Annotated in this window: 49 protein-coding genes and 1 riboswitch (2 of these 50 cut by a window edge); of the genes, 32 read left to right on the top strand and 17 right to left on the bottom strand. The window is 36.9% G+C overall.

Translation table 11 applies throughout. The annotated features are described in order from the left end of the window. Window positions 1-123, bottom strand: the 5' portion of a protein-coding gene (locus D0T53_RS03875) for a glycosyltransferase family 2 protein (RefSeq protein WP_255489382.1). The gene continues 987 nt to the left of window position 1, outside the view; 123 of the gene's 1110 nt are visible here — the first part of the coding sequence; its start codon is at window positions 121-123; its stop codon lies off the left edge, out of view. After that, entirely contained in the window at window positions 86-1147 is a 1062-nt protein-coding gene (locus tag D0T53_RS03870; protein WP_163265264.1) for a glycosyltransferase, read from the bottom strand. Before D0T53_RS03870 ends, D0T53_RS03875 begins: the two co-directional genes overlap by 38 nt. Before the next feature lie 153 nt (window positions 1148-1300). On the opposite strand from D0T53_RS03870, the gene D0T53_RS03865 reads away from it, so the two are divergent. The 11 genes from D0T53_RS03865 to D0T53_RS03815 all read left to right on the top strand — a co-directional run bounded on the left by D0T53_RS03865 (window position 1301) and on the right by D0T53_RS03815 (window position 15057). Then, entirely contained in the window at window positions 1301-2686 is a 1386-nt protein-coding gene (locus D0T53_RS03865; RefSeq protein WP_163265262.1) for a sugar transferase, read from the top strand. Continuing rightward, on the top strand, window positions 2683-3210 hold the full coding sequence (locus D0T53_RS03860) for a nitroreductase family protein (RefSeq protein WP_163265260.1): 528 nt from the start codon (window positions 2683-2685) through the stop codon (window positions 3208-3210). Before D0T53_RS03865 ends, D0T53_RS03860 begins: the two co-directional genes overlap by 4 nt. Before the next feature lie 3 nt (window positions 3211-3213). After that, window positions 3214-3537: a hypothetical protein gene (locus D0T53_RS03855; protein WP_163265258.1), complete on the top strand. Its 324-nt coding sequence runs from the start codon at window positions 3214-3216 to the stop codon at window positions 3535-3537. A gap of 11 nt (window positions 3538-3548) precedes the next feature. Continuing rightward, window positions 3549-4310 (top strand): Rossmann-like and DUF2520 domain-containing protein, encoded by a 762-nt coding sequence (locus D0T53_RS03850; protein ID WP_163265256.1) that lies wholly within the window; start codon window positions 3549-3551, stop codon window positions 4308-4310. Between the two features lie 13 nt (window positions 4311-4323). Further along, window positions 4324-4845 (top strand): HAD family hydrolase, encoded by a 522-nt coding sequence (locus D0T53_RS03845; protein WP_163265254.1) that lies wholly within the window; start codon window positions 4324-4326, stop codon window positions 4843-4845. A 206-nt stretch (window positions 4846-5051) separates the two neighbouring features. Further along, window positions 5052-5933: a polyphosphate kinase 2 family protein gene (locus D0T53_RS03840; protein WP_163265253.1), complete on the top strand. Its 882-nt coding sequence runs from the start codon at window positions 5052-5054 to the stop codon at window positions 5931-5933. Window positions 5934-6119: 186 nt separating this feature from the next. Next, window positions 6120-8585, top strand: a complete 2466-nt coding sequence (locus D0T53_RS03835) for a glycoside hydrolase family 2 TIM barrel-domain containing protein (protein WP_163265251.1) — start codon at window positions 6120-6122, stop codon at window positions 8583-8585. Between the two features lie 33 nt (window positions 8586-8618). Beyond that, window positions 8619-10163: an alpha-N-arabinofuranosidase gene (locus D0T53_RS03830; RefSeq protein ID WP_163265249.1), complete on the top strand. Its 1545-nt coding sequence runs from the start codon at window positions 8619-8621 to the stop codon at window positions 10161-10163. Window positions 10164-10270: 107 nt separating this feature from the next. Further along, the gene (locus tag D0T53_RS03825) at window positions 10271-10828 is read left to right on the top strand and encodes a hypothetical protein (RefSeq protein ID WP_163265247.1); all 558 of its coding nucleotides are present in this window, start codon (window positions 10271-10273) and stop codon (window positions 10826-10828) included. A gap of 194 nt (window positions 10829-11022) precedes the next feature. Further along, a complete protein-coding gene (locus D0T53_RS03820) occupies window positions 11023-11208 on the top strand; it encodes a hypothetical protein (protein ID WP_163265245.1) in 186 nt (61 codons plus the stop codon). Window positions 11209-11484: 276 nt separating this feature from the next. After that, a complete protein-coding gene (locus tag D0T53_RS03815; RefSeq protein WP_163265243.1) occupies window positions 11485-15057 on the top strand; it encodes a leucine-rich repeat domain-containing protein in 3573 nt (1190 codons plus the stop codon). Window positions 15058-15150: 93 nt separating this feature from the next. Here the strand turns inward: D0T53_RS03815 and D0T53_RS03810 are convergent, their stop codons facing one another. Together D0T53_RS03810 and D0T53_RS03805 are read right to left on the bottom strand one after the other, a co-directional pair. Continuing rightward, window positions 15151-16467 carry an NCS2 family permease gene (locus tag D0T53_RS03810; protein ID WP_163265241.1) on the bottom strand — a complete coding sequence of 439 codons (1317 nt, stop codon included), beginning with the start codon at window positions 16465-16467 and terminating at the stop codon, window positions 15151-15153. 11 nt (window positions 16468-16478) lie between these two features. Further along, window positions 16479-17189, bottom strand: coding sequence for a DUF5020 family protein (locus tag D0T53_RS03805; RefSeq protein ID WP_163265239.1), 711 nt, complete (start codon window positions 17187-17189; stop codon window positions 16479-16481). Between the two features lie 631 nt (window positions 17190-17820). Here D0T53_RS03805 and D0T53_RS03800 point away from each other — a divergent pair. From D0T53_RS03800 to D0T53_RS03790, 3 genes are all read left to right on the top strand, one after another. Continuing rightward, window positions 17821-19509, top strand: a complete 1689-nt coding sequence (locus D0T53_RS03800; RefSeq protein WP_163265238.1) for a M23 family metallopeptidase — start codon at window positions 17821-17823, stop codon at window positions 19507-19509. Between the two features lie 8 nt (window positions 19510-19517). Then, a complete protein-coding gene (gene dusB / locus D0T53_RS03795) occupies window positions 19518-20504 on the top strand; it encodes a tRNA dihydrouridine synthase DusB (RefSeq protein ID WP_163265410.1) in 987 nt (328 codons plus the stop codon). Between the two features lie 654 nt (window positions 20505-21158). Beyond that, window positions 21159-22595: a TldD/PmbA family protein gene (locus tag D0T53_RS03790; RefSeq protein ID WP_163265236.1), complete on the top strand. Its 1437-nt coding sequence runs from the start codon at window positions 21159-21161 to the stop codon at window positions 22593-22595. Between the two features lie 21 nt (window positions 22596-22616). Here D0T53_RS03790 and D0T53_RS03785 read toward each other — a convergent pair whose 3' ends face one another. The 7 genes from D0T53_RS03785 to D0T53_RS03755 all read right to left on the bottom strand — a co-directional run bounded on the left by D0T53_RS03785 (window position 22617) and on the right by D0T53_RS03755 (window position 31874). After that, window positions 22617-23618 carry an ABC transporter ATP-binding protein gene (locus D0T53_RS03785; protein WP_163265234.1) on the bottom strand — a complete coding sequence of 334 codons (1002 nt, stop codon included), beginning with the start codon at window positions 23616-23618 and terminating at the stop codon, window positions 22617-22619. A gap of 128 nt (window positions 23619-23746) precedes the next feature. After that, window positions 23747-24790: an iron chelate uptake ABC transporter family permease subunit gene (locus D0T53_RS03780; protein ID WP_370457780.1), complete on the bottom strand. Its 1044-nt coding sequence runs from the start codon at window positions 24788-24790 to the stop codon at window positions 23747-23749. A gap of 9 nt (window positions 24791-24799) precedes the next feature. Continuing rightward, on the bottom strand, window positions 24800-25921 hold the full coding sequence (locus tag D0T53_RS03775; RefSeq protein WP_163265232.1) for an ABC transporter substrate-binding protein: 1122 nt from the start codon (window positions 25919-25921) through the stop codon (window positions 24800-24802). A gap of 64 nt (window positions 25922-25985) precedes the next feature. Next, window positions 25986-27062 (bottom strand): DUF5074 domain-containing protein, encoded by a 1077-nt coding sequence (locus tag D0T53_RS03770; protein ID WP_163265230.1) that lies wholly within the window; start codon window positions 27060-27062, stop codon window positions 25986-25988. 26 nt (window positions 27063-27088) lie between these two features. Continuing rightward, window positions 27089-29074: a TonB-dependent siderophore receptor gene (locus D0T53_RS03765; protein WP_163265228.1), complete on the bottom strand. Its 1986-nt coding sequence runs from the start codon at window positions 29072-29074 to the stop codon at window positions 27089-27091. Between the two features lie 143 nt (window positions 29075-29217). Next, window positions 29218-29423: riboswitch (cobalamin riboswitch) on the bottom strand. A gap of 116 nt (window positions 29424-29539) precedes the next feature. Further along, the gene (locus D0T53_RS03760) at window positions 29540-31198 is read right to left on the bottom strand and encodes a hypothetical protein (protein WP_163265226.1); all 1659 of its coding nucleotides are present in this window, start codon (window positions 31196-31198) and stop codon (window positions 29540-29542) included. 22 nt (window positions 31199-31220) lie between these two features. Next, window positions 31221-31874 carry a hypothetical protein gene (locus D0T53_RS03755; RefSeq protein ID WP_163265224.1) on the bottom strand — a complete coding sequence of 218 codons (654 nt, stop codon included), beginning with the start codon at window positions 31872-31874 and terminating at the stop codon, window positions 31221-31223. Between the two features lie 737 nt (window positions 31875-32611). Here D0T53_RS03755 and gap point away from each other — a divergent pair. The 9 genes from gap to D0T53_RS03710 all read left to right on the top strand — a co-directional run bounded on the left by gap (window position 32612) and on the right by D0T53_RS03710 (window position 42477). Next, the gene (gene gap / locus D0T53_RS03750; RefSeq protein WP_163265222.1) at window positions 32612-33616 is read left to right on the top strand and encodes a type I glyceraldehyde-3-phosphate dehydrogenase; all 1005 of its coding nucleotides are present in this window, start codon (window positions 32612-32614) and stop codon (window positions 33614-33616) included. 480 nt (window positions 33617-34096) lie between these two features. Beyond that, window positions 34097-34393 (top strand): hypothetical protein, encoded by a 297-nt coding sequence (locus D0T53_RS03745; RefSeq protein ID WP_163265220.1) that lies wholly within the window; start codon window positions 34097-34099, stop codon window positions 34391-34393. Window positions 34394-34409: 16 nt separating this feature from the next. Further along, on the top strand, window positions 34410-34712 hold the full coding sequence (locus tag D0T53_RS03740; RefSeq protein ID WP_163265213.1) for a cell division protein ZapA: 303 nt from the start codon (window positions 34410-34412) through the stop codon (window positions 34710-34712). A gap of 147 nt (window positions 34713-34859) precedes the next feature. After that, window positions 34860-36389: a ribonuclease Y gene (gene rny / locus D0T53_RS03735; RefSeq protein WP_163265211.1), complete on the top strand. Its 1530-nt coding sequence runs from the start codon at window positions 34860-34862 to the stop codon at window positions 36387-36389. A gap of 263 nt (window positions 36390-36652) precedes the next feature. Beyond that, a complete protein-coding gene (locus D0T53_RS03730) occupies window positions 36653-37669 on the top strand; it encodes a 2-hydroxyacid dehydrogenase (protein WP_163265209.1) in 1017 nt (338 codons plus the stop codon). A gap of 12 nt (window positions 37670-37681) precedes the next feature. After that, entirely contained in the window at window positions 37682-39055 is a 1374-nt protein-coding gene (locus tag D0T53_RS03725) for an N-acetylmuramoyl-L-alanine amidase (RefSeq protein WP_163265207.1), read from the top strand. 62 nt (window positions 39056-39117) lie between these two features. Then, complete coding sequence (locus D0T53_RS03720; protein ID WP_163265205.1) at window positions 39118-40011, top strand: MlaD family protein; 894 nt, start codon at window positions 39118-39120, stop codon at window positions 40009-40011. 325 nt (window positions 40012-40336) lie between these two features. Beyond that, window positions 40337-41737 (top strand): chromosomal replication initiator protein DnaA, encoded by a 1401-nt coding sequence (gene dnaA / locus D0T53_RS03715; protein WP_185152968.1) that lies wholly within the window; start codon window positions 40337-40339, stop codon window positions 41735-41737. Between the two features lie 77 nt (window positions 41738-41814). Continuing rightward, on the top strand, window positions 41815-42477 hold the full coding sequence (locus D0T53_RS03710; RefSeq protein WP_163265203.1) for a B3/4 domain-containing protein: 663 nt from the start codon (window positions 41815-41817) through the stop codon (window positions 42475-42477). 6 nt (window positions 42478-42483) lie between these two features. On the opposite strand, the gene D0T53_RS03705 is transcribed toward D0T53_RS03710, so the two are convergent. Then, the gene (locus tag D0T53_RS03705; protein ID WP_163265201.1) at window positions 42484-43188 is read right to left on the bottom strand and encodes an SAM-dependent methyltransferase; all 705 of its coding nucleotides are present in this window, start codon (window positions 43186-43188) and stop codon (window positions 42484-42486) included. Window positions 43189-43290: 102 nt separating this feature from the next. Between D0T53_RS03705 and D0T53_RS03700 the strand changes: the two genes are divergently transcribed. Both D0T53_RS03700 and pheS read left to right on the top strand, forming a co-directional pair. After that, window positions 43291-44694, top strand: coding sequence for an rRNA cytosine-C5-methyltransferase (locus D0T53_RS03700; protein ID WP_163265199.1), 1404 nt, complete (start codon window positions 43291-43293; stop codon window positions 44692-44694). Window positions 44695-44795: 101 nt separating this feature from the next. After that, window positions 44796-45815, top strand: a complete 1020-nt coding sequence (gene pheS / locus D0T53_RS03695) for a phenylalanine--tRNA ligase subunit alpha (RefSeq protein ID WP_163265198.1) — start codon at window positions 44796-44798, stop codon at window positions 45813-45815. Window positions 45816-45890: 75 nt separating this feature from the next. Here the strand turns inward: pheS and D0T53_RS03690 are convergent, their stop codons facing one another. Continuing rightward, window positions 45891-46841: an NAD(P)-dependent oxidoreductase gene (locus D0T53_RS03690; protein ID WP_163265196.1), complete on the bottom strand. Its 951-nt coding sequence runs from the start codon at window positions 46839-46841 to the stop codon at window positions 45891-45893. A gap of 157 nt (window positions 46842-46998) precedes the next feature. Between D0T53_RS03690 and D0T53_RS03685 the strand changes: the two genes are divergently transcribed. Then, window positions 46999-48327, top strand: coding sequence for an MORN repeat-containing protein (locus tag D0T53_RS03685; protein WP_163265404.1), 1329 nt, complete (start codon window positions 46999-47001; stop codon window positions 48325-48327). A 327-nt stretch (window positions 48328-48654) separates the two neighbouring features. Here the strand turns inward: D0T53_RS03685 and D0T53_RS03680 are convergent, their stop codons facing one another. Next, window positions 48655-49407 (bottom strand): SDR family NAD(P)-dependent oxidoreductase, encoded by a 753-nt coding sequence (locus D0T53_RS03680; protein ID WP_163265194.1) that lies wholly within the window; start codon window positions 49405-49407, stop codon window positions 48655-48657. A 3-nt stretch (window positions 49408-49410) separates the two neighbouring features. Then, on the bottom strand, window positions 49411-51423 hold the full coding sequence (locus tag D0T53_RS03675) for an AAA family ATPase (RefSeq protein WP_163265192.1): 2013 nt from the start codon (window positions 51421-51423) through the stop codon (window positions 49411-49413). A gap of 88 nt (window positions 51424-51511) precedes the next feature. On the opposite strand from D0T53_RS03675, the gene D0T53_RS03670 reads away from it, so the two are divergent. Genes D0T53_RS03670 through D0T53_RS03655 form a run of 4 tightly spaced genes read left to right on the top strand, consistent with a single transcriptional unit; the run spans window position 51512 to window position 54612 of the window. Then, on the top strand, window positions 51512-52321 hold the full coding sequence (locus D0T53_RS03670; RefSeq protein WP_163265190.1) for a DUF3822 family protein: 810 nt from the start codon (window positions 51512-51514) through the stop codon (window positions 52319-52321). Further along, on the top strand, window positions 52318-52866 hold the full coding sequence (locus tag D0T53_RS03665) for an RsmD family RNA methyltransferase (protein WP_163265188.1): 549 nt from the start codon (window positions 52318-52320) through the stop codon (window positions 52864-52866). The genes D0T53_RS03670 and D0T53_RS03665 overlap by 4 nt, the downstream gene beginning before the upstream one ends. Then, complete coding sequence (locus D0T53_RS03660; RefSeq protein ID WP_163265186.1) at window positions 52866-53750, top strand: glycosyltransferase family 2 protein; 885 nt, start codon at window positions 52866-52868, stop codon at window positions 53748-53750. The genes D0T53_RS03665 and D0T53_RS03660 overlap by 1 nt, the downstream gene beginning before the upstream one ends. Beyond that, window positions 53740-54612: a polynucleotide kinase gene (locus D0T53_RS03655; RefSeq protein ID WP_163265184.1), complete on the top strand. Its 873-nt coding sequence runs from the start codon at window positions 53740-53742 to the stop codon at window positions 54610-54612. Before D0T53_RS03660 ends, D0T53_RS03655 begins: the two co-directional genes overlap by 11 nt. On the opposite strand, the gene D0T53_RS03650 is transcribed toward D0T53_RS03655, so the two are convergent. Continuing rightward, a complete protein-coding gene (locus D0T53_RS03650) occupies window positions 54609-54968 on the bottom strand; it encodes a hypothetical protein (protein ID WP_163265182.1) in 360 nt (119 codons plus the stop codon). The two genes, D0T53_RS03655 and D0T53_RS03650, sit on opposite strands and share 4 nt — an antisense overlap. 12 nt (window positions 54969-54980) lie before the next feature. Then, window positions 54981-55283, bottom strand: coding sequence for a septum formation initiator family protein (locus tag D0T53_RS03645; protein WP_163265180.1), 303 nt, complete (start codon window positions 55281-55283; stop codon window positions 54981-54983). A gap of 93 nt (window positions 55284-55376) precedes the next feature. Here D0T53_RS03645 and xerD point away from each other — a divergent pair, with 93 nt between their 5' ends. Together xerD and D0T53_RS03635 are read left to right on the top strand one after the other, a co-directional pair. Continuing rightward, window positions 55377-56279 carry a site-specific tyrosine recombinase XerD gene (xerD, locus tag D0T53_RS03640; RefSeq protein WP_163265178.1) on the top strand — a complete coding sequence of 301 codons (903 nt, stop codon included), beginning with the start codon at window positions 55377-55379 and terminating at the stop codon, window positions 56277-56279. Window positions 56280-56372: 93 nt separating this feature from the next. Then, window positions 56373-57671: the 5' portion of an OmpA family protein gene (locus tag D0T53_RS03635; RefSeq protein WP_255489381.1), read on the top strand. It continues 675 nt past the right edge of the window; only the first 1299 of its 1974 coding nucleotides appear in the window; the start codon lies at window positions 56373-56375; the stop codon falls past the right edge of the window.

Raw genomic sequence — 57671 nt, 5'->3', positions numbered from 1 at the left:
TATCGATTGTATGGCCTCTTCTGCATATGTTTCAACATTATAGCAAGGTATTAATACAGAAACAAGAGGTGATTTGGCGGCCTGATTATTGTTTGTCATATACTTGTTTATAAATACTAGCATATCCGCCAGCCATTTTTTCGATTGTAAATTTATTTAAATACGATTTACGGGCATTTACCGACATTGCAGAATAGTTTTCGGGGCGAAGTATGTATTCTATTTTTTCCTTGAATAAGTTTGCATAATTTTCAACAACAAAACCATTTGTCTCGTCAAGCATTTCTCTAACGCCTCCAACATTAGAAGCTACCACGGGAACACCAAACGAGAGAGCCTCAAGTATTGATATAGGCAATCCTTCGTAATTTGATGGTAAAATAAATACATCGGCATACTCTAAATATTTGTGTGCAGCATGCGATTCTCCTAAACAAAACACATTAGTCGGTAGCTCTGTCATGTCTTCTTTGTTTCCTATCCATACGAATGCATATTGTGGCATTAGTTGGGCAATGTCGAGAAACAATTCAAATTTTTTTTGTTTAGAGATGCGCGCAATGCACATGATAGTTTTAGGGTATTCTTCTTTTAGTTTGTCGAGTCTGTTCTTTATATCCATATTTGGATATGGACTTTTCATTTGTGTATAATCGGCAATTCCATTATAAATAACAGTTGCATCAACCGATATGCCTTCTTTTTTCAATATTTGTGCATCGTATTGGCTTATTGCAATAGTTATAGCCTGTCGTTTTTTTAATACTTTTTCGATAAATAGCAATTTAGGGAAAGCTGTTCTTAACGAATCTATACCATGAATTGTATAAACAATTTTTCGTTTAGGAAATATTACTCGTCCTAAAGCTCCCATTTTTGAGGAATGGAGGTGAACAATATCAGGCCTGTATCTGAATCTATAATAAAATAGCTTAAGTACAAGAAAAATGTCTCGCCATGATAATCCTTTACGTGGGCTGCCTAGTTCCAGTTTTATAACTTTTTCGTTTGCCGATTTCCAAGCTTCTCCATTTCCACAGGATAAAATATATACATCATTATCGTCAACGAAATGGTTGGTAAGGTTTAAAACTACAGATTGTGCTCCACCATATTCCGATACTGTTATTATCTGAAATACTTTCATCCAATACAATTAATAATCATTACAAATATAAGGAAAAACCGTCGATTTAAAACATAAAGTTCTATTTTCATAGATAAGCATATTTTACTTGCTGATAAAATTGTTACCTTTGTCATCGATTTTTCACATAAGAATATTACAGAACTATTGTGCATGGATAAGTTGTTTACACGGAGAAGCTTTACGGTAATTGTTATACTTGTCGATCTTATAATTATATATTCTTCTATATTTTTTTCGTACTTCTTGTTCGAAAATTCATTAGAAGCATATGAGCAAAACTTTTACGCATTTATATCGATCTCTCCTTATATAGGGCTTTGCTACCTTATATTAAATCAAATATTTGAATTAGAGAAACCCCGCGATTTTACATTTTGGGGGGTTGCTTATTCGGTAGGTTTGGTTATTATTTGTTTGTTGTTTATAACAATGGCACTCAGTTTTTTTGCGCGTGAGTTTGCCTATCCGCGAAGTATATTGGTGTTGAGTTCTTTCATACAGATAATATTACTTTCGTATTGGCATTTATTTGTAAATAAAAGGCATTTGAAAGAGAATATCAAACGGAAAGTTCTTGTTGTCGGGTTTGAACAATCGAAACCTATGGCTTATAAATTACTTAGGTCTGGAGGAATGTGGTCGAAGGTGCACAATATATGTTCGCCTAACGATGAAAATATAGATCAGTATATAAAAGATAGTGATGTTGTTTTTATAGCAGAAGATGTTGATGAGGAAATGAAACAAAATATTGTGGGGAAATGTGTGAATAAACATATAAATGTGTTTTATGAACCAAAGAATCCCGAAATTTTATTATTCAATACCTCTTTTGCACAAATTGATGATACGCCAGTTTTAAGGGTGAGGCCTTTAGTTATAAGTGTAGGAAATGATTTTCTGAAACGGATGGTGGATCTTATTTTGAGTTTTATTGCATTCTTCGTGTTCCTTATTCCCGGATTGATTGTGGCTGTAATATTAAAATTGGGGGGTGGTTCTGTGTTTTACAAGCAAGAACGGGTAACTCAATATGGGAAGGTTTTTAAAATATATAAATTCAGGACAATGGTCGAAAATGCAGAAGCTTTGTCTGGTCCTGTTTTGGCTAATCAGAAAGATCCTCGTATAACAAGGCTCGGTAATATTCTGAGAGCTACTCGTTTAGATGAAATACCGCAAATATTGAATATATTGAAAGGTGACATGAGCATAGTTGGCCCTCGTCCAGAGCGTCCTTTCTTTGTGGAACAGTTCAATAAAGAAATACCGGAATATTATTTGCGCCACAGGGTAAAAGCCGGATTGACGGGATTGGCTCAAATACAGGGTAAATATAATACAACGGTTAAAGATAAGTTAAAGTACGATTTGATATATATAAATGGCTATTCGTTTGCTTTGGATATAAAATTGATAATGCAAACACTGAATATATTGCTGCGAAAAAGTAGTACAGAAGGTGTGAGCGAAGAAGTTGATTATGACAAAGAGATAGATAGACTGATAGGGAAAAACAAGAAAAAAACACAATGAAAGAATTTTCCGAGCTTATTTCGAAACGAAGGAGTACTCGAAAGTTTACAGAAAAACAGCTGAATCCTGAACAAGTTGAAGCTATATTAAAAGCCGGATTAAAATCTCCTGCATCGAAAAGTAAGAATCCGTGGGAGTTTATCGCAGTTGAGGATAAGATTTTATTAGAAAAATTATCGATGTGTAAGCAAAATGGAAGCAAGTTAATTGCAGGTTGTGCTCTTGCTGTAGTTGTACTTGCCGATCCCTTGATTAGTGATGTGTGGATAGAGGATGCCTCTATTGCTTCGATAATGATGCAGCTACAAGCCGAAGATTTAGGCCTTGGGAGCTGTTGGGTGCAGGTAAGGGAGCGTTTTACATCGGCAGACACGCCTTCGGACGAATATTTACGGGAACTTTTAGATGTTCCTTTGCATATGCAGGTACTTTCTATAATTGCATTTGGATATAAGGAGCAGGATAGAGAGCCTTTTGATGACGCTAAATTGCAATGGGAGAAAGTTCATATCAATAAGTTTTAATTTATGGCACGAGGAACAGGCGATCGTTTAGCATATGGTTTAACAATACTTACATTTGGTACTGTTATACTACTCGATAAAACAGGTGTATTGGCTCGTATACCATATGGGTATACTTTAATGAGTATTGGTAGCTTTTTTCTGATTGCAGGTATTATATTTTTATGTACAAAAGCCGAAAAAAGTATAGGAGTTATTTTTACGTTGATAGGTGTTTTGATAAACTCTAATTTCTTTTTTGGTTGGATGCGTAATTACTCGAATCTGCTTATACCTGTTATTCTGATTGTTGCAGGATTAATTATGGTATTAACATCCCGAAAATAACGGCTATATTTATGAAAGTTGTTTTTATTGGTGCAGGTAATCTTGCTACCCGCTTAGGTATTGAGTTGTATAAAAATGGATTCGAAATTCAACAAGTATACAGCCGTACAATTCAATCGGCACAACTTTTAGCAGAAAAGGTAAAGAGTGAGGCTGTAAATAATATTAAAAATGTTGATCGGGGTGCGGATATTTATATCTTTTCAGTAAAAGATTCCGTTTTGGCTGAATTAATTGCTGCCTTACCTCCAAATAAGGGGGTATGGATACATACCGCAGGTAGTATCCCTCTATCTGTCTTTGAGGGATATTCTAATAATTATGGTGTCGTATACCCGTTTCAAACATTCAGCAAGAACCATGAAATCGATTTTTCAAAAATCCCGTTTTTTTTTGAAGCAAACACTCCGGAAGTTTTGCATTTTTTGATGTCGACTTTTGTCCGCATATCAGATAAACAAATGGAATTGTTGTCAGAAAAACGTAGACTTTTGCACCTGACAGGTGTTTTCGGGTGTAACTTTGTAAATCACATGTATGCAATATCGGCAGATATTGTTCAAAAGGCAGGTGTACCTTTTGAATATGTTTATCCGCTAATAGATGAAACATTGGCTAAAATACATCAAATGAGCCCTCGTGAGGCTCAAACCGGACCGGCTATACGGTTTGATACCGAGGTAATGGATAAACATATTGCGCTAATAGATAGTGACCTGAGGCGTAGTATATATAAGCTGGTAAGCAAAGATATAAACGAATCTAACAAATAAACATCCCGAAAATATGAGTTCGATAAATTATGATCTGACAAAAATTAAGGCTTTTATATTTGATGTAGATGGGGTTCTTTCTACAGATTGTATACCCTTGTCGCCCGAAGGTGTACCTATGCGTATGGTAAATATTAAAGACGGATATGCACTTAACCTTGCTGGCAAAAGTGGTTACGGACTAGCTATTATTACAGGAGGAGATACCGAGGCTGTTCGTTTGCGCTTTGCACGTTTAGGTATAAGACATATATATATGAAGTCGTCGGTAAAGATCCACGATTATAATGACTACATTGCTTTAACAGGATACAAGCCCGAAGAAATAGTCTACGTTGGGGATGATTTACCGGATTATCAGGTAATGTCATTAGTAGGGTTACCTGTTGCTCCGGCCGATGCTGCACCCGAAATAAAAGCTGTAGCGAAATACATATCGCATAAAAAAGGAGGAGATGGTGTTGCCCGCGATGTAATTGAGCAGGTTATGAAAGCTCAGGGTAAATGGATGTCTGCAGAAGCCTTTGGCTGGTAAAAATTGCATTTATAAATTTTATATCTGATCTGGTATAAATGCTTTGTCTGATATCAGTTCTTTTCTTTACAAAATAGCCCTCTGTCGTATTCGCTGTTAGAAGTCGGTTTTGGGTAATCAATAGTTTGGCGTATAAGACTTTTTGCATAATTATTAAAACCTTCGAAGTTTATAAACATTATTGAAGGTTAATATGTTAGATAGTTATGAAAAAAGAAGTTTTAGACAAGATAATAGCAAAACCCGGGGACAAACATAAAGTCTCTGATTTTGAAACTGCATATACAGCTAACCTTAATAAAAAGGAAGCGAAGGATCTGCTTCTTGAAGATATTGAGGCTTTAGCTGATCTACAGAATAAATTATATGCTCACGATCGTTATGCTGTATTAGTTATTTTTCAGGCAATGGATGCCGCGGGGAAGGATGGGACGATAAAACATGTTATGTCGGGTATTAATCCGCAGGGATGTCAGGTTTATTCTTTTAAACAGCCGTCGGCTGAAGAGCTGGATCACGATTACTTATGGCGGATTTATAAAAGCTTACCCGAACGCGGGCGTATAGGTATTTTTAACCGTTCGCATTACGAAGATGTGTTGGTTGCAAAAGTTCATCCCGAAATTGTATTAAACGCTAAACTACCTGATGTAAAATCGGCTAAAGACATTAATAAGAAGTTTTGGAGTAGGCGATACAGGCAAATTAATGATTTTGAACGTCATCTCTCCGAAACAGGAACAATAATTCTTAAATTTTTTCTGAATGTGTCGAAGGAAGAGCAGGAAAAACGTTTTATAGCCCGTTTAGAAGATGAAACTAAGAACTGGAAGTTTTCGGCATCCGATCTCAGTGAGCGTTCTTATTGGGATAAATATATGAAAGCATACTCAGATATGCTAACCGAAACATCTACCGATTATGCCCCTTGGTATGTAATACCTGCCGATAACAAATGGTTTATGAGATATGCTGTGGGTAAAATAATTCGGGATAGAATATTGGAGTTGAAACCGGAATACCCTAAATTGTCGGAAAAAGCAAAACAGGAAATTGAAGAGGCAAAGCAAAAACTGTTAGAAGATTAAAAAATGACCTATTAAAGCTAGGTCTTATTAACACATCTATATATATTATTAAAACCGACTCATCGAGTCGGTTTTTGTATGTATTTACATAAAAATGTACAAAATACCTTTATAAAGCAAAGCTTAAGTTTTATATTTGCGAGTATAAATAAGTCTATATCCATGTATAACTAATGTGCTGAAAATATGTATCTTAAACCAAAGCTGTTTTTTACTTCGTTTATATTGTGTTTATTTTGTTCATTTACAATCAATTCCCAAAATGTAAGAGAACGTTTTTCTCTCGAAAAGGGTTGGAAGTTTAGTAACTCCGATCATGAAAAAGCTTCGAATATAGAATATGACGATAAGGCCTGGATACAAGTAACAATACCTCACGATTGGGCTATATATGGACCATTCGACAGGAAATACGATTTACAGAATGTTGCCGTTGTTCAGAATGGAGAGAAAATTCCAACTGTTAAAACAGGAAGAACCGGTGGTTTGCCATATATTGGAATTGGATGGTATCGTAATGTATTTAACGTCGAAAATTTCGATAAGGATAAAAGGCGGGTAACATTATTGTTTGATGGAGCAATGAGTGAAGCTCGTGTGTATGTGAATGGACAAGAGGCTTGCTTTTGGCCTTTTGGGTATAACTCGTTTCATTGCGATGTTACAAATTTGTTGAATCCGGATGGAAAGAGTAATATAATTGCAGTTAGGCTAGAGAATAAACCGGAGTCGTCACGTTGGTATCCCGGAGCAGGTTTGTATCGTAATGTGCATGTTGTTGTTACAAGTGATGTTTATGTGCCGGTATGGGGTACTTATATAACTACACCCTTTGTATCGGAAACCTATGCATCAGTAAACCTAAAGACTGAAATTGAAAATAGCAAGGGGCAGGATATAAGGATTGTAACAGAGGTGCGTAATGCTGAAGGTGAACTTGTTGTAAGTAAGGATAATACGCAAAAGATTAACCATGGAAAGCCTTTCGAGCAAAATTTCATCGTAGAGAAACCTCGTTTATGGTCGCCCGAAGAACCCTATTTATATACAGCGGTATCGAAAGTTTACGTAAAAAACGAGTTGAAAGATGAATATACTACTCGTTTTGGTATCAGAGATATTAAACTGATAGCAGATAAAGGTTTTTTCCTCAATGGAAAGCATCGCAAGTTTCAAGGAGTATGCAATCATCACGATTTGGGACCTCTAGGTGCGGCCATTAATGTGTCCGCATTGCGTCGTCAATTAACTTTATTGAAGGATATGGGTTGCGATGCAATTCGTACTGCTCACAATATGCCTACACCTGAATTGGTTCAGCTTTGCGATGAGATGGGTTTCATGATGATGATAGAACCTTTCGACGAATGGGATATTGCCAAGTGTAAAAATGGATATCATCGGTTTTTTAAAGAATGGGCTGAGAAGGATATGGTTAATATGCTTCGGAATTATCGGAACAATGCATCTGTTGTTATGTGGAGTATTGGAAATGAAGTTCCAACACAATGTAGCAATGAGGGATATAAAGTCGCTTCTTTTTTACAGGATATATGCCACAGGGAAGATCCGACTCGTCCTGTTACATGTGGAATGGACAGGGTGTCGTGTGTACTTGGTAATGGGTTTGCTGCTATGCTCGATGTTCCGGGCTTTAATTATCGGTCGCATCGTTACGCTGAGGCTTATGAGAAGTTACCTCAAAATCTAGTTTTAGGCTCCGAAACTAGTTCGACAGTAAGTTCCAGAGGAGTATACAAATTTCCTGTAGAGAAAAAAGCTGATGCTTTATACGACGATCATCAAAGTTCGTCGTACGATTTAGAGTATTGTTCGTGGTCAAATATTCCTGATGAAGATTTTGCTCTTGCCGATGATTACGAGTGGACTTTGGGTCAGTTTGTTTGGACAGGTTTCGACTATCTTGGAGAACCTTCGCCATACGATACGGATGCATGGCCTAACCATAGTTCAATGTTTGGTATTATTGATATGGCAAGTATTCCTAAAGATCGTTATTATCTATATCGTAGTGTTTGGAATAAGAATGAAAGTACATTACACGTTTTGCCTCACTGGAATTGGGAAGGGCGTGAAGGCGAAATTATTCCTATATTTGTATATACTAATTATCCTTCGGCCGAATTATTTATTAATGGAAAGAGTTATGGCATTCAAAAAAAGAATAACTCAGCAGTACAGAACCGTTATAGGCTGATGTGGATGGATGCTGTTTATCAACCCGGAGAAGTGAAGGTTGTGGCTTTTGATGAACAGGGAAAGGCAGTTGACGAAAAAGTTATTCGTACTGCAGGGAAACCTGCCAAAATTGAATTAATAGCAGATCGCACGCAGATATTGGCAGACGGAAAAGATTTATCTTATATTAATGTTAGGGTAGTGGATAAGGACGGTAATCTATGTCCTAACGATCGGCGTATGATTAACTTTAATGTTGCTGGAGCCGGAACATATAGGGCATCGGCAAACGGAGACCCAACAAGCCTCGACTTGTTTCATTTGCCTAAAATGCCGGCTTTTAGCGGTCAGCTAACATCTATAGTTCAGGCTGGAGGAACGTCTGGTAAATTGATTTTTGAGGCTAAAGCAAAAGGTTTAAAATCGGCAAAAATAGAAATAGAAGTAAAATAACATTAACCATCAATTAATTTAAATTTAATTATTATGAGAAAAAAAACACTGTTTTTTGTTGCAACCTTGCTCTTTTCTGCTTCAGTTTGGGCACAGCAGAAAGAGATAGCAATCAAAGTTTATCCTGAACAAGGAAAACAAGTAATAAGTAAACATATTTATGGCCATTTTGCCGAACATCTGGGTGCTTGTATCTATGGAGGAATATGGGTTGGCGAGGATTCGTCTATCCCTAATACAAAAGGATATCGTAACGATGTGTTGGAAGCCTTAAAGAAATTGCAAATACCTAATTTACGCTGGCCGGGAGGATGTTTTGCCGACGAATATCATTGGATGGACGGAATTGGTCCTCGTGAAAATCGACCTAAGATGGTTAATAACAATTGGGGTGGTGTAGTTGAAGATAATAGTTTTGGAACTCACGAGTTTCTTAATCTTTGCGAAATATTGGGATGTGAGCCATATATTAGTGGAAATGTAGGAAGCGGTACCGTTGAAGAACTTGCCAAATGGGTTGAATATATGACCTCGGACGGTGATAGCCCGATGGCTAATTTGCGTCGTAAAAATGGTAGGGAGAAGCCTTGGAAAGTGAAGTACCTTGGTATAGGAAACGAAAGTTGGGGTTGTGGCGGAGATATGCATCCGGAGTATTATGCCGATCTATATCGTCGGTATGCAGTATACTGTCGTAATTTCGATGGTAATAAGTTGTTTAAAATAGCCTGTGGGTCAAGTGATTATAATCTGGCGTGGACTGATGTTTTAATGAAAAAGGTAGGCTATAAGATGAACGGGTTATCGCTTCATTATTACACTATTAAGTCGTGGGGGGACGGAAAAAAAGGTTTTGCGACAGAGTTTGATAATGACGAATATTACTGGACTATAGGTAAGTGTATGGAAATTGAAGAAGTCCTTTTAAAGCATATGGAAATTATGGATAAATATGATAAGGGCAAAAAAATTGGGCTTATGGTCGACGAATGGGGTACATGGTTTAATGTTGAACCCGGAACTAATCCGGGCTTTTTACATCAGCAAAATACTATGCGCGACGCCTTTGTTGCTGCTCTGACATTAAATATATTCAATAAATACAGCGATCGTATTCAGATGGCGAATATAGCGCAGATTGTAAATGTTCTTCAATCAGTAATATTAACCGATGGTGCTAAAATGACATTGACTCCTACTTATCATGTATTTGATATGTATAGAGTACATCAGGATGCAACCTATCTGCCATTGGATATTGAAACCGATACAAAGGAAATAAGGGAGCGTGAGGTTCCGTTTGTTACGGCATCGGCTTCACAAAAAGATGGTATAATTTATCTGACTTTAACGAATGTTGATTTAATATCGGAAAGAAATATTACTGTTGATTTTTCAGACCTGAAACTATCGAAAGTTAATGGACGTATACTTACATCTAAAGACATCAAAGATCATAATACTTACGATAATCCAAATTTAGTAGCACCTCGATCGTTTAAAGATGCTAAGTTTAAAAATGGTAAATTATCCGTGAAATTACCGGCTAAGTCAATCGTCGTTCTTGAGATGAATTGACAAAAGGGTTAAGCTCTGTGACTAGTCCTATAAACATGTAACGATTATTTAGGGCTAGTCATTTGTTTAGAAATGTTATCTTGCATATTATATAAAAAACAAGGAAAATGAAGAGATTTTTACTGGGTGCTTTATGTATTGTTTCTACAATACAAGTGGTTTTTGGGCAACATAGTGGAGGTATAATAGATTCGGATTACGGTAGTCTGACTAATATAAGTTTTTGTTATACAGATATATGTGAAGATGGTGATTATACTACATATACGCTTTTACTGGAGCGTTCTATGGATACCTATGTAACAATGGGGTTGTCTGCCGGTTGGGGAACATGTGAGGTTTTCGATGACAACGTATCGGGATGGTATTCGCAAAATAAAACAAAAACAATGAATTTTTTTGCCTCTACTATGCAAGCTGGTCTTCAACTACCATTAAGGGTTGGACCGGTTTTTACTATAGTTCCCAATTTTAAAGGTATCGGATTTATAGATGCCGGTGGGGGTGATGCCAGCGTTGATGTTGGGTTTAGAGTTGGGCTTGAAATGGCATTTAAAGCAGGAAAACAATATTTTGTATTTGGGGGAGGGCTGCAACGGAGGTTTGATGTTGCCCATGATTTTGCAGCATCGCTTGTCAACTTTAATGTGGGGCTTGCTTTTTAAATAAATTATTAGTTACAACTTATTAATTTTGTGCTCCTTTTGACTTTTTTCGAGAACAATTTTTTTCTATATTTGTTTACTGAATAAACACAACTAGAATAATTAGGAATTATAGACACGTCAATTCTTCGCTATCTTTATTTTTTTTGTTTGTTTTAAGTGTCAGTATGTTAGATAATTAGTAATATTTTGTTATGGCGAAAATTTACAACATTGAAAATTCTCACAAAAGTGAAACTTCGGAGTGCCGTCCTTTTGATGTAAAAGAACAAAAGGAAGAGCTTAACGAATATACTTCGGCTTATGCGGAAGTTTTGAGAATTTTAAAAGAAGCTTTCAGCTTTGTTGATATTACTCAGATAATAAAAAGGAGATTGTAAAATTACAGTTTTATCCGATCTAATAATCGGTTTATGGTCTGATTATTGATTGTGGAAATAGTATAACCTGTTTTTACAACAGGGTTTTATGTGAAAGATACTTCGTGCAGGAGTATCTTTTTTTTGTTAAATATGCTAAGAAAAATAAAGATTTTTATCTATTAGGTAAAGCAGACTTTTAATGTGTTATTGTAGATATATTATTTATTGATATCTTTACTATACCTAGAAAAATTACTGCTTTAGAAAATCAATCACTAATTAAAATTTTATTTTATGAAAAAAAGAATCTTTATTGTTTTTCTAAGCATTTTAATGTGCTCTTCTATGTGGGCACAAGTGTCGCGAACCATTGATGTTTCTACAGCAGGAACGTTATCTTCTTTGTTGGGCGACGATATAAACTTAGTAACTAACCTAACGTTAAGAGGTACAATTGATGCCACGGATTTCCAAACTATCAAAAGCATGAGGGCTTTAAAAGATTTGGATATGTTGGCTGTTAATATTACCAATGGAACTATTCCTGCTAGTGCCTTTCGAGGCAAGGTGATGGATCGTTTAGTTTTGCCGTCTTCCTTGGAAGTTATAGGAGAGGAAGCCTTTTCATCCTCAGTATTACCGGCATTAGACTTTAGTGTTTGTCCGCATTTGCGTAAGATTCATCAGAATGCCTTTTCAAGACAGAGCTTGACGGAAAATAATGTCTTGGATTTTTCATCAAATTTGGAGTTGACCAGTTTTCCTGTGAGGATTTTCGGTTTGGGCGCGTTTGCAGAATGTAAGAGTCATGTCATTGTACCGTTGAACATGACTGAGATTGCTAATTCTATGTTTGGCTGCTTTCAGGGTAGTGTTTATTTGAATCCCAACACCACAAAGATTGGAGCCTGTGCTTTTATTAAAGCACAACCATCAAGCGAACTCATGTTGCCCAAGGGCATAACTCATATTGGAACGTCGGCATTTAGTGGATTCAGGAGCAGTCGTTTAATTTTGCCTTCTTCCTTGGAAGTTATAGGCGAGGAAGCCTTTTCATCCTCGGTATTACCTTCATTAGACTTTAGTGTTTGTCCGCATTTGCGTGAGATTCATCAGAATGCCTTTTCAAGACAGAGCTTGACGGAAAATAATGTCTTGGATTTTTCATCAAATTTGGAGTTGACCAGTTTTCCTGTGAGGATTTTCGGTTTGGGCGCGTTTGCAGAATGTAAGAGTCATGTCATTGTACCGTTGAACATGACTGAGATTGCTAATTCTATGTTTGGCTGCTTTCAGGGTAGTGTTTATTTGAATCCCAACACCACAAAGATTGGAGCCTGTGCTTTTATTAAAGCACAACCATCAAGCGAACTCATGTTGCCCAAGGGCATAACTCATATTGGAACGTCGGCATTTAGTGGATTCAGGAGCAGTCGTTTAATTTTGCCTTCTTCCTTGGAAGTTATAGGCGAGGAAGCCTTTTCATCCTCGGTATTACCTTCATTAGACTTTAGTGTTTGTCCGCATTTGCGTGAGATTCATCAGAATGCCTTTTCAAGACAGAGCTTGACGGAAAATAATGTCTTGGATTTTTCATCAAATTTGGAGTTGACCAGTTTTCCTGTGAGGATTTTCGGTTTGGGTACGTTTGCAGAATGTAAGAGTCATGTCATTGTGCCGTTAAACATGACTGAGATTGCTAATTCTATGTTTGGCTGCTTTCAGGGTAGTGTTTATTTGAATCCCAACACCACAAAGATTGGAGCCTGTGCTTTTATTAAAGCACAACCATCAAGCGAACTCATGTTGCCCAAGGGCATAACTCATATTGGAACGTCGGCATTTAGTGGATTCAGGAGCAGTCGTTTAATTTTGCCTTCTTCCTTGGAAGTTATAGGCGAGGAAGCCTTTTCATCCTCGGTATTACCTTCATTAGACTTTAGTGTTTGTCCGCATTTGCGTGAGATTCATCAGAATGCCTTTTCAAGACAGAGCTTGACGGAAAATAATGTCTTGGATTTTTCATCAAATTTGGAGTTGACCAGTTTTCCTGTGAGGATTTTCGGTTTGGGTACGTTTGCAGAGTGTAAGAGCCATGTCATTGTGCCGTTGAACATGACTGAGATTCCTAATGCTATATTTGGCTGCTTTCAAGGTAGTGTTTATTTAAACTCCAACACTACAAAGATTGGTGTCCGTGCTTTTATTAATGCACATATTCAAGAAATCTTATTACCTGCATCTGTGCAAAGAATAGAAAGCGATGCATTTAGTGGCTGTACTAAATTAATAGAGATTGATAGTCAAAATCCAACACCTCCATCGTTGGGAACAAATGTATTTAAAAATGTAGATAAAAATACTTGTCAATTATTGGTGCCCGATCGCTCTATTAGCTTATATGGAACCGCTAATCAATGGAAAGACTTTTTGAATATAGAGGCACGTGTTCCTTCAAGTACATCCATTTATTTTACAGCAAATGATGGACAAACATTTGGAGAAGAATATAATGCTGTTAGGATTGGCGAATATTATTGGATGGACTCTTATTTGAGAGAGCCTGGTCAATTTGCCATTACACAACAGTTTGTAGATAGTATCCATAGCCGTTACCTAATGTTTGAGTGGGCTCCCAGTCCGCTTCCTTCATTTTGGACTACAGGAACTACAATCGAAGAATATAATTATGTTCATGGAACAGCATATACAAATAATACCCGCAATAATGTGTCATCATCGTGGAAAATGGGAGAAGGTTCATCTAAATTGGTGAAAAATTGGCATGTACCCTCTATTCGCGATTGTAAACAGTTAGCAGCAATGTGTGGTGATGGTGGAATATACGACGTTCTTCAATATTTGGCATGGGCTCATGATGATGTTGATGCACCAAAATTGGCACAAATGGCGAATACTCCTTATTGGTTCCATGTCAACAATGTAGGTAACCCGAATACCAATAAATATGGATTTAATTGGACTGCAACAGGATGGCGCGCCCATGTGAATGGTGTTGAATTGCCTGTTACAACAAAGTATGGATATAATAAGTACACCTTGAATCAGGGTGAGCTGATTGGTTATGGACAAGTTGCAGCAATTTTTACGAATGAAAATGCACGCTTTATAATAAATGAATATAGCCGAATAGAGTATAAGGAAGATTATTCGTGGTCTCCTTTACGTATGTGTCGAGAATTAACAAACGAAGAACTGGGTTATAAATTATATATTAATCAGCCTCTATCAGAATATAAAGTGCAACCCGGCTGGCAGAGTGACGAGTATTGGGGTTATAGAGACTGGCAAGAACGTACTATGATGATGGACGATATTTTGGTTGAGCGTATGCATCAAGGTCAGTTAAACCCCGAAGATGTAGATATATTGAAACTTGGCTTAAATGAATCTTGTCCTGACGGATATGTTGAGCTTTCCAAGGGCTTTATTCGGGGAATGTATGTTCAGCATATTCTCGATAATCCGCAATCGTCGGTAAGTGTGGCTGATATAATGCGCATGTCAAAAGACAGTAAAGTTCGATTTTTGTGGTTAACAGGCAGCCGTACTCCGGTAGTTCAAGCAAGGTCAGCTCAGGAGACAAAAGCATTTGGTAGCAGTTCAGCAATTGAAGAAGTAAAAGAATCGTGTTCAATCTATCCGACAGTCGTAACCGATAATGTACGAATAGATAGTTCTAGTCCTATTTTAGAAGTTGTTATATATGGTGAAACCGGAAATGTTGTAAATTCGGTATCAAATGTAGATTCAGAAATAACGATGAGTAATTATCAACCAGGAATATATATTATAAAGGTTCAAACAGCCAAAAGTACATATATTCAACGTGTAATGAAAAAATAGCACTAAGGTTATTGGTCTGAAATAAAAGAAAAAAGGAAGAAAATTTTAAATTTTCTTCCTTTTGTTTATCTGAAAGGTATGGGTTGCGAAAATTTACTTGTCGAGTACATGCATAGCATCGAGCACAAGTTTAATGAGAAACAACAAAGAAATGACATACATTGTAATAGTGAGATCCTTATATTTTCCTGCAAATACTTTTATTAAAGCATAGCTCAATATTCCAAAAACAATACCTTGCGCAATACTATATGTGAAAGGCATAAAAGAAATTGTAACGAAGGCCGGAAGCGATTCTGTTATGTCATCGAAATTAATGTTGATTACGGCCGAGATCATAAATAGTCCTACTATAATAAGTGCAGGAGCTGTTGCCGCTGCCGGAACCATAAGAAATACAGGCGCGAGGAATAATGCTAAAGCAAACATCAAAGCAGTACTAACGGCTGTTAATCCTGTTCTACCTCCCGAAGCTACTCCCGAAGCACTTTCCACATACGAGGTTATTGTGCTGGTTCCAAGTATCGAACCGAATGTTGTACCTAAGGCATCAGCAAATAGGGCTCTCTTTACTTGGGGGAAATTACCATCCTTATCAATAAAGCCTGCTTTGGATGCTACGCCAATAAGTGTGCCTATTGTGTCGAACAAATTGACAAACAAGAATGTAAAAACAACAACCAACATGTCGAATGTAAAGATGTGATCCCATTCGAATTTAGCGAATATAGGCTCTATTGACGGAGGCAATGCAACTATATTTCCTTCGGGTAATTTTACTTCGCCGAAAAACGCACCAAAAATTGTAGCGCCTACAATTCCTATAAGTATGGCTCCATTTACGTTTCGGGCTAATAATACACCGGTGATAAACAGACCGAAAAATGCAATCCATATACTATGGTTTGCCAAATCGCCCAGCTTAACCATTGTATTCGGATCAGCCTCCACAATTCCAGCGCTTTTCAATCCTATAAGGGTTATGAAAAGTCCAATACCAACGGGAATTGCTTCTTTTAATACCTTAGGAATACTATTGACTATCATCTCACGAACATTAAAAAACGTGAGGATAAGAAATACTATTCCTTCTATAAATACGGCGGTCAAAGCAAATTGCCACGAATATCCCATTGTTAGCACTACGGTAAATGCAAAAAAAGTATTGAGCCCCATTCCGGGAGCCTGAGCTATCGGCAGATTGGCCAAAAATGCCATTAATAAAGTCCCGATTATAGCGGCCAAAGCCGTGGTTGTAAACAAGGCGGCTCTGTCCATGCCTGTTTCGCTAAGTATGTTAGGATTTACAATAAGTATATACGACATTGTAAGGAAAGTAATGATTCCTGCAATCATTTCTTTTCTTACGGTTGTTTTGTTATCCTTTAACTTGAAAATTTTATCGATCATAATTTATAGAATTAAAAGTTCCATTTTGCTGCTAATGTGGGGCACACATATACGTTATTATTGTAGTTGGTATAGAAATTGTTACTGATCTCTATTTCGGAGCCGAAAGACAGATTAGGTGTAACATTGTACCAGAACTGAGGTTCGGTAAGTAATATTACTTTTTTACCACTGTCGCCATTGTTGTGTGTCTTGTTTTTATTTTCTGTCCACAAGTCGAGGAATCCCGACAGCGTAATTTTATTGTTCAGCAGATTTGTTCCCCATGTTACAGTCCATTGCACATCGTTACTTACTTTTTCGAATGCATTGTATTTGTACACAAGGTATGTCCCGATATTAACCGATCCGAAGTTTCGGTTGTACGATGGTCCTACCAGATAAGCATTTGGAATGGAAAAACCGAAATCTTCGGCTTTACCTATACCTCCGTTAAATTCGAGATGAGCCATTATCGGGCTTTTTCCAACCTTTATATCGCGGGCTATCTCGAGGTACATTGTCCCGATATTTCCCCGGCTTTGATTAAAATCCAGATCGACAAACATGAATGTCGACCCCCATTTGTCAGGCTTAAACATTTCGAATGTTGCTGTAATGTAATTGCGTGGAGCTACATCGCTGTGTAGTCCATGACGTCCATCAAAGTGTAATTGCAAATTTTGCGCAGAAATACCCGCAACTAATATAAGTGCGGCAAAAAGTAACATTAGCTTTTTCATGAGGTGATTATTTTTGATTTTATATCAATACTTTTTATACACGTTTTTAGGCTGTTATAAGTACTTTTTCTGTAGATACAAAAATATACAAATTTCAGGTATTTACTATTTTTTTAGGATGGATTTGAATAAGGAAATGCAAAACTACGATTTCGATGAGGTTCGGTATATTTTATCTATACATAGAGTGCTGTTTATTAATATAGGATAAGTATTAATATAAGTTTTCAGAAAAGGAAAAATATTGTCAGGTGTGTCAGGTTTTATAGTTTATAAACCTTTTGATATATTGTGAATGATATGTAATTCTATGTTGGTAGAATTAATAAACGTGTAAGTATTCTTTTAAATTATATAATAGAACAACGAAGCTAAGGCCGCTTTCATAGACATGCTTTGCGAAAAAGCCTCCCCATAGGGTAGATATATAGAGGGTCGAAAAAACAATAAAACTGTAAGGAATGTCAGGTTTTGTTATTAATGCAATATGTAGAATGTTATAATGGGGTGCTAATTCTATTTGTGTAGAATTGATTATAAAAAATAGCCATTCATTCCTAACAAGATTTAATACTTTGGTATGGCTGAAAATATATTCATACCTTTGCAAGCCGAAGAATAAAATTGAATTATGAAGAAATTATTAATAACAATATATACAATATTAATAGGTATACATGGGAGTGCCCAGCAATACGAAGTTCCTGTAAAAATACCGGTATATTTGAGCGGAAGTTTTGCCGAATTACGAAATAATCATTTTCACTCGGGTATCGATATTAAAACTCAGGGTGTTATAAATAAACCTATATACAGTTTTGCCGATGGGTATGTTTCCCGCATACTTGTGTCGAGTTCGGGTTTTGGGCTTGCACTATATGTAACTCATCCCGAAACAGGGCACGTAACAGTATATGGGCATCTGAAAAGTTTTACTCCCAAAATAGCAGCTTATATAAAGGAAAAGCAATACGAAGAAGAGAGCTTTAGAGTGAATCTTTTTCCCGAACCAGAGCGTTTCCCTGTGAAAAAGGGAGAATTGATAGCATATAGTGGAAATACAGGTTCGTCGGGTGGCCCTCATTTACATTTCGATGTCAGAGATGCTATAACCGAGAATCCTTTAAATCCTTTAGCTTTTGTAAAAAATAGTGTAAAAGACAATCTGCCGCCCGATGTAAGAGGTATTGCCGTATATCCGGTAGAGGGCGAAGGTGTTGTAAATAATAGTCGCCAACCGCTGAGGCAAACAGTTACTAAACTTAAAAGCGGACAATATTCGGCGTTGAAAACAGCAATCACAGCTTGGGGTACTATAGGAGTAGGAGTAAAGGCATACGACAGAATGGATGGAACCAGTAATACATATGGTGTACGAACAATCCGTCTTTTTGTTGATGAAACATTGGTTTACGAATCGGAAATAAACGAATATAGCTTTGAGCAAACTCGAATGATAAATTCTTTTATCGATTTTTATGACTGGCGCATAAATAAATCATTCTTCATGCGTTCGTTTATAGAGCCGGGCAATACTTTACCTTTTTATAAGAATATGCAGAATAACGGATACATAACGATTGATGAGGAGAAGGTTTATAAATTAAGGTATGAACTTGTTGACCTGCATGGTAATATGTCTTCGTATAGTTTTAATATAACAGGTAAGCAACAAAATATTCCGTCGATGCGAAAGGGGCTTCTGTATATGGTTTGGGATAAGGATAATTATTATTTGAATGATAATTTTTCGCTCGTTATACCTAAAGGTAATTTGTACGATAATTGCATCTTTAATTTAGTAAGTTCCAAATCGCAGGCATATTATTCTGATATTTTTACGGTAAATGATGTACCTGTTCCTATACACGATAAGGCTGAAATGACGTTAAAACTGACATCGGATACGTTGATTAATAAAGATCAGTATGGAATTGTGTCTATAAAGAATGGAAAGGATAGTTGGGTTGGCGGTGCATACGATGATGGATATATGACAACAACAATTCGCGAGATGGGTGGTGTATATGCTGTGTCGTATGATAATGTACCACCTGTTGTTCTGCCTGTTAATGAGCAGCAATGGATAAAAAATAAGGCTATAAAATTGAAAGTGACAGATAATAAAAGTGGCGTGAAATTGATAAGAGGAACTATAGACGGGCAATTTGCTTTATTCGAAAACGATGTGAAATCGCCAGTGTACACTTATCAGTTCGATCCGAAACGATTGGAGAAGGGACGTACACATGTCTTAAACTTTACTGCAACCGATGCAGGCGGAAACACAACTGAATATACAACATCTTTTTATTATTAAGAATGAGTTTGAAAATTGGCGATATAGAATTTCCTGACAAACCGGTGTTTCTTGCACCAATGGAAGATGTTACAGATATAGGCTTCCGACTGCTTTGTAAACGATTTGGAGTAGACATGGTTTACACCGAATTTGTATCGAGCGATGCACTTATCCGGCATGTGAACAAGACGAAAGAAAAGCTAAAGATAAGTGAAGAGGAGCGTCCTGTAGCTATTCAGATATATGGTAGGGATGTAGATTCGATGGTTGAGGCTGCCCGCATTTGTGAAGAATCGAATCCTGATATACTGGATATTAATTTTGGATGCCCAGTAAAAAAGGTTGCGGGAAAAGGTGCCGGGTCGGGGATGTTACGAACTCCCGAACTGATGCTCGAAATAACACGGGAAGTTGTAAAGGCCGTAAAAATTCCTGTTACGGTAAAAACTCGTTTAGGTTGGGATCACGAATCGAAAATTATAGTAGAGTTGGCCGAACGATTACAAGACACAGGAATTAAAGCATTAACCATACATGGACGAACCCGCAGCCAGATGTATACGGGAGAGGCCGATTGGTCGCTTATTGCAGATGTGAAGAAGAATCCGCGAATGCATATTCCCATTATAGGTAACGGAGATGTTACGACTCCTGAAATTTGCAAACAACGATTTGATGAAACAGGAGTAGATGCTATAATGATAGGGAGGGGGAGTATTGGTTCTCCGTGGATATTTGAAGAAGTAAAATATTATCTGCAAACAGGTAATATGCTACCTAAGAAGCCCTTTGTTTGGTATATGGATATATTGAAAGAATATATAGAAGGAAATGTGGAAAGAAGTGGAGAGAGAGGTGGTATTATACATAGCCGCAGGCATTTAGCAGCAAGTTGCTTGTTTAAGGGTATCCCCGATTTTAAGAAAACGCGCATAGCTATGCTACGTGCCAATACAAAAGATGAACTTTTTGATATTATGGATTCTATCCCCAATAATTTCGAAATAAAGTAATATTATATAAAATATCTATCAAGAAGTAATTTATCCGAGGCTTTTTACAGATAGCTGCCAGTCCGGATTAATCTCTTATCTAATATAAAGCCGATATTTGGTTGATACCCGATATCGGTTTTTCTTTTGATTTTATCTATACTTTGCGAAGACAATCAATAGCTCTCTGAATTCTTCATATAGGCTCATAATTGCCTTTTTTTTTCGAAAAGTGAAACAAAAAAAAGCTTCTCACATGGTATTTGCGGAAAATGAAAATTATTTAAAATAAAGAAACATAATCCATTTATTGTTAGAGCAAAAATAATCTCTATTAGCTACTAATTTCTTTTTGAGATAAGCTTATTTTGGCTAGCTTGCATTCAGAAAATGAACAATATAATATATCTAATATTATGGTGAAATTATAGGGAATGAACCGGGTTAAGTTAGTAAAGATTACCTCTACTGCTATAACAGCGTACCGAACAAAGCTTCTTCTTGACTAATAGAGTTTGGTACAAAAAATTATACTCCTTCTTTACTTCACGACCTTAAGTCTGGCTATCATGAAAAACACATTTCTTTATAACACATGAGCCTTTTTCTGAAAACCCGGTCTTCTCTATAAAACTAACAATAAATTCGTACTTTTGTGTATAATATAAAATAAAAATGGAGTACAACACAAAAGATATCGGATTTAACAGCATACTATCCCGTTTTGGTGTAACAAAAAGCGATCTTCAGGCAGTTATATACGAGGCCCTGAAAAAAGGAGGCGATTATGCCGATTTGTTTTTTGAGCACACTTTCTACAATAATATATCGTTGCACGATGGAGAGGTAAACAGAGCTTCCTCGAATATTGATTATGGTGTAGGTATCAGAGTGGTTACCGGCGACCAGACAGGGTATGCTTACGTAGAGAATACTAATCTGGACGAGATGCTTCGGGCTGCCCGAACAGCGTCGAGTATAGCTGACGGACAAAATCGATCCCGAACGGTTAGTGTTAACGAAACAGGGTTTAATAATCTGTACCCGATAAAAAAGCCATGGCTCGATGTATCTGTTGCCGATAAGAAGGGCTTTGTTCAGAAGCTTAATGACCGGATTTTTGAGCTTGATAACCGTGTTGCTAAAGTAAATATAAGCCTGAATGATGCTACATTATATGTGCTGTTCTTTAACTCGGAAGGTACGCTTTGTCACGATTATCGTCCTATGTGCGTAATGTTTGCATCGTGTGCGATGGAAGCTAATGGACGGATTGAAAGTGGAAGTTCATCAAGGGCATATCGGAAAGGCTTTGAATTTTTGAACGACGACCTGATTGACATACTTGCCCGCGAAGCTGTATCTCAAACATCGTTAATGTTTGAGGCAGTACAACCTAAAGGCGGCGAAATGCCTGTGGTAATGGGAGCAGGTGGTTCAGGCATATTATTGCACGAAGCAATAGGGCATGCGTTTGAGGCTGACTTTAACAGAAAGAATGTTTCTATTTTCTCAGATAAACTGGGTAAGCAAGTTTGCCATCCATCGATAAATGTTGTAGATGACGGTACTTTGGAAAATGCACGGGGCAGCATTAATTTTGATGATGAGGGCATTGTTACACAAAAGACACACATCGTAAAAGATGGTATTCTTGATAGCTATTTACACGATCGTATTAGTGCTAAGTATTATGGCGCATCGCCTACCGGAAACGGGCGCAGGCAATCGTTCCGTTATCCACCGTTACCACGTATGCGCGTTACCTATATGGAAAGCGGCGAAATGTCGGAAGAGGATATTATAAAGAGCGTAAAGAAGGGAGTCTTTGTCGATAACTTTACTAATGGGCAGGTACAAATAGGTGCCGGAGATTTTACATTCTTTGTAAAATCGGGCTATCTTATCGAAGATGGAAAACTAACGCGGCCAATAAAAGATATTAATATAATAGGTAACGGACCAAAGGCTCTTTCCGATATAACAATGGTTGGTAATAACCTGAAAATAGATGAAGGTGCTTGGACTTGTGGTAAAGATGGGCAAGGTGTACCTGTTGGTCAGGGATTACCTTCGGTTTTAGTGAAAAGCCTTACCGTAGGAGGTGTTTAGCTGCTTATCAATCAAGGGACGTTATAAGACAGAGAGTAATTCTTCGAACGATTTGAATTTTTCAGTCTTAGAGTTATTTATGAACTCTATATTGTTATAACCTTTTACGTCTATCAGAGGCAAATTAGAGGTAGATATATTTGGTTCGATACCAATATTTTTACGACGTAGAAAATTTTCGACCCAATGACGCAGGTTTTCATCAACATTTAGTTGTATTGTGCGTTCGGGGTTCTGTATTGGGAGGAAGTTTCCGGTTTTTTTGTCGAAGGATATGCCTTCTCGGTCAAAAAACTCTTTAACCGTATTGTCTAATATCAGATCTTCGGTTACTCCGCATTTCATCCCTTTTATTCGCGAAAGCAACCAAAGCCTGTCGGCTAAAAGAAATGCTAAATCCATGTCGTGAGTAGAGAGTAGTATCGTTTTTTTTGCACTTGCGGCTAAGTTATGCAGCAGATTCATTATCTCAATTCGGCTGGCAACATCAAGAAATGCTGTCGGTTCATCTAAAAATACAATAGGACATTCTTGAGCCAGCGATTTAGCTATCATTGCTTTTTGACGTTCACCATCCGATAATTCGGCCATGTATGCATTGCTTTTATGCGATATGCCAACGTCTTCCATGGCATTATCTATAACCTCATAATCTGTTTTTGTGAGCCTGCCAAAGAAACCTGTATACGGATAACGCCCCAGCCCCACAAGTTGCTTTACTGTAAGTCCGCCTACCGATGTCTTGTCGGTAAGAACCAGCCCGAGTATTTTAGACAGTTCGTCTTCTTTATAATTATTGATGTTTTTGCCATACAATAATACCTCTCCATCCAACGAAGGTTGCATACCCGAAAGCGTGCGCAGCAGGGTCGATTTACCAGCACCATTTAGGCCTAACAAACAAGTAAGCTCTCCTTCATACAATTTCAGAGAAAGGTTGTGATATAGTCCATTCTCTTCATTGTTTTTATTATGATGGTAACCAATGCTTAGATTGTTTGCTGATATGGATGCTATTTTCATTCGGTTGGTTTTATAAGTTCTTCTCTTGTTAAAGCTTGGTTATGATCGAAATCTTTAGATACATATAGAGTAATGTCGTTATTTTCGTTATTATTTATCTATAACCTATAATGGTAAAAAAATATTGGTTATTTAAAATATTGTATTCGTTTTTGGTTTACAATAACATATATAATAACCGGAGCTCCGAAAATAGGAGTGATGGCATTAAGTGGTATAACGCCCGAAAAAATAGGCAGTATACTTATCATGTTGCATAATAGGGCCATTGCAGCACCAACAAGTATTGTTGACGGAAGCAATAGTTTATGATCGGATGTGCCAAGCATTAAACGTGCTATATGTGGAACTGCCAAACCGATAAATGATATAGGGCCACAATATGCCGTTGTAATGGCTGTAAGTAGTCCTGCGCAAAAAAGTAAAAGAATACGGGTATATTTTATGTTTACTCCCAGATTTGCAGCATAACGATCGCCTAAAAGCATTGCATTAAGCGGTTTCATTAGTAAAACGGCAATAAATAACCCTATGACAACAACAATGCAGAAGAATAATAGCTGTGAGATGGGAACCCCTGAGAAATCGCCCATTCCCCATACCATGTACGAAAAGAGTTTTTCGCTGGTACTCCAATATTTAAGTAACGATATTACTGATGATGTAAGGTAACCCACCATTATCCCGACGATGAGCAACATTACGTTGTTTTTAATAATGGATGCAAATCCCATAATAATAGCCAGAATAAATGCTGCTCCTACAAATGCACCGATAACGACCGTCATAGAGGATGAAAAATTGAAATTGGCAACACCTCCAATAGCTCCGCCAAACAGAAGAATTATTAGTGCTACACCTAAACTCGCTCCGGCACTGATGCCTAAAATTCCGGCATCGGCTAAAGGGTTACGAAATGCGGTTTGTAATAATAGCCCCGATACGGCAATGCCACTTCCGGCAAATAATGCGGTAATGGCTTGTGGTAATCGGGATTCCAGAATAATATGCCCCCATGCTCTTTTTTCGGGCTCGTTACCTATAAGTATATTTATAATAGCTTCGACCGGTATCGATACAGCTCCCCAAAATAGATTGGCGAAAAACAACAATATAATCCCCAAACCAAGGAGTATAAAAAGTATGCTGATATGTTTGGTTCTAGCTATCACAATTCGGGCTTAATCTTCTAATTTATTGTAATACTTAGGCCTGTAATCGGGGAAAATTTCAGGGTGGAATATATGGGCTAACTCTTCCAATACATAGTCGGGGTGGATAGGCAAGTCTTCATAGTAAGTTGCATATCCTGTATTACATCCATATATATTCTTATTTTTGAATGCTGCAAAGTTCGAGTATGGTTTGTATTCTTCTTCGAGTTGTTTGTAGCTCAAATTGTTGGGTTGGTTATATTTTATCAGCCAAAACTGAGCTTCTCCGGCTTTATCCAAAACCTCTTCGAACGATAATGGGAGCGATCCTGTATTTTCATTATCACTCCAAATGTAATTGGCTCCAGCATCTTTCAGCATATTACCCATATAACTTTTACCTCCTGCTGTGTACCAAACATTTCCATATCTATGATCGGAAAAAACAGTGGGGCGGTAATTTATACTAGCCATTTTATCTTTAATAGTGTTGTAGCGTTCAACGGTTTGTTTAAAAATAGAATCTGCTAGTTGTTCTTTTCCTATAAAGGCTGAATAAAATTTTATCCATTCGGCCCGGCCTAATGGAGAAGATTCCATATAGTCGGGGGTTTCTATCATTGGAATTTTTGTTTTGGCTATGCTTCCGTAAGGTAAGCCGTGAATAGGGGTTGCCATAATAGCATCGGGATCGACAAGGATTATTTTTTCGATATTGGGATTACTGGCCATTCCCAAATCTTCAATCGTACCGTTCTTTACACCTTTTTGTATATAGTCGATGTCAACAAAATGTGGTTCGCAAACACCTTTTACAATGTTCAGCATGTTTAGCTCGCTCAATACGGTGCAATGTATGGTCGAATATGCAGCAACACTAGTCAGAGGAGTACGTATCAGAGTTCCTTCAGGCAGATTATCGGGCACACTATTGTCTCTGTCTACAAGTATGTATTTTTGTAGTATTTTGGTCGAGTCCCAAGGGTCGTTAACTGTAACCTCGGTGTAATTCTCGTATTTTTTAATATCGAATCCTTTTGCATATTCTATATGGTATACATCTGCGCATTCTTGTATGCTCCCTTTGTTGGTATTGGTATTACAAGATACAAAAAATACGATGGCGATAAAAAATGCAATATATTTCATAAGCGATACAAAGGTCGCTAAAATATTTATCCCAGCGACCTTTTTTTATTATTTATTATGCCGGTTATTTAATGAAATATACGCCACGCGGACTAATTCCTCCTGTTTTGAAACTGTGAAGCAGTTTGCCTGTTGAAGGAGATATTATATACATCGATGATTCGGTACTATAATTGGATACTCCAATGTATATGTTTCCGTTTTTAGGGTCGATGCTTAGAGAATATGGATCGCTAACGAATTCCACATCATCGGTAATAAACTTATTATCGACAACTTCGCCGGTAGTCGTGTCGTAAACTTTGTATGTCACTTCTGTTGCTCCCCATTGCGAATATATCGAGTAAAGTTTATCACGTTTTGTATTCATCCTGATTATGGAGCCTTTGCCTAATACCGAAACTTCTTCGGTTGCAATATCTATCTTCTGAAGCGTATTTTTAATATCGCCATAGTTGCCCATTGATATTACGTATATGTTTCCGTCTTTATCTTTTTCTAGTACTGTTGGGTTTTGTATAACATCAATATCTTTTATAAACTCAAAAGTATTAAGATCTATTTTAGAAACTGTAGTTCCGTATCCATAGCCTGAATTAGCGACATATATTTTGCCATTCGAAACGCATACCGATTCGGGGTTGCTTCCAACTTTAACCTGATCTTCAATTTCCAGAGTCTTTTTATTTATACGTGCCAGATAACCATCGTAATAGGTTACGTATACATATTTGCCGTGAGCTGCAAATTCACGAGGCTGCTGAGGTTGTCCGTCACGTGTAGACTCTATTTTTTTGATAACTTTTCCGTATTTATCGGTAACAAAAATATATGCCGACTGGTATACAGCTATGTACATTGTGTCGTTTTGCACTAACAAGTGTTGAGCTGTAGAACCAAGAAAAAGTCCGTCATTCATTGTTTCGAAAGGCTCTTTGTTCAATTCTTGCGTTGTCAGATTGTAGAATGCAAGGTTTGCGTTGTTGCCATTATAAGAACCTTCGTTCAGGATATAGAGACCTTCGGATGGTTTCCACGGACCATTGTCATCATTGTCATTATCGTCGCTACATGATACAAATGTAAATGCCAATAATGAAAGTATTGCGCTTTTGAATAATAAGTTTTTGAATAAGTTCATAATGCTTTTATAAATTAGTTAGACAATTAAAAATTACACGATGTTGATATTCTGAAGGAACGTCCGGGCATAGGATATCCTTTTATTACTTCATAATTTTTACCTGACAGGTTTACAATATCTCCTTGCAAACGGATTATTGATCCCGATATTTTGAATGTTTTATTCGCCGAAATCGTTTGATCGGCATAAGCTTTCATATACACTTGTTTTGAATGCATCAGCTCCGAGTATTGGCTCGAACAAGCTATAAAACTATAAGAGAGATTTATCCATGGATTGTCAATGCCAACTCTCATCCCCCCCGAATGTTTTGGAATATATGGCAACTGATCGTTGGTGTCGTCATTTTCGGCTTGTTGAAAACTATAATTTCCGTTTATTTTTACAGTTAATTTTTCAGATAACAGAATGTCGGATGAGGCTGTAATGTCTAAACCCTTTATTGTAACATTATCAACATTCATCATCTTCCAAACGAACATGGATGGAAGAGCAACTATTTTATCTTTAATATTGTTTTGATAAGCATCGGCGGTGATGTTTAAAAAGTTGAAGGTATTGTTTAAACAGGTAACCCATGTTATACCAATATTATATTGTTTTGCTAGTTCCGGACGTAAATTAATGTTTCCAACGTGTGTGTAATACATATCGTTGAATGTAGGTATTCTATAACCATCTTTATACGATGCTCTGAATCTTAAACCATAATCGAACGGTTTATAAGAGACGCTAAGAGCCGGAGATAAACGTTTTTTATTTTCAGGACTTTCCTTTTTCTTTACATCTTCGTCGTAATAGGCGCCGAGCAAACTGGCTGTAAGTATAAGTTTTTTTGTGTTAAACTGTGCATTAATGGCTGTAAGATAGCTGTTTCTGTAGGCTTTGTCTGTTGAGGGGAATGCATCTCCTTCTTTCTCTTTCCTTCCGAAGTCCATATCGAGATAGCTTCTTATATAGTCTTGAGCTATAGAAAACGATAGTTGTTTTAAAGGTGTATATGAAACAACCCCCGATATATAATATTCGTATTGAGTAAAGTTGTTTCGGGTTGTATCTTTTATACTATTATTTGTATAGCGTGTATAATTGCGTGTGAATTTGGCAGTGCCTTTGATGTCGATTTTTTTATTAAGCTTGTTTTCGTATAATGCTTGTGTAAAAAAATCGGTATTCCACAAACGTTCATTCGAATATTGGCTTCCGTTCATAGCCTTTTGAGGAAGGCCTCGTTCCGAATCGAATGCATGAACTTTAAAGTTTAATGATCCTGTTTTTCCAGTTTTTCCATAAATATTAAATTCTCCCCTCCAAATATCAGTATCGGAGTTAGATCGTTTACGATCTTCATAATAAGACCCGTTGTTAAATTTATGAGGATATTTACCATCGGCTCGTTGCCAAGCACCGTTTGCTGATGCAGCCCAATTGGAATTAAGCTGTTGTGCATAATATAAAGAAGGTTCGAAAAAACCGAAAGAACCTGTTTTTATTTGTACCTGTTTGATGTTCTTTTTCTCGGAAAAAGATGGCTGTAAGGTTGTTATGTTTAATGAACCTGCAGATAATTGTTGTCTGGCTGATTGAAAAATATCGTTTGATAAACCGATATTAAAATTTAGTAATGCTACATTATCAAGAGAGAATCGACCAATGTCAATTTGACCTGATTGGGAGTCTCCCATGGGAATTCCATCGTAACTAATACCCGAATGCTGAGAGCCCAAACCTCTTATCGATACAGTCTTGAGTCCACCAATTCCGCCATAATCCTTAACTGCTACTCCGGCAAAACGCCGGACTGCATCTGACATCGATTGAAACCCTGAATTTGTAATATCGTCAGAAGTAAGAACTTGCAAAGGAGCTCCGGATAACGAAGCAGAGGGTTTTATTGCCGAAGTTACAGTTATTTCATCAATATATTTAGTCGATATAGAATCGGCTTTAACTGTTGACGTAATGGCAAAAAACAGAATAACAATAAAGAAGCAAAGTGACCTATCCATCTTAAATTTACTAAACAGAAATAAATTCTTAGCTTTTTAGGGATAGAATATTAATGCAACTTTTTAGAAATAAACCTTTTGGGTGACAAAAAGTAGAATGACTGAAAATTTTTGCTCTTAAGCCTTTATCCTCGAAAGCTTTCAGAATACTAGTTATACTTTGCAGGTCTTCTGACTTACTCCATCTTTAAACAACCTTCCCATTTTGATAATACAAAACAGTGGTATGAGTTTTTGTTTAAAGACTTTTAAGGAGCTTACAGCAGCGGGTCTGTTCAGGATTTTCACCTGATTCCCTTTTAATCCTTCCGATGAACTATCTTCAGGAACAAAGCTGTGCAAAGATAGTTACTTTTTTTTATAACACCAATAGCTTTGCACATTTTGCTATTCGGCATAAATAGAATAGAGCCTCACATTTCTGTCAGGCTCTATTTATATAGAATATAAACTATAATACCTATGTTATTTTTTTGTTCTGCTGGTTACCATCTTGTTCGAAATCATAAACGTACTTCCCGGAGGATTGGGGTCTATAATATAATTTACTCCAAGCGTTGCAGGGGTCGATCGGTATGACTCTTGATTGTAAGGATATTCACCACCTTTACCGCCTTTTATGTTGTATCTAATTCTGGCTTCACCTAAAAAGTTACTATTAGGATCGAATAATACTTTTCCGTTAAGTTTATTGTATGTCCAAACTCCGGTATCTTGCATGGCGTACACTATGGTGTTTGATCCGTCGTCGTAAATTTCGGTACCATCATCTAACACAAACCTGAAGGTTTGTTCATCTATACATTCTGGGCAAGGACCCTGAATTCTCCTGATGGTTCCCGTATATCCTATGTCGTTAAGTAAAGGATGAAATTCGGCATCTACTCCTCGAAAATGATCGGGTAAAAAATCGTCGTATGCTTCAGCAGCTCGTGGTAGTATAAGTTTTACGTTTTTTATAACGTGTGTGTCGTTTTTTGCATCACTGCGTTTGGAGTCGCCTGTTGCAGCAGCAAAGCCTATTTTGAGAGCGCTTGGCACAGTTGCGTCTAATACTTTTGATAGAGAACTTGCCCGAGGCATGCCGTCAGCTCCGTCGTTGTCGCCGGAGTTATTTATACTCATCGCGTTTTCCAGATATCTAAAACTTTGACGATAGAGATAGTTGTCTATAATAGTATCCCTTCTGTTTTCGTTTTCAATCATTACGGAAATATAGAATCCTCCCTCACCGGTTTCGGTGTTAGGGAATAGTTCAATATATGCTCGGCGGTAACCGGCATCGCCCGGCCTTTCGTATTGGTATCCTCCTTTTATCGGGAAAGGAACAGTTTCAGGTTTTAGTTGAGGGTATTGTTCCCATGCATAATTACCTCCGTTTTTTAATCTGTGACCAATATTTTCAACAGTGCTCTGTGTTACTAATACCGGATAGCCTGCATAACCTATTCCCATTCCGGGAAAGCTGCCGGCCGATGTTGGGCTCATTGCTCCCCTTAAAGTTACATCGTCTTTTGTGTTTTTAGAATTAAGGTCAATTCCACCTGTCATACCATACCCAATGTAAGGCAAGCCGCTCACACGTGATTCGCCTTGATAGAATGCGTTTTTAAAATTACCGTACGAATCTAAAGCAATTCCCAGATAAGCTCCGTTTAGCCCTATAGCACGAAATTTTGTAAAATCAACGCTTCCAGCCGAGCCATTGTAGCTACGGTTATAGGTATAACCTATTCCACCACCAACAGCACCAATGTGAGGGGTTGCGGATGCATCGAAGAAAAAGACCGACATACCATCGCCTCCGTTACCTCCATATATCATATATTCGAATGAAATAAATATACCGGCACTGGCATCAAAAGAGTGGTTGTTTAGTATTATAGCACCAAATTTTCCGAAATCAGCCGGCTCGGGTGTAAGAACAGCTCCTTTTTTCTTGAAGGTTACGCTGTTTTTTTCGGGCATGGGTGTTATAATGCCATCGGGTTGGTTTCCACTCAGGAATGACTCAAAATAAGGATAATCGCCCGATATTTGAGCAAATATAGGAGATGTACATGCAAAAACGAGTACGATTGAAGCTCCTATATATCTAAATAATATAAACATGTCTTTTTTCATACAACTTATTTATTGGGCGAAATTATTTTACCACGAAAACAATATTTATAAAAGAGCAACATACGTCAGCCGGGAGAGGATTTTGTAATGTATATACCATTTCTCCTGTTGCATCAACTGTTACAGACGCAAATATGTCCTCGTCGTAATCGGTAATATAATAATCTAAGTCGCTGGCATTTACATAATATGGTATTACAGACCCTGTGCTGGATGCTTTAGGGTGTTGAAACTGATCTACATATCTTGCATGTAAATCGATGGGTTGCGGATTTTGGCTCAGATCTATTTGAATAGAGGGCATGTAGAAGAATTTTATTTCTCTCTTTTGTCCTGCTTTTTGCCATTTAGCCCCATCCCATACATAAATACCTGCTTCTACATTAGTGGTTCCTATGTTATATACGGTCAATCCTCTGTGCTTTAGTTTTTCGTCGTTGTTATCCAAACCTGTTATATCAGAAAAAATGCCTAAAACAGAAAGATCAGAAATCGATACCCTTGGCATCAATAATCCTCCTCCGTCAGAAGACGTTAGTCCTGCTCCTCCTGAACGGGTTTTAATGTCTAATAAGGCTGCTTTTTCAGGGACAGTTTCTGACCCTATTGTAACTTGAGCTGACATGTTGAACGCAAATAATGTAATAACGATAATAGATAACAAAAACTTTTTCATATTGGTGTACTTTAGTTTTTTAAAGAGTCTTCCCCATTGTGAGGGTTTTCGAATATTTTTTAAAGTGGTAAAATAAAGAATTATTCTTCTTTTAGTCTTTTGTAGTAAGCCTCTGTTTTTGTCTTTTATGGTTGTTTTATTAGTCTAATTTTGGACAAATGATATGTATGTTTTCGTTTTTTGCAAAAAAGAAAAGATTTGTGTCGTTATTTTTCGTCAAATAGCAAAAAGTAACTTTAATGTAAGTCTCTTTTGTATTTAAAGCGTATTTGGTTAAACTATTTTAATAGTGCAAAATAAAATAAGTAGATATTTGGAAGTTATCATCAAGTCTTTTATCTTTGTAAAGTGTTTTTCATAGTATTAGATTTAAGGTTAACAATGGAGATTGGTTGTCGTGAGACAACCATTTCTTTTTTATAAAACTTCCTATTTTCTTCCTACAATAAAAATAGCCGGATTGGTTGTTTCGTTTTATATTTTCGATATTTTGCTATCTCTGCCAAGCAAAAAGAAATAAAAAAAAGAAAAGAGTTTTTGTGGTGTTAATAAATGGAGTTTAAAAATTGGTGTAAAGAAAAACTTTTTAGTAATTTTGCATGCCTAAAACATACGTTAAGTGTTAAGGGTTTGTTTTAGTAATAAATATTTAAGAATAAAACATTTTCGGATAGGGAGTGTTTTAGTTCGAGAAAAGGAAAAGTAATATTTTTTTAACCAATTAAATAAATAAAAAGATGATTAAAGTAGGTATTAACGGTTTTGGTCGCATCGGACGTTTGGTTTTCCGTGCAGCTCAAGGAAGAAAAGACATTCAGATTGTAGGTATCAACGACCTTATTGACGTTGAATACATGGCATACATGTTGAAATATGATACTGTTCACGGAAGATTTGACGGAACTGTTGAAATTAAAGATGGTAAATTGGTTGTTAATGGTAACGCTATCCGTGTAACTGCAGAAAAAAATCCTGCTGATTTGAAATGGAGCGATGTAGGTGCTGAATATGTTGTAGAATCTACAGGTTTATTCCTTTCTAAAGATAAAGCTCAAGGACACATCGATGCCGGTGCTAAATATGTAGTAATGTCTGCTCCTTCTAAAGACGACACTCCTATGTTTGTTTGTGGTGTGAATACAAATTCATATGTAAAAGGAACTCAAATGGTTTCTAATGCATCATGTACTACAAACTGTTTAGCTCCTATCGCTAAAGTTCTTAACGATAAATTCGGTATTACTGACGGTCTTATGACTACAGTACATGCTACAACTGCAACTCAAAAAACAGTTGACGGACCTTCTGCTAAAGACTGGAGAGGTGGACGTGCTGCTGCAGGTAACATCATACCTTCTTCTACAGGTGCTGCTAAAGCTGTAGGTAAAGTTATTCCTGAACTTAACGGAAAACTTACAGGTATGTCAATGCGTGTTCCAACTTTGGATGTATCGGTAGTTGACCTTACAGTTAATTTGGCAAAACCTGCTAAATATGACGAAATATGTAAAGCAATGAAAGATGCTTCAGAAGGTGAATTGAAAGGAATCCTTGGATATACTGAAGATGCAGTAGTTTCTTCGGACTTTATCGGTGATGCTCGTACATCTATCTTCGATGCTAAAGCTGGTATCGCTTTAACTGATACTTTCGTAAAAGTTGTTAGCTGGTACGATAACGAGTGGGGATATTCAAGCAAAGTTCTTGATCTAATTGCTCACATGGCAACAGTAAATAAATAATTGATATATAAAATCAATAATTTGAAAAGCATCCGTATTACGGATGCTTTTTTTGTTTGTGGGGGCTTTGTTGAGGAAGGAAAAAAAGACCCCTCTTACAATGGTAGTAAGAAGCGGTCTGCTCTCTCTAAATATAACAAAATCACTATAAGGTCTTGCTCTCACAAAAAGAGGCAAATTGCCATCTTTGTGTAAAGCCGACTTTGCAAATATAGGAAAATAATGTTGTATACATGTGTCATAGACGTTTTTTTTATTAGAGATGTATTGTTTTTGCTTTAGGTATATTGTGTGGCTATTCTTTTGTGTAGATTATTGTTTAAGTTAATAAATTGTATTCTAGTTTTTTAGCCGGACTGCTTTTCAGGAAACAAGAACTTGTGTGTGAAAACAAGGAGGCCGGCTTATTTGTTAAATAGTGAATTGAATATTTTGAATATTCGCAATCTATCGTTATATTTGTGAGTATTTTGATTGGGTATGACTGACGAGCAAGAGAAAATGCTTGCTGAGTTCGAAATTAGAATGAGGCAATTAATGTATCTTTGTGATTCGCTTAAGGAACAAAATGTGAGTCTGAAAGCAGAATTGCAAGAAAAAGATAAGATAGCTCATTCTCTTCAGATAGAGTTAGCTCAAATGAAAATGAAGTATGATAATCTTAAACTGGCAAAAGCTATTCAAACAGGAGAAAGTGATGAATTGCAGAATGCAAAGTTGAAATTATCAAGATTGGTTCGGGATGTAGATAAGTGTATTGCTTTATTGAAAGTTTAAATGTTATAATATATCAATGGCAATAAGCGAACACTTTGTGATAAGTTTGCAGATAGCAGGTAAAACCTATCGTTTACGTATAAAGCGAAGGGACGAAAAGGCTTTTCGTGATGCTGCAAAAGAAATAGAAAGGAAAATAAGACAATATAAAAATTATTTTTCAGGCCCTGATCAAAAAGATTTGGAAGAGTTGGATTATGTGGTAATGACTGCAATACAAGCTTTGTCTGAGCATTTTGATTTGGATTCAAGAAATAAAATGTTTGAGAATAAAATAAAGGCTCTGACAACAGAGCTTGATGAATATCTGAAACGGTAAATTGTCCTGTTTTCGGTTTTATATTTTGGAAATACATTTTGCGCCAATTAAGGTTTATTGTTATCCTTAGTTTGGTGCTTTTTTGCATTATAAGGTAAAGTTTATAATAATTGAATAATAATTAACAAGAATATATAATATTGAGATATGGAAATAATTATAGGTGTAATAGCCTTTGTATTAGGAGGAATTCTGACGTGGGTAATATTAAACTCCGTTTCGAATTCGAAATACAAGAGGCTTATAAACGAAGCCGAACGAGAGTCGGATGTGATAAAGAAAAATAAGTTGCTTGAGGTAAAAGAGCAGGCGCTTCAAATGAAATCGGAATTTGAACAAGAAGTAAATAACCGTAATTCGAAGTTGCAAGTTGCCGAAAACAAGATGAAGCAGCGTGAGCAAAGTTTAAACCAGAAACAAGAAGACCTTCAGCGTCGTAAAAACGAAGTTGAAGTTGTTAAAGAAAATCTGGATACACAACTCGAAATAGTAGAGAAGAAAAAACAAGACCTCGAAAAGTTGCATAAACAAGAGGTTGAGCGTTTAGAGGCTTTGTCGGGATTGTCGGCTGAAGAGTTGAAAGAGAAATTGGTAGAGGCTCTTAAGGATGAGGCTCAAACAGGTGCACAGTCGTACATTAATGAAATAATGGAAGAGGCTAAGATGACCGCAAATAAAGAAGCAAAGAAAATAGTCATCCAATCTATTCAGCGTGTAGCAACCGAAACAGCTATAGAGAATGCTATTACTGTTTTTCATATTGAGTCTGACGAAATTAAAGGACGCATTATCGGTCGCGAAGGGCGCAATATCAGAGCGTTAGAAGCTGCTACAGGTGTAGAAATTATTGTAGATGATACACCAGAGGCAATTGTGCTTTCGGGATTCGATCCGGTAAGGAGAGAAATTGCCCGATTGGCTTTGCATCAATTAGTTGCGGATGGACGTATTCACCCTGCACGTATTGAAGAGGTTGTAGCTAAGGTAAAGAAACAGATAGAAGAAGAAATTATAGAAACGGGTAAGCGTACAGCTATAGATTTGGGGATACACGGTTTACACCCTGAATTGATACGCTTAGTGGGGAAAATGAAGTATCGCTCGTCGTACGGACAAAACTTACTTCAACATGCCAGAGAAACAGCTAATTTGTGTGCTATAATGGCATCGGAGTTAGGATTGAATGTGAAAAAGGCTAAACGTGCAGGCCTATTACATGATATAGGGAAAGTGCCAGATGATGAGCCGGAATTGCCTCACGCATTGTTGGGTATGAAATTGGCTGAAAAATATAAGGAAAAACCGGATATTTGTAATGCTATAGGTGCTCACCACGATGAAGTAGAAATGACAAGTTTGCTAGCTCCTATAGTTCAGGTTTGTGATGCAATATCGGGCGCACGTCCGGGGGCTCGTCGCGAGATTGTTGAAGCTTATATAAAAAGGCTTAACGATTTAGAGCAATTAGCATTGGCATATCCGGGAGTGTTAAAAACTTATGCGATACAAGCCGGACGCGAACTTCGGGTTATAGTTGGTGCTGACAAGATAAGTGATGTTGAAACTGAAACTTTGTCGAATGAAATAGCAAAGAAAATTCAAGATGAAATGACTTATCCGGGACAAGTAAAAATTACAGTAATACGTGAAACCCGAGCAGTAAGTTTTGCTAAATAGTATAATTTTTATTATTGATATATTAAGAGAAAGAGAAGGCATTAGTCTTCTCTTTTTGTTTTTAAATCCAAACATAAGCGATTTTTATTTGTTTATAAGATGAATATTGTAATACTAATAGTTAGATGCTAAAATGCAAGTAAATGTGAAAATGCAGAAAAATTGTAAGTGGGCAGAAGCTAATACCTTTTAAAGCTTATGGTTTTTAGCTTATTTTATTTACTTTTGCATGAGAGTTTTGCTAACACAAATTTTGAATATATATGTCGTACAGAATTGCGGTTTTCGATGCAAAAAAATATGATATCGATAACTTTAATACGGTAAATGAGAAGTACGGTTTTCAATTAAGATTTCATAAGGAACATCTTGATATTCATAATGTAATACTTGCTAGTGAGTGCGATGCCGTATGTGTATTTGTTAACGCAGTGATTGATGCTGCTGTTATAAATAAATTGGTATCGTTGGGAGTAAAACTTATAGCCTTACGCTGTGCAGGCTTTAATAATGTCGATATAGCTTCGGCAGCAGGACGAATTACAGTGGTTCGAGTTCCTGAGTATTCGCCTCATGCCATAGCAGAACATACATTGGCTCTGATGTTAAGCCTGAACCGCCGTATACATAGAGCATTTTGGAGAACAAAGGATAATAATTTTTCGTTGAATGGTTTTCTTGGTTTTGATATGTGTGGGAAAACTATTGGAGTGATAGGCACCGGTAAAATTGGTAGAGTAGTTGTTGAATTGATGAAGGGGTTAGGCATGAGGGTTTTAGCTTACGATCTTTATCCCAATAACGAATTTGCTGAAAAAATAGGACTTGAATATACGAGCCTCGAGGAAATTTATCGTCAGGCTGATATCATAACCCTTCATTGTCCATTGACAAAGGAAACAGAATATATGATTTGCGACAAATCAATCGAAAAAATGAAGGATGGTGTAATGATTGTCAATACAGGTAGAGGTAAGCTTATTCATACAAAACATTTAATTGATGGGTTGGTTAGTGGAAAGGTTGGCTTTGCCGGTCTTGATGTATATGAAGAGGAAAGCGCATATTTTTATGAAGATTTCTCGGATAAAGTTCTTACGGACGAAACTCTAGCCCGGTTATTATCATTTAATAATGTAATAGTGACATCTCATCAGGCATTTTTTACAAAAGAAGCCATGACAAATATTGCTATGACAACTATGGATAATATCCTGGATTTTTTTACAAATAAAGAATTGAAAAATGAAGTTGTTTATAAGAAACCTGAAAACAACTAGAATATTTATGGTATGAAAAAACTATTATTGTTGCTTGTAGCTTTATTCACAATCGGAGATATTGCTCTTGCTGCCGATAAATTTATAGTGGTAATAGATCCCGGTCACGGGGGACGTGATCCCGGAGCAGTGAGAGGAAAAATAAGAGAAAAAGATATTAATCTGGATGTTGCTCTTTATCTAGGAAAATTGATTGAAGATAATCATCCAGATGCGAAAGTGATATACACGCGTAAAACTGACGTTGCTGTTGATATTTATGAACGACCTCGTATAGCAAACAGAGCGAAAGCGGATTTGTTTATTTCTATTCACACTAATTCAACAAAGGCAATAAAATCTACGGCGTATGGTGCCGAAACTTATACATTGGGACTTCATCGGTCGAATGAAAATCTGGAGGCTGCCCGAAGAGAAAATGCAGCTGTAATGTATGAGGATAACTATCAGGAAAAATATAAAAAATATAATTCAAATTCTCCTGAATTCGATATAATGATCGAGTTTGAAGCATCGAAACATATGACCCAGAGCATCGAGTTAGCGTCATATATACAGAATGCCTTTAAAACGGAAGCTAAACGTGTAGATAATGGAGTCAGGCAATCGGGCTTTTGGGTACTTGTAGATACTGCTATGCCTAGTGTTCTGATTGAGTTGGGATATATCAGCAATCCGATAGAGGCAAAATATATGTCGTCAACAATTGGTAAACGTGGCTTGGCAAATGCTATATATTCGGGATTCAAAAAATATAAAGGTATTATAGATAAGAGAGGTGCGAGTAGCGAGATAGTTGCAGATGTTTCGGCAATGTCAATTGTAAATGAAGAGGTTGCAGAAGTTTCTGAACAGAATAAAATAGTTGTATCAGAGCAAATTGACGTAAAAACCGAAAGTGCCGAGAAAGTACAGGCGTCGAATGTTTCCACTTCGGGTACAACCAGATATTATAAAAAACCAAAACAAGATCCGGTAGTTGCTAAACCTCAAAATGAAACAAAGAAGAGTGAAGATACTGTTGTATTGCCTGTTCAATCGCAGCCTGTGCCAAAAACAATAGTGAAGCCCGCTACTCCGGCTGTATCTAAATCGGAGCCTGAGGTTAAAACTGTTGAAAAACAGGCGAAAGTAGAAAGTTCAATTCCTGCTGATGCAGTAGAATATCGTGTTCAGTTTTTTATAAGTAAAACTGAATTATCGGCAAATTCGTCTCAATTGAAAGGTGTTTCGCCTGTCGATTCATATTACGATGGCGGATATTACAAATATACTTATGGATCGACAACAGATAAGAGCGAAGCACATAGATTAAGACGTAAGATTAGTTCGAAATTTCCGGATGCATTTGTTATTGAGTTTAAAAACGGAAAACGGATGAAGTAGATATATATACTACTGTAGATAAAAGATATAATTAGGTTACATTTTCGAAAATAAAAAGATCAATGAAAAAGAGAATTTCAAAAGAGTTGAAGATAGGGGTTGCTTTTGTTATAAGTATTCTTATACTGTATTTTGGTATTAGTTTTTTGAAGGGAATTAATATCTTTCGTCCGGCAAACTCGTATACTGTTGTTTTTGAAGATGTGACCGATCTAGTTTTATCCAGTCCGGTTGTTATGAATGGGCTTCAGGTGGGGCTTGTGCATTCGATAAAGATGGATTCAGATAATCCACGAAATATATTAGTAGGCATAAATCTGAATAAGGGTATAGATATACCCAAAGGAAGTGTATTTGAATTAGATAATTCTTTCATAGGCGGAGCAAAGGTATTATTTAAACCCGACTATGAGTCGAAAACATATCATTCGTCGGACGATTTGATAAAGGGAATACGTAATACGGGTATGATGGAATCTTTATCGAGTAACCTGTTACCCCAATTTTCAGGGTTGTTGCCTAAAATCGACTCTATATTAGTCGGCTTACAGGTTATAGTGAATAATCCGGCGCTAAATCAATCGGTAGACAATGTTGAGCAGATAACAAATCAACTGAATGTTTCGACTAAACAATTGAGTTTGTTATTGGCTAATTTAAACAAGGATATTCCGACGATAACCTCAAATGTTGCATCAGCCTCGGAAGATATAAAAAAGTTGACAGGCAAGGCTAATAATATGGATATAGAGGCTACTTATCAGTCGATAAACCAAACGATGAAGAACCTTGAAACCCTGACATCAAAAATAAATTCTAAGGATAATTCTTTAGGTTTGTTGTTGAACGATAAGCAGTTATATGATAGTATAAATATAACTTTAAATAATGCATCTCTTTTGTTGAAGGATGTGAAAGAGAATCCGGGAAGGTATATAAACGTAAAAGTTTTTTAAAGTGTTATTTAGATTACGTCTAAATAGTGATTTGCTGCTATTTTTAACATAACCTTATCAAACGGAGGTCTGAAACGTTCCGTTGTCCTGTAATACTATAAATGTATAATACTATATTTATTTTTATATTTCTAACTTACAATCAGTTAAGACTTTTTAGCCCTGTTATTTATCAAAGTTTGTTGTGGAGGGGTGTAATTTGCTGATTTGTAGAAAGATACAGGGTTTGATGAAAAAGCAAATTTAAGAGCAATTGTTTTTGAAGAAAAAATAATAGATTTTTGTAGTTCGAATATTAAAACTGGGAATACAATAAAAAATAATCATGATCGACAAAGTAAATAAATTGTGGGAAGATTGCTTGAAAGTAATCCAGGATAATGTACCTGATGCAACTTTTAAAACATGGTTCCTGCCTATTGTGCCGCTGAGCTATGATGGGAAAGTTTTTACTATTCAGGTTCCAAGCCAGTTCTTCTACGAATACTTGGAAGAAAAATTTGTTGATCTGTTAAGAATTACTTTATATAGAGTTGTTGGTGCTGATACAGAACTTAACTATCGGACGCTTATCGAAAATACGTCTAATACTTTAGTTGATTATCGTAGCGAAACTAAGTCATTAGGTATTGATAAAATCACACCTAAAAACGCTAATAAGATTCCTAGTCCTTTTAAGAAAGCGGTAACAGACGAATTCGATTCGCAGTTGAATCCGAAGTACACGTTCGATAACTTTTTCGAAGGCGAGAGTAATAAATTGGCTCGGACAGCAGGTGAGGCTATTGCTAAGAATCCGGGAAAAACAGCTTTTAATCCTTTATTTATGCACGGATCATCTGGTGTGGGAAAAACGCACATATGCCATGCGATAGGTACAAGAATTAAAGAATTATATCCGGAGAAGAGAGTATTATATGTATCGGCTCATTTGTTTAAAGTACAATTTACCGATTCGACCCGTAATAACACGGTTAACGATTTTATTAATTTCTATCAGGGTATAGATGTTCTTATTATTGATGACATACAAGAACTTATAGGGTTAGAGAAAACACAAAATACACTATTCCACATATTTAATCACTTACATCAGAATAATAAGCAATTAATTCTTACTTCGGATAAGGCTCCGGCCGATTTGCAAGGGGTTGAAGAAAGATTATTGACTCGTTTCCGTTGGGGACTGACCACTAAACTCGAAAGTCCTGATAAAACTTTACGATTGAAGATTCTTGAAAACAAGATTTTACATGACGGGCTTACGATTCCCGAAGATGTTGTGGATTTTATTGCTGAAAATGTTACCGAAAATGTAAGGGATCTTGAGGGGGTTATAGTATCGTTGATGGCTCATTCTGTAATCTATAGCAAGGATATCGATTTATCGTTGGCAAAAAGGGTTATAGGACAGGCGATAAAGAAAATAGAAAAAAAGAAATTGACTATTGATATTATTGCGGATGTAGTGTGTCAGCATTATAATATTAAGAATGAATTAATACATACCTCGTCGCGTAAACGTGAGATTGTTCAGGCTCGTCAGGTAACAATGTATCTCTCGAAACAATATACCGAGATGTCGCTAACGCAGATAGGTACTGTTATTGGTAAAAAGAATCATGCAACAGTATTACATGCCTGCAAAATAGTGAAAGATCAGATAGAGGTTGATAAATCGTTCCGTAACGATATTGCCGAGATAGAAAAGCGATTAAGACTATAATAGAAATGGAACTAACTAACGAGCCGGAATTTTTTATAAAATCCGGCTTTGTTGTTTAAATATTTATTATCCGGAATATGCTTACAATAGAAGTCTCTGATAAAATAAAAAAGAATTGCCCTCAGTTTGTTGGTGCAGCATTATTGGTTTCTGTTTCAAATTCATTGTACAATGATGGGCTGTGGAACGAAATTGAGAAATATACGCAGGAATACATCGGGAAGTTTAAAATTGAAGATATAAAAACAAATCCGGTAATACAAGCTACACGCGAGGCTTATAAAAAACTAGGAAAAGATCCGAATCGGTATCGTCCGTCTGCCGAAAGTTTATGCCGACGGATTGTACGAGGCATACCATTATATAAAGTGAATACTTTGGTCGATCTAATAAATCTTGTTTCTATCCGCACAGGGTTTTCGATAGGTGGTTTTGATGCCGACAAGATATCGGGCGATAAATTAATTCTTGGTGTTGGAGAAACTGATGAGCCTTATGAGGCAATTGGGCGTGGACTGTTAAACATTGAAGGGCTACCTGTGTATCGCGATAATGTGGGTGGAATAGGAACACCAACCAGCGATAACGAGCGTACTAAGCTCGATTTAGAAACTACGAGTTTACTGGCTATCTTTAATGGATATGGAGGAAAGGAAAATTTGGCTGAAGCTGTTGCGTTAATGCAAAGTTTATTAAAAAAATACACCTCGTCCGATGATGGAGAGGTGTGGTTCTTTTAAGGAGCATTATTTATAGATTAAAAAAATACAGGGTTTTTTATTCATATCAGGTTTTTGCTTTATCCAGTTTTTTACAGGTAATGTTTTAATAAACTCGTCATCGCAAGTAATATCCATAGCAATACAAAGCTTAGTTGATGGGCGGCAATTATTAATAATGTCGTCAACCAGTTTGTCGTTACGGTAAGGGGTTTCTATGAATATCTGTGTCTGATTTTCGCTATATATACGCTGCTCAAGGTTCTTTATCGTTTTAATCCTTTCGTTTGCATCTATGGGAAGATAACCATGAAAAGCAAAGCTTTGTCCGTTAAAGCCGGATGCCATCAACGACATAAGTATAGACGAAGGACCAACCAATGGCACCACTTTATAATTTTTTTGTTGGGCAATGGCTACAATATCGGCACCCGGATCGGCAATAGCAGGACATCCGGCCTCGGATATAACTCCAACATTAAAACCTTTAGCCATGGGTTGCAAATAATTATCGATGTCGGTGGATTTGGTATGCTTGTTCAGTTCGAAAAACGTAAGTTCGTCAATATTTATCGACTGATCTGTTTTTTTTAAAAAACGTCTTGCCGAACGTATATTTTCTACAATGAAATATTTTATCTGTAGTATTATTTCCCTGTTATAAGCAGGTAAAACTTTATCTATTGTAGTATCTCCCAAAGTAACAGGAATAAGGAAAAGCGAAGTTTGCATATATCTCTTGCCGTTGAAATTGTTTTTGTTTGTGCAAAAATACATACTTTTGCCTAATATATGGAATTAAGAATCGGTAATCTAAAAAAGATTAGGCAATAAATGAATTTACCTCCACAATTTATCGAACGTACAAAACCTCTTCTGGGTGAAGAATGGGATGCTTTCGAAAACGCTTTAACAGAGGAAACTCCGATAAGTATTCGTTTAAATTCGATGAAATATAACCAACCGCTAAAAAACAACGAAAGAGTAGGGTGGTGTCATACAGGCTACTATTTGCCGAAGCGTCCGAAATTTACCTTCGATCCACTTTTTCATGCTGGTTGTTATTATCCGCAAGAGGCTTCTTCAATGTTTGTAGAGCAGGCTTTTCGTCAATGTATGGCGAATAAGGACGGATTAAAGGTATTGGATTTGTGTGCTGCTCCCGGAGGCAAGTCTACATTGTTAATGTCTTTATTGTCTGATAATAGCCTGTTGGTTTCGAACGAAGTGATACGTAGCCGGGCAAATATATTGTCGGAAAATATAACAAAGTGGGGTAAGGCGAACAATATAGTAACAAATAACGATCCGTCTGAAATAGGAAAACTTACAAGTTTTTTCGATTTGATATTGGTTGATGCACCATGTTCGGGAGAAGGAATGTTCAGAAAAGATGAAACAGCCTTATCCGAATGGTCGGAAGCTAATGTGCAACTGTGTAAGGAGCGTCAACAACGTATTGTTGCTGATATTTGGAATGCTTTGAAACCCGGAGGTATGCTTATTTACAGCACATGTACGTATAATGCCGACGAAAATGAAGACAATGTGCTTTGGTTTTGTGAAAATTTGGGAGCAAGTCCCATCGAACTGGCTATTGTGGAAAGTTGGAATATAACAGGGGCATTAAAGGGTAATTTACCTGTATATCGCTTTCTTCCTCATAAAACAAAAGGAGAAGGTTTCTTTTTGGCTGTGATACAGAAGAATGCAGATGAAGAACCTACAGGAAATCTGAAAACTAAAAACAAATCGAAAGATAGGAAAGGAAAAAAGACCCAATTGGATGGAATATATAAGGATTACATATTGAATTCTGCAAATTATGCTTTCTTTCAGGAAAATGATAATTGGAAAGCCATACCAGAACAGTTCGCGGCAGAGTATGAAATGGTATCTTCTATGTTACGGGTTGTATCAGGTGGAGTACAATTAGGAACGCTAAAAGGTAAGGATTTTATTCCGGCTCACTCATTAGCCATGTCTTCTGAAATAAATAAAGAAACATTCCCTTCCTACGAGCTTGATTGGAAGACTGCTATCGCATATCTTCGGAAAGAAACTATAGTTCTAGACCATTCTGCGCCAAAGGGTTATGTTTTGGTGTGTTATATGAATGTACCTTTAGGCTTTGTGAAGAATATAGGAAACAGGGCTAATAATCTTTATCCACAGGAATGGCGCATACGCACGTCTAATATTCCTGATATTAGCGAAGATGTGATTTTGAGGCAATGATTTCGAAAATTAGTGTAACTAGATGAACTAATGTTTTTCTATTTTGGAAAGAAAAGCGTATTTTTGCATCTCTTAAAGTAAACAGACTCAATTAAAATACAATGATTGAAAAGATAAACACATTGCTTGCCGAAGTCGAAAATATAAAGGCTGGCAACGTTGAAGAACTGGAGGCTCTGAGGATAAAATATCTGAGCAAAAAAGGTGAAGTGTCGATGTTAATGAATGACTTCCGTAATGTTCCGGCAGAGCAAAAACGTGAGGTTGGCATGATGTTGAATCAATTGAAAGAAAAGGCTCAGGCTCGTATAAATGATCTGAAAGAGGCTTTGGAGAATAGTGGTAGTGTGGATGATTCTATCGATCTTACCCGTACTGCTTATCCTGTTCCTTTCGGTACTCGTCATCCTCTTTCAATTGTGAAAAATGAGATTTGCGATATCTTGAAACGATTAGGTTTTTCTATTGCGGAAGGACCTGAAATAGAGGATGATTGGCATGTGTTTTCAGCTCTGAACTTTGCAGACGATCACCCTGCACGCGATATGCAGGATACATTTTTTATCGCCCGAAATCCCGAAACGGTATTGCGTACACATACGTCTTCGGTTCAAATTCGTGTAATGGAAAAGCAGCAACCACCGATACGTATAATTTGTCCCGGTCGGGTATATCGTAACGAAGCTATTTCGTACCGTGCACATTGTTTCTTTCATCAGGTTGAAGCTTTATATATTGATAAAGATGTATCGTTTGCCGATCTTAAACAAGCATTGTTATTTTTGGCGAAAGAATTATTCGGCCCCGAAACTAAGATACGTTTGCGCCCATCATATTTCCCGTTTACTGAACCAAGTGCCGAAATGGATATTTCGTGTAACATTTGTGGCGGAAAAGGTTGTCCGTTTTGTAAACATACAGGTTGGGTAGAAATATTGGGGTGTGGTATGGTCGATCCTAATGTTCTGGATAATTGCGGAATAGATAGTAAAGTATATTCGGGTTATGCTCTTGGTATGGGTGTAGAACGTATTACTAATCTGAAATACAGGGTAAAAGACTTACGCATGTTCTCGGAAAACGATACACGTTTTCTCGAACAGTTCGAAAATGCTCAATAATAGTTATTTACCGAAATATAAAAGCCGTTCAAATTATCAATTGAGCGGCTTTGTTTTTTTAAGGAGTGTAGTGCGTTAATTTACTTTAGAGATAATTCCCCCCGAAAAGAAGGCTGATATATTTTGTGCAACTTCGCGTTGCATAGCTATACGCGCATCTATAGTTTGAGTTCCTGTATGAGGTAGTAACACTACATTTTCCAGCATTTTAAATTCGGGACGTATTTTGGGTTCGTTTTCATATACATCCAGTCCTGCGGCTAATATTGTATTGTTCGATAAAGCTTCAACTAGTGCTTCTTCATCAACAAGGCTTCCTCTGGCTGTATTAATGAGTATAGCCGATGGTTTCATTTTTTGCAGTTGCTCCCTATTAATCAAATGGCGGGTTTCTGGTGTTGCCGGTGCATTCAGAGAAATAAAATCCGAGTTGCGAAGTAATTCATCGAACGATACATAACGGGCCGAATATTTTTCTTCTATATCTTTTGGTAAAGCATGCCTGTTGTGGTAAATAATATTCATACCCGAAGCTATCGCACGTCGGGCAACTGCTTGACCTATACGTCCCATGCCATATATCCCTAAGGTTTTTCCATATAAACCAACACCGGGATTATCGTAAAGCCCCCAACCGAGACCTTGAGATATACGCAGATGCCTGTCGTAGAAAGCAATACGACGGGCGGTTGCATTTAACAACGCAAAACACAATTCGGCAGTAGGTTCTAATACTGCATTCGGGGTGTTTGTTACTGTTATTCCTTTCCGGGCAGCATATTCAGTGTCTATGTTATTATAACCGACGCCAAAATTAGCAATAAGTTTCAGCTTGCTACCCCTGTCTATCAATTCACGGTCGGTTAAGTATTTAAAACTGGGAACAAAAACATCGTAATCGGCCAGCATTTCCAGTAACTCTTCTTTTCTGAAATATTCCGATTCGGGGTATGTGAACTCAAATTCATTTTCAATATCTTCAAATCCTTCATGCCTGAACTTATACCCCAATAATACTTTTTTCATATTACAAATCTGTTTAAATACAAACCTACAAAATATATGGTTTATATAATAGTATATACATTGAACATTAGATATAAAAAAAAGTTTTAAGCCTGTTTCTGTTTAAATTAGTAATTTCAATTATTTTTGTGGCACAAACATTTAAACTTAAGAACGCATGAGGTGTAAGCACTGCGGAGCAGAATTGGATATAACAAATGGGAGCATAGTTGTGTGTCCCGAATGTAAAAAACTGAATATTGTAAGTGAAGCAACAGAGCAGAACGAGACTTCTTCTGTAACAACAGAAGAAGATGTAGCTCAGAATAGTACAGAAAATAGTACAGAACAAGAAGTTTTGTCGATTACGGGACGTCCACATGAAATTTTTAAGCTTTTATCCGATAAATTCGGTATAGATATTTTTAGTGAAGCAGAGAAAATTCGTTTAACGGAACTTGCTCAACAATATCTGAACGAATCGGAAGAAAAGAATCGTTTCATATTAGCTATAGAAGATAATATTGCATCGGATTTATATAATTTACGTGACTACAATATTTCGATGGTTGAATCGAAATGTAATGCCTTGAAGAAATATTTTCAGAATGCTAATAATCTGGATATGGAAACTGCCGATTATATTATTGATAGTTTGGCATATGCAATAGGGCTTATTTCGTCTGTAAACGGATATGAAAATATTCAGGATGTAACAGTACCTTCGAGTGTGACGAATAATGCGACAATGCCTCAGGATAATGAAGTAAGTACAACTGTGCAAACAACCCCCGTTCCATCCTCACAGGTATCGGAAAACCGTCAAGATCTGCCAGTACCTAAAAAGAAGAAAAGTAATATTTTAATAATAATTATCTTTATATTGGTGGTAATTCTGCTTGCAGCCATAGGGTATAAATATTTTTCGGGCAAGAATACTGACGAAATTGCTGACGAAACAGAGGTTATTACCATTGATAATAATGTTGCCGATCCTAATGTAAATGTTATAGAAGTTGAAACATTAGATGCCGTAATAGAAGATGTGGAAAATAACTCAGATAATACAGACGAAGTTGTTGCTATTAATGATGATGTAGAAGAAGAAGTAGTAGAGGTTGCTCCCATAAATAAGGAAAAAGAAACAGAACAACCAAAAGTGTCGGAAACTAAAAAAGTGGAAAAACAACAACAACAGGAAAAAATACAACCACCATCGGGACCACAATATAAAACTATAAATTATCCGTCGGGCGAAAAATATGAAGGATATGTAAATAGCCTCGAACAGAAGCACGGAAAAGGTACTTATACATGGCGAAGCGGAAATAAATATGTGGGCGACTGGGATAAAGATCGGGCAACAGGATATGGCACATATTATTCGCATGAAGGATGGCGCTACGAGGGGCAATTTCATAATGCAGAATTTCATGGAAAGGGAACCTATTATTTTGCTAATGGAAAGAAAAAAGAAGGAAGATGGGTGTACGGAAAAATGCAATGAGAAAATAACCTAAAAACCGTCAGTTTTGTCAGGTTTTGTTTTTGTTAGCTTTTTAATGCATTGCAGAAGGTATAAAATTCTATGTTGATAGAATTGAAACATACAAATGTTCTTTAAAATTATACTGCTCCTACAAGTGATTTTCGATCATGCGCAGAAATAATAAGTAAGGCTGCGAATATAATTAAAGAATAAAAATCTCCTCATTGAGGATATATAAAGGAGTGAGAAAACAATAAAATCGTCAGGTATGTCAGGTTTTTTAGAAATACACGTAATCGTATATTCTGAGATAGGTGTTATTCTATGTAGATAGAATATCTGGTGTTATTCTGTGTATATCATTTTCTTTGTCATACCTCCATCTATAACGATATTTTGCCCGTTAATAAAATCATTTTCGGGTTGACATAAAAATATACAGTAGCGTGCTATATCGGCAGGCAGACCCACTCTTCCTGAGAAATGTTGCAAATGATCTGTTTGACTTAATTTGCTATAGTCGCCGTTCTCAATCCATCCCGGACTGATACAATTGATTGTGATTTTATATTTAGCTAACGATGCAGCCAAAGCATGTGTAAGAGAAACCAATCCGCCTTTCGATGCGGCATACGCTTCGCTGTTGGGCTCGCTCATTAGGTAGCGTGTCGAGGCTATGTTTATTATACGCCCGTATAGTGCATTGTTGTTTTTAGAACGCTGTTCGGCCAACATTTTCGAGGTAATAAATGCCGTACGCAAATTAATGTTTATAACACGTTCGAAATCTTCAATATCTATATCTTCGATAGGGGCAAATAAACCAATGCCAACATTATTGATAATTATGTCTATATCGTTCCATAGGGAAAATAAGCCTTCCATCAGGTTAATGACATCTGATTTCTGTGAAACATTGGCATGTATAAACCGACAATTGTGAATGCTTAATTCCTGTTCTAATTTTTCTCCGGCTTTTTTATCTATATCGCAGAAGGCGACAATTGCTTCGGCTCTACAAAAGAAATTTACTATTTCCCTGCCTATGCCGTTTGCTCCGCCTGTAACCAAAACTTTTTTACCTTTTAATGCTTCCATATCTTATTCGTCATCTTTTTCGCCTCGTAATGCACGAGCTATTAATGCATGCCTTTCTGCCAGTTCTTCATTGCCGACCGAAGTGTATGCTTCAGCAAGATATTCGTGGCAGGCAGCGTGTTTAGGCTTTATTGTCGATGCTTTCGACAGGTCGTTTATAGCAAGTTCGGGTTCGTTCATAGCCAACCTGTTTTTACCTCTGTTGTACAATGCTTTAAATAACAAGGGGCTAAGGCTTACTGCTTTATTGAAACAAATATCGGCTTCGTAATAGTCTTTTGTATCGTATAACGTAACTCCTTTTCTTACCCATGTATCTACATAAGTAGGGTCTAGTTCCAATGCTTTGTTAAAGTTTGCCAGTGCTGCTCTATAATCTTTGTACGACACAATGCATTCGTTACCAAGTAAATAATACTCTTTTGCGTATTTTTTTAGTGCGCGCGTTTGTTCATGCATTTTATCTTTTAGCTCACTATTTTGCTGTTTTAGCGCAGATATAACATGTAGTTTTTTGCGAAGGTATCGTCTCGATAAAGGTTTCTCTATGTCGTATCGTGCATGTATTGCTTTGAAAAACGAGTTAAGGCAGTTTTCGTAGTCTCCGTCATCAAACTGTCTGGTGGCTTGCAAGTACCAATAATCGGCATCCGATTCTTTTAAGGCCTTATGTATTAATTGTTGGTTGTTGAAACGCTTACTAAATTCAACGATCTCGGGCCGCACAAAAATATCGGATCGGTTTATCGGTTTTCTCAACACCATACCTTCGAGCGACGTACATCGGCTTAAGGCCACATATGCTTGCCCACCTGCAAAAGTTCCGCCTGTGAGGTCTACAATAACTCTGCTGAATGTTAATCCTTGACTTTTGTGTACTGTTATAGCCCATGCAGCTTTTAGTGGCAGTTGGGTATATGTTCCTATTATCTCTTCTTCTATCTTTTTTTCTTCTTCGTTGTAGCGATAACGGTAATTCCGCCAAGTTTCCAGTTCTACTAAAACTTCACGGCCATCTTCCATTAATACATATACCCTGTCTATATCGTCGATGTGCGAAATAACACCTAACGATCCGTTAACCCAACGGCGAGGCCATTGTAAGTCGTTACGGATGAACATAACCTGAGCCTGTTCCTTTAATACAAGTTCTTTTGCGGTAGGTAAGCTCGATTCCGGAAAATCGCCATCAACAACACCAAAGCTGACAAATTCGGAAGTGGGCAATTCGTTCATCTTCCGTTCGTTTATCTGATCTACATTGTCGCGACGGGTTGCAAGGGTTATATACATTTCGTCCGAAGACGGATTGAATGAAGAGTTTTGTTGTTTATTCAATAATTGAAGTTCTGTTGCTCCAACATTTCCTGTTCGTATTTTATCGAGTATCGAAATAAACACTTTGTCAGACTGCCTGTATATTTTAGTAAACTCTATAGGTACAAGGTTTATTTCTTTAAAAGCATTGGCCGAAAAGAAAAACGGAGTAGGGTAGAAGTGGTTGATAATATCCTTCGAGTCGTTCGTGACAACGGGTTCGAGCTGAAAAATATCGCCAACAAATACAAGTTGTTTACCTCCGAACGGGGTACGCATGTTACCAGAATATACTCTTAATATACGGTCAATGCAGTCTATGGTATCAGCCCGTACCATCGATATTTCGTCTATTATAATAAGCTCTACTTCCTGAATTATTTTGCGATGTTCTTTTTTATATTTAAAGAAATCGAATATGCGCCCGTCTTTTAAACTAAGATCGGGATCGTCGGGCATCATCGGACGGAATGGGAGCTTGAAAAACGAGTGCAAGGTAGATCCGTTTGCATTAATGGCGGCAATACCAGTAGGCGCAAGTACCACATGTTTTTTGTGTGTAGTTTCGCATAGGTGCTTCAGAAATGTCGATTTACCTGTTCCGGCTTTACCCGTAAGAAATACAGACTGACGGGTTCGGCTTATAAGGTCTAAAGCATCCTTAAACTCTCTGTTCGATGTGTCGATTGTAAGTGCCAATGTTGTTTGATCTCCTATAAATTGTAACCTTAAAATTAGTGTTTAAAAATAACTTTCCTAAATTTGTATTATTAAAAAAAGTAACTGTATGTTTCTTCCCGATAATATAGACTTGAGAACACCTGAAAAATACGTGCTGAACATTCGTGTTAAAGCAAATGGTTTTTCATTCTCTATACATGAGCCCGGTGTTGATGATGGCTATTGTTATCTTGAAACGTCTTTTGCGAAAGAAACATCGTTGAGCAATAATATTCAGCGTATTATATTCGATCACAATTTTCTGACAAGTAATTTTAAACAGACTAACGTTATTTTTGTATCGCAAAGATATGAATTAATACCTATTCCTTTCTACGAAAAATCGAAAGTTGTGGATATGTATAATTTTACACATCACAAAGATGTTATGCACATACTCACAAACGAAAAACCTGTTCAGAATAATCAATTGGTTTTCGATATAGAGGAGCCTGTTTACCTGTTTTTATACCGAAGTTTGTCTGCTCCGGTCTTTTATCATCATAGTGCTTTATTGATGAACTATTTTGATGGAAAAAAAGCAAAGGATGCCGGAAATATGTTCATTTGTTTTCACGGCGATTTTACCGATATTGTATGTTTTAGCAAAAAGGGCGGTATATTGTTGGGGCATACTTATAAGGCAGAGACAGAACAAGATTTAATATATTACATATTGAATATCTGGAAAAATTGCGGTTTTGACCAGCTCCGCGATAAGTTATTTATCTATGGGTATACGTCGAATAACGAAATACGTAACGTGTTAAGGGAGTATGTAGACGATGTAAACGATGTAGGAAATTTTGAACAAATAAGCGAATTTGGACAGCGGAGCATCGATGCTCCTCTTGATATTGCAATTTTATCAGTATGAGAATAATCAGTGGAAGATATAAAGGGCGAAGAATTAGTTTACCAAGAAATTTTAAAGCCAGGCCAACTACCGATTTTGCAAAAGAGAATCTTTTTAATGTATTAAATAATATGGTGGATTGGGATGGACTCACTGCCCTCGATTTATTTGGAGGAACAGGAAGTATTAGCCTCGAATTTGCTTCAAGAGGATGTTCTCATGTTGTATGTGTCGAAAAATCGCCCATCAATTATTCATTCATTGAGCGTACCATTGCAGATTTAAAAGCAGACGAGGTGTTGTTGTATAAAATGGATGTTTTTAAATATCTGGAGGTTTGTAAAGAACAGTTTGATATTATTTTTGCCGATCCGCCTTACGACCTGAAATTTTTACCGGAGGTGCCAAAGTTGGTTTTCGATAAGAAATTGTTAAAAGATGACGGCATTTTCATAATGGAGCACCCAAAAGAATACGATTTCTCAAAATATCCGTTATATAGTGAAAGACGTGTGTACGGAAGTGTAAATTTTAGTATTTTTAGAAAAGACGAGGATAGTATTTGATGATCTCGATTTGCATACCTATATATAACTATGATGCCCGAAAGCTTGTAAACGATTTGCATGCCCAAGCCGAACAATTGAAAGTTGAATATGAAATTGTTTTACTTGATGATGTGTCGGATGCCGGGTTTAAAGACAAAAACCGGCCTTTAACCGAACTTGGAAATGTTAGATATATCGAAAATCCTGTAAATATAGGGTCTTCGAGAATGCGTAACGAATTGGCTAAACTAGCCAAATATCCATATCTTCTTATTGTGGATAGCGATGCTGTTGTAACTAACGCCGATTTTTTGCGAAGATACATAGTTATGTGTCAGCCCAACGTAGTGTGTTTCGGAGGATGTATGTATACCGATATTTGTCCGGATAAGAAATATATGTTGAGGTGGAAATTCGGAAAAAAACGAGAAGAAGGTGTTGGTAAATATTATTCGTGTTTTAATATTCTTATATATAGGGATTTACTGTTGACGTATCCTTTTTCGGACGATCTGAAGAATTATGGTTACGAGGAAGATCTGTTTGGGGCCCGTTTAAAATATGCCGGTGTCGAAATGTCGTTTATTGACAATCCTTTATTACATGCAGGACTTGAAGTTTCCGAATCGTATTTAAAAAAAATAAATCTAAGCTTGGGCAACTTGCTACAAATCGAACCTGAATTAAAAAATGTAGGTGCCGAAAACTCAATAAAGCTTCTGAAAGCTTACTATTTGCTTAAAAAGTTTTATTTAACCAGCCTTTTCCGATTCTTTTTTCGGATAGTAAAGGGGGAATGTGTACGAAATCTGAAAGGAGAGAATCCCCAATTATTCGTTCTCGATTTTTATAAATTAGGGAGGTTTTGCGAACTTAAAGCATCTGCTAACAATGGAAAATGAACAGTTAGATGTTTTGGTATTATTGGGAGTTTCTGACGACGAAAAGGTTTTGTTTGCCCGTAAGTTGGTTGAATCAGGAAAAAATTGGATGTTTGTTAATCGTAACGGAATCAGGCAGATAAATTTTTCGGAGATAAAGATGGGGGTAAGACAGGAGAACCTGATAACAGAAATGATTTTATCATCGGTGAATGGCTTATTGTCTAAAAAATCGAATGTAGTATTAGATATTGATACATTTAAGGAAGATCATTACACACAATTAATAACTCGTTTTAATCATCAGGCATCTATATCGTTTAAAGTATTCGAGGCACACATAAGTGATAAAACGGATAAAGCACAGACGAAGCGGATAAAAGAGTTTGATAACTTTCTCGAAAAGTTTGATGTATCGCAACGTAAGCAAATAGAAGATACAGAGAAGGTTTTGGAACAGGATGAAACATTACCCAAAGCTATTATTTGCGATTTGGATGGAACGCTAGCCTTAATGAACGGAAGGCCTTCGTATAATGCAAGCAAAGCAGATGAGGATATACTAAATGTATCGGTAGCTAATTTATTGAAGATTTATTCGGGCTTAGGCTATAAAATACTATTATTGACCGGACGCTACGAAAGGTTTAGAGAACCTTCCTTACGTTTCTTAAGCATACACAATGTTCTGTATGATGGGCTATGGATGCGGAAAGATGGCGATATGCGAAAAGATGCTGTTACGAAATATGAAGTTTTTATGACTGAAATATATAATAAGTATTTCGTCGAATTTGTGTTGGAAGACAGAAATCAGGTTGTTGATATGTGGCGTAAAGAAATAGGATTGCCATGCTTTCAGGTAAATTATGGCGATTTTTAGCTTTGTTTTTCCTTCTCTTTTTTCTCTTTCTCTAATTCGCGCCCGATAAATATACTGCTGTACAGAATAAGTATTCCCGATATAAGTAAAGGTACAATCCATTCGTTTCTGTTAACAAACATCAGGTATGTCGATATAATCATAAATAAGACTGCAAATATCTGCATATTAAATAGGCGTCGGCCTCTAAGGCTATCGCCCGGATATGGCGATGTGAAGGTTATAGCACCAAATCCGGCAACCCCAACACCCATAGCATAAGGAGCAATTTGAGGAAAAGAGTTGTATAAAACGGCAGCCAATAAAATAACTATGGCCGAGAGTTGATATAGTACGTTCTTTAATTTCGGATTCATTAAACTGATAAGTTATTCGATAACGAAAATATCTTCATTCTCGTTTTTCATCATATAATTTTCGCGGGCAAATTTCTCGATATTCTCTTTGCTCGATTTTAGTTCGTTTAGTTTTATCGAATCTTCAGTGGCTTTTTCTTTGTAGTACTTTATTTCCGATTTCAGATCCCTTATTTCGGAGTCGTACGAAAACCGGGCGAAGATATTGCTATCGCCAATAAAAAAAGCGAAGAATATCATCCCTATAATTATAATCAACTGAACAGTTGAGAATTTATTCCGAATATATCTGATTGCTTTTTTTAGAAAATCCATACTCCTCATTTATTTTTTACCGAATATCCGGTTACAAATATAATGATAAAACTCGAGGGAATATTGTATATCTTTGTAAAAAATCAGAGTAAAATGACTAACAAATCGGTTGTTACAAAATACAAGACTTATTTATTGTTAGAGAAGGCTTTATCGAAGAATTCCATTTCGGCGTATATGGAAGATGTTGATAAATTATTCAATTTTCTCGAACAAGAAAATCTTAGACCTGAAGATGTGACTCTCGATCATTTACAACAATTTGTAGCACAACTTTACGATTTGGGTATTAATGCCCGTTCGGTGGCTCGTGTAATTTCGGGCATAAAGTCGTTTTATGGCTTTCTAACTCTCGATGGTTATATAAGTGAAGACCCTACCGAATTATTGGAGACACCTAAGGTTGGAATGAAACTTCCTGTTGTTCTTTCTGTCGGCGAAATTAATGACATAATAAAGATAATTGATCTATCGACAATAGAAGGGCGGCGCAATAAAGCTATTCTGGAAGTACTATATGGCTGTGGGTTGCGAATATCAGAACTTACAAGTCTGCGATTTATGGACTTGTTTATTGACGAAGGATTCATTAAGGTTGAGGGAAAAGGGAGTAAACAACGCTTGGTGCCAATATCGCCAACTGCTGCTAAAGAAATAACCAACTATATGTTGGATCGAAATCAGATGTTGGCAAAAAAAGGTCATGAGGATATTCTTTTTCTAAGTAAAAGAGGAACAGCTATTTCCCGCATAATGGTATTTCATTTTATAAAGCAATATGCCGAGGAAGCCGGAATAAAAAAGAATATAAGTCCTCATACATTCCGCCATTCTTTTGCAACCCATTTGCTCGAAGGGGGCGCAAATATCAGGGCTATACAGCAAATGCTAGGACATGAAAAAATTACAACAACAGAAGTCTATACTCATATGGACAGGGAGTTCCTTCGTCAGGAAATAATTGAACATCATCCCCGAAATAAGCATTACAGATAGTTCGGGTTTATTGAATTAAATAGTTTATTATTAACAATAATTGAGCGAAAAATCAGTTATATTTATAACTTTGTTTTGCAAAATTGTGATATATTGAAATCGTTAAAAACATATATATTATTACTGATAGGGTGTGCTTTTGTAACCTTTTCGTGTAAACAGGTAAAATTGAGTGATGCGGACAAACGCTTTGCTCAGGGGGAATATTTCGAGGCTGCATCGATGTACCGGAAAATATACCAGAAAACATCTCCTAAAAAGCGTGAACTGCGTGGAGAAGTTGCTTATAAAATGGGCGAGTGTTATCGCCTTAGTAACAATATTGCCCGATCGAAAGCTGCATATATGAACGCAGTGCGTTATTTGCCTCACGATAGTATATTGGCGCTCCAATATGCAAGGGTGTTACATAAAAATGGCGATTACAAATTGGCAGTAGAGCAATATGACAGATTTCTGAAACATTTTCCCGATAATCGTTTTGCTCAAGAAGGGGTAGCAGGAGCCAAAATGGCTTTAAATATGAAAAACAACCCAACCCGCTATACCGTTTCGCGTATGGAATTATTCAATTCACGGCGGAGCGAATTCAGCCCTATGCTTTTGCCTCCCTCTTACGAAGATGTGTATTTTACATCCAGCAGGGATGAGTCTTTAGGCGACGAAAAAAGTACAATTACAGGTTTGAAATACAACGATATCTATTATTCGCGTAAGGATGAGAATGGCAAGTGGATTAAACCGGAACAGGTTGAGGGCTTAAATACCGAGTTTGATGAAGGTACTCCGGCCTTTTCGCCCGACGGAAATACGATGTATTATTCATTCAGCCCTATGGACCCTGAAAAATCGACAGCAACGTTAATATACATATCACGTCGTGGTGGCGGTTCTTGGTCTAAAGGACAACCTATGTTATTGTCGAAAGATACCCTTGCAATGTTTGCACATCCTTCGCCCTGCCCATCGGGCGAATATTTGTATTTTGTGTCCGACATGAAAGGTGGATATGGAGGTAAGGATATTTGGCGTGCCCGATTGTTTGGCGACGAAGTTGACTATATAGAGAATCTGGGCCCCGAGATAAATACAGCAGGCGACGAAATGTTTCCGAATATGAGAAACGACACCACACTGTATTTTTCGTCGGATGGTCATCCCGGAATGGGAGGGCTGGATATTTTTAAAGCGACATTTAATTCGAATAAGAAATGGAGTATTAAAAACATGGGGTATCCGCTAAACTCGTATGGTGACGACTTTGGGATGACTTTTGCAGGGGAAGTGGAAGCCGGTTTTTTTAGCTCGAACAGAGGTGATGCAAAAGGGTACGATCATATTTTTACTTTTGAATATCCTACAGCCAGAATTACGCTTGAGGGTTACATTGTA

Source organism: Dysgonomonas sp. 216 (assembly GCF_010501065.1).
In the GTDB taxonomy this organism is placed as follows: Bacteria; Bacteroidota; Bacteroidia; order Bacteroidales; family Dysgonomonadaceae; genus QVMM01.
The sequence above is the reverse complement of the archived record's forward strand: the minus strand, read 5'-3'. Positions and strand labels throughout refer to the sequence as shown.

Bases quoted from the DNA above. Each gene is read 5' to 3' on its own strand.
- D0T53_RS03870 (WP_163265264.1), bottom strand. From the start codon at position 1,147: ATGAAAGTATTTCAGATAATAACAGTATCGGAATATGGTGGAGCACAA.
- D0T53_RS03865 (WP_163265262.1), top strand. From the start codon at position 1,301: ATGGATAAGTTGTTTACACGGAGAAGCTTTACGGTAATTGTTATACTT.
- D0T53_RS03860 (WP_163265260.1), top strand. From the start codon at position 2,683: ATGAAAGAATTTTCCGAGCTTATTTCGAAACGAAGGAGTACTCGAAAG.
- D0T53_RS03855 (WP_163265258.1), top strand. From the start codon at position 3,214: ATGGCACGAGGAACAGGCGATCGTTTAGCATATGGTTTAACAATACTT.
- D0T53_RS03850 (WP_163265256.1), top strand. From the start codon at position 3,549: ATGAAAGTTGTTTTTATTGGTGCAGGTAATCTTGCTACCCGCTTAGGT.
- D0T53_RS03845 (WP_163265254.1), top strand. From the start codon at position 4,324: ATGAGTTCGATAAATTATGATCTGACAAAAATTAAGGCTTTTATATTT.
- D0T53_RS03840 (WP_163265253.1), top strand. From the start codon at position 5,052: ATGAAAAAAGAAGTTTTAGACAAGATAATAGCAAAACCCGGGGACAAA.
- D0T53_RS03835 (WP_163265251.1), top strand. From the start codon at position 6,120: ATGTATCTTAAACCAAAGCTGTTTTTTACTTCGTTTATATTGTGTTTA.
- D0T53_RS03830 (WP_163265249.1), top strand. From the start codon at position 8,619: ATGAGAAAAAAAACACTGTTTTTTGTTGCAACCTTGCTCTTTTCTGCT.
- D0T53_RS03825 (WP_163265247.1), top strand. From the start codon at position 10,271: ATGAAGAGATTTTTACTGGGTGCTTTATGTATTGTTTCTACAATACAA.
- D0T53_RS03820 (WP_163265245.1), top strand. From the start codon at position 11,023: ATGGCGAAAATTTACAACATTGAAAATTCTCACAAAAGTGAAACTTCG.
- D0T53_RS03815 (WP_163265243.1), top strand. From the start codon at position 11,485: ATGAAAAAAAGAATCTTTATTGTTTTTCTAAGCATTTTAATGTGCTCT.
- D0T53_RS03810 (WP_163265241.1), bottom strand. From the start codon at position 16,467: ATGATCGATAAAATTTTCAAGTTAAAGGATAACAAAACAACCGTAAGA.
- D0T53_RS03805 (WP_163265239.1), bottom strand. From the start codon at position 17,189: ATGAAAAAGCTAATGTTACTTTTTGCCGCACTTATATTAGTTGCGGGT.
- D0T53_RS03800 (WP_163265238.1), top strand. From the start codon at position 17,821: ATGAAGAAATTATTAATAACAATATATACAATATTAATAGGTATACAT.
- D0T53_RS03790 (WP_163265236.1), top strand. From the start codon at position 21,159: ATGGAGTACAACACAAAAGATATCGGATTTAACAGCATACTATCCCGT.
- D0T53_RS03785 (WP_163265234.1), bottom strand. From the start codon at position 23,618: ATGAAAATAGCATCCATATCAGCAAACAATCTAAGCATTGGTTACCAT.
- D0T53_RS03775 (WP_163265232.1), bottom strand. From the start codon at position 25,921: ATGAAATATATTGCATTTTTTATCGCCATCGTATTTTTTGTATCTTGT.
- D0T53_RS03770 (WP_163265230.1), bottom strand. From the start codon at position 27,062: ATGAACTTATTCAAAAACTTATTATTCAAAAGCGCAATACTTTCATTA.
- D0T53_RS03765 (WP_163265228.1), bottom strand. From the start codon at position 29,074: ATGGATAGGTCACTTTGCTTCTTTATTGTTATTCTGTTTTTTGCCATT.
- D0T53_RS03760 (WP_163265226.1), bottom strand. From the start codon at position 31,198: ATGAAAAAAGACATGTTTATATTATTTAGATATATAGGAGCTTCAATC.
- D0T53_RS03755 (WP_163265224.1), bottom strand. From the start codon at position 31,874: ATGAAAAAGTTTTTGTTATCTATTATCGTTATTACATTATTTGCGTTC.
- gap (WP_163265222.1), top strand. From the start codon at position 32,612: ATGATTAAAGTAGGTATTAACGGTTTTGGTCGCATCGGACGTTTGGTT.
- D0T53_RS03745 (WP_163265220.1), top strand. From the start codon at position 34,097: ATGACTGACGAGCAAGAGAAAATGCTTGCTGAGTTCGAAATTAGAATG.
- D0T53_RS03740 (WP_163265213.1), top strand. From the start codon at position 34,410: ATGGCAATAAGCGAACACTTTGTGATAAGTTTGCAGATAGCAGGTAAA.
- rny (WP_163265211.1), top strand. From the start codon at position 34,860: ATGGAAATAATTATAGGTGTAATAGCCTTTGTATTAGGAGGAATTCTG.
- D0T53_RS03730 (WP_163265209.1), top strand. From the start codon at position 36,653: ATGTCGTACAGAATTGCGGTTTTCGATGCAAAAAAATATGATATCGAT.
- D0T53_RS03725 (WP_163265207.1), top strand. From the start codon at position 37,682: ATGAAAAAACTATTATTGTTGCTTGTAGCTTTATTCACAATCGGAGAT.
- D0T53_RS03720 (WP_163265205.1), top strand. From the start codon at position 39,118: ATGAAAAAGAGAATTTCAAAAGAGTTGAAGATAGGGGTTGCTTTTGTT.
- dnaA (WP_185152968.1), top strand. From the start codon at position 40,337: ATGATCGACAAAGTAAATAAATTGTGGGAAGATTGCTTGAAAGTAATC.
- D0T53_RS03710 (WP_163265203.1), top strand. From the start codon at position 41,815: ATGCTTACAATAGAAGTCTCTGATAAAATAAAAAAGAATTGCCCTCAG.
- D0T53_RS03705 (WP_163265201.1), bottom strand. From the start codon at position 43,188: ATGCAAACTTCGCTTTTCCTTATTCCTGTTACTTTGGGAGATACTACA.
- D0T53_RS03700 (WP_163265199.1), top strand. From the start codon at position 43,291: ATGAATTTACCTCCACAATTTATCGAACGTACAAAACCTCTTCTGGGT.
- pheS (WP_163265198.1), top strand. From the start codon at position 44,796: ATGATTGAAAAGATAAACACATTGCTTGCCGAAGTCGAAAATATAAAG.
- D0T53_RS03690 (WP_163265196.1), bottom strand. From the start codon at position 46,841: ATGAAAAAAGTATTATTGGGGTATAAGTTCAGGCATGAAGGATTTGAA.
- D0T53_RS03685 (WP_163265404.1), top strand. From the start codon at position 46,999: ATGAGGTGTAAGCACTGCGGAGCAGAATTGGATATAACAAATGGGAGC.
- D0T53_RS03680 (WP_163265194.1), bottom strand. From the start codon at position 49,407: ATGGAAGCATTAAAAGGTAAAAAAGTTTTGGTTACAGGCGGAGCAAAC.
- D0T53_RS03670 (WP_163265190.1), top strand. From the start codon at position 51,512: ATGTTTCTTCCCGATAATATAGACTTGAGAACACCTGAAAAATACGTG.
- D0T53_RS03665 (WP_163265188.1), top strand. From the start codon at position 52,318: ATGAGAATAATCAGTGGAAGATATAAAGGGCGAAGAATTAGTTTACCA.
- D0T53_RS03660 (WP_163265186.1), top strand. From the start codon at position 52,866: ATGATCTCGATTTGCATACCTATATATAACTATGATGCCCGAAAGCTT.
- D0T53_RS03655 (WP_163265184.1), top strand. From the start codon at position 53,740: ATGGAAAATGAACAGTTAGATGTTTTGGTATTATTGGGAGTTTCTGAC.
- D0T53_RS03650 (WP_163265182.1), bottom strand. From the start codon at position 54,968: ATGAATCCGAAATTAAAGAACGTACTATATCAACTCTCGGCCATAGTT.
- D0T53_RS03645 (WP_163265180.1), bottom strand. From the start codon at position 55,283: ATGGATTTTCTAAAAAAAGCAATCAGATATATTCGGAATAAATTCTCA.
- xerD (WP_163265178.1), top strand. From the start codon at position 55,377: ATGACTAACAAATCGGTTGTTACAAAATACAAGACTTATTTATTGTTA.